Consider the following 57,671-nt stretch of genomic DNA (forward strand, 5'->3'; position numbering starts at 1 on the left):
TCCACCCCATCTGCGCCTTTATAAGAATTGACATTCTGCCCTAAAAGCATGATTTCCTTAACATCATCGGCTACCAATTCCCGCACTTCACGGAGAATTTCCGAAGGCTTTCTGCTCCGCTCTCTGCCCCTGGTATACGGCACGATGCAGTAAGTGCAGAAATTGTTGCAGCCAAACATGATGTTGACCAGCGCCTTGCTTTCGTAAAGCCGCTTCGCTGGCAGTCCTTCTACGATCTCGCCGCCGTCTGGCCAGATTTCCACCTGCTTCTTTTTCTCGTTGAGCGCATTGTCAATCAGTTCTGGAAACTGATGAATGTTGTGGGTTCCAAAGATGATATCTACCCATGGATACCGGGCTTTAATGGTATCAATAACGTGCTGCTGCTGCATCATACAGCCGCAGACGCAGACCAGGAAATTGGGATCGTCCTTTTTTCTGTGTTTCAGCTGTCCCAATGTGCCAAAAAAACGTTTATCCGCATTATCCCGTACACTGCAGGTATTGATAATGGCAACGTCAGCGTCTTTTCGCTCCTTCACCGGCGTAAAGCCTTTTTCTAAAAGCATGCCTGCCATGACTTCAGAATCGTGCTCATTCATCTGACAGCCAAAAGTTGTAATGTGAAATGTCTTCTCTTTCATGAACCTGATTTTGTCTCTCTTTCTACTCAATTATTCTTCATACTTTCGTCAAACTCTGCTTTAATAACAGCTAAAAGCTCTGGATCACAGAGGATTTCCAATCCTGTCAGTGCCAAAGCCTCCGCTCCCAAACGAATCGCCCTGTCTCCTGCTTCCGTAACAGTCACATCAGCAAACTCATTGGTATGCAACTGCAAATCCGGACATCCTAGACCAATCCATGGATGAATCGCTGGTACAACCTGACTGACATCTCCCATATCCGTAGAACCTGTACTGTCAATGTGAGGCATCTGCCCGCCTCCAATAGCCATATAGTGCTTATCAAAGATATCCGCCAGCGTTCTGTTGGTAACCATATTTTTATTGCCCGGCTCATTGTTCCAGATTTTGTAGGTTGTGCCTACTGCCGCGCATGCAGCCTGCGCGCACCGTTCAAACAAATCGCGTATTTTTCGGATATCCTTCATAGAACTTGCTCTTACCAGATATTTGACAGACGCGTGAGCAGGAATCATACTGCACTTCTCACCGCCATCTACAAATACACCGTAAATATTGGTATTCTTCAAATACTGCTTCTCAAATCCAATCAAACTATAAAAATGAACTGCCGCATCCAGCGCATTGATGCCGTCTTCCGGCGCTGCGCCCGCATGGGAAGCTTTGCCGTAGAATTCAACCTGCCACGCGTCCAAAGCTGTTGTCTTTCCGCTGGACAGATTTACAGGATTCGGATGAACTGTCATTGCTACATCCACCTGATCAAAAACTCCGTTTTCCGCCATAGGCGCTTTTGTAACAAAACATTCCTCCGCCGGTGTGCCAAACAAAATTACCTTACCACCGGTTTCCTTCACCGCCTCCCGTAGCGCAAATGCTGCTCCCATTGGCGCTGTCGCTATGATATTATGACCGCAGCCATGACCCATAGACGGAAGGGCGTCATATTCACAGGTCAGTCCGATAGAAGGACCCGGTCTTCCGCTGTCATAGACAGCCTGAAAGCTATATGGTATGTCTAAAATATTCCGGCTTACATCAAAGCCGTGCGTCTCCATGGTTTTTGTCAGCAGCGCGCTTGCCTTTTCTTCTTCACCGCCAATCTCCGGATTTTCATACAGATAGGTTCTGATGGAAGTCAATTCCTCCATGTTCTGTTCAACAACCTCAATCATCTTTTCCTTTAATTTGATATCCACAGACCACACCTCTTCTCTCATCAGGATATCTTTATCATACCACAAATGACTACTTGTTACAATTTTTCTTTCAACAGCTCCACCATCAAATTACCATCAATATTACCGCCGCTCATAATCAGAGCAATATTTTTGCCGCCGATTCTTTCTGCCTCATCCATCACAGCGGCCACAGCAGCCGCGCTGGCGCCTTCTACGATATACTTTTCCTCTTTTATCATGTGTTTTACCGCCTTACGTATAGACCGTTCTTTTACCTGAATGAAATCATCTACATAGTCTTCCAGAATCTCATAAGCGAGTTTTCCAACGCCGCCAACCAATGCGTCGCAAATCGTATCGCCAGTTACCGGATATTCTTCGTAGAACACATGGTCGGAAAAGGATTTGATCATAGCCGGACAGGCCTCTGTCTGCACGCCGATGATACGAATCTCTGGCTTGATTGCCTTTGCCGCGACAGCTATGCCTGTGATCAGACCGCCGCCTCCGATAGGAACAACGATGGTATCGACAGACGAATTTTGTTTGAGAATTTCCACGGCAATTGTTCCTTGCCCTCCATAAATCTTAGGATCATCGTAATATGCGTCAATGTAGGTCAACCCATTTTCCTGAATATATGACATGCCCAAAGCATGAGCCTCATCATAGTTTCTCCCCATCAAAAGCGCATCGGCCCCATAAAACTGAATCTTGTCTATCTTCGCCTGGGGCGTAGTCTCAGGCACAATAACCTTTGCATTTTCGATACCCAAAAGCTTTGCGCCATAGCTGACAGAGGCGCCGTGATTCCCGGAAGAAATCGTTGCTACGCCTATCTTCCGTTCTTCTTCTGTCAGCGTTGTCATCTTGCTCAGCGCCCCTCTGATTTTGAAGCTCTTTACCGTTTGATTACATTCCAGCTTAAAATAATACTGCCTGCCAGTTTCTTTGCCAAGGTAAATAGACGGTTCTAAAGGCGTTAAATAAACGTAATCGTGAATCCGATCATACGCCTCAAAGACTTCGCGTGCTGAAAATGGCTGTTGTTTGTGATTCATTACTTGTACCTCCTGTTTCAAAAAAGAAAGCATCCCTGATCTGCCCCTCCACGAAAGTGGCCCTAACGGGACAAAACCGGCATGCTGTCATATCCTTACCCGGGGGTAAGAAAAGCGTTCATGTGATTAAATTAATATACATTATAGACAATGAAATGACTTGTGTCAATGGAAAATCCAGGTGGTGATCCTCATAATGAGATAAAATTTATCGTTGTATCCTCTATCCAACCTGTGATAAAATTTTATAAAATGCCGAATGAAAGGAATAATACCATGACCATTGATCAGTTACGCTACGTCGTAGAAATTGCAAAAGTGGCTTCCATCAATATGGCAGCAAATAATCTTTTTATTTCTCGTCCAGTTTTATCTGCTGCAGTCAGTAAATTAGAAAATGAATTGGGACAGGAAATCTTTGTACGTTCTCCAAAAGGCGTTCATTTGACGCCCTTTGGTAAACTTTTCCTAGACCACATCAAACCATTAATTCTGCAACTTGAACAATTACAATCCTTTTCTGTTCAAAAGCGTGAGCAAATTGCAAGAACCTTCTCAGTCGTAAGCAGCGGATTCCCACTGGTTTCCTCAATTTTATGTAACATGACGCAGCATTTTTCAGATTTGAATATTACTGTACAGCACTTTGAGCAATATGAGGTTGAAATTCCAACCTATGTGGCCGATCATATTGCTTCCATCGGTGTAATCCGTATCTGGGACTGTTAAAGCGAACCGCTCAGAAGACAATTTGAGATTCAACGTCTGCGTTTCTATCCGCTAGCGGAATTAGAAGTCGGCATTACCATCGGTCAGGGACATCCTCTTTATAAGCAGCAATCAGACTATATTACGCGAAAACAGCTCGAAAGCTATCCCTTCGTTGGTTATGTCAGCCTGGACACCGGTCCCTACGCCAATATCTTTCAACAGCTGCAAATCAATCCCCCTAAGAAAAAGTTTGTAACTACATCACGAGCTGCTCTTTATGAAGTTATGGCGCAAACAAATGCTTTTACACTGAACTCTATTTATCCTGAACGGGCGCTGGATACTTATATGGATGCAAAAAAACAAACCCTTAGGACGCTGCGTTTAGGAAACTGCCAGATTAAGTCTATCATTGGTTGGCTGATGCGTCAGGATCATATCCCAAACGAGCTTGATCAGTTCTTTTTAAAAGAACTCCAAAAATACTTTGTATAAGCACTGACCTCATGAACTCTTTAGATGTCGAAATTTGCTACAACAGTAGCAACTATTTACGGCTACCTGCCCGTCTTCTTCCTGTGCTAAAATTTAGTCAATAAATTCTTAGAAAATTCAAAGGAGGAAGTGAAAGAATGAATATTTTAGATTATGTAATTATTGCCATCTATCTCTCAGGTGTAATCATAATTGGGCTGCGCTGCAAATCAAAACGCAGACCACATCAGATTACATCGTTGCCGGACGAAAAATGGGGTTATCCATCTTTATCGGCACATATATGGCGACTTCTATCGGAGGAGGCGTTCTCAACGGTTGGATAGGAACGGTTTACGAAAGCGGTTTTGCTCTTCTGCCTTCCATGTTTGCAATCTATATTGCTACCATTTTAATCGGACTATTTCTGGCTGAACGCGTAAATCTTTTTTCTGGTCTGACTGCACCAGAGGTTTTAGGACAAGCATACGGAAAGTCAGCACAGGCATACGGCAGATTTTGCAGTTTTCTCTATCTGCTGGGGACAGGTCCAGCTTTGCAGACTGTAACCTTTGCAACAGTCATCAATGTTGTGACAGGTCTCCCTTTTGTTTACGGCGCTGTTTTTAGTACAATTGTTATCCTTTTATTTACATACTTCAGCGGTTTCTGGGGCGTTGCAGTCACGGATTACGTACAATTTATCATCATGGGGTTAGGTGTTGCCGCCGCCGCTTTCTATGTCTTCAAAAATGTAGGAGGTTGGGATGGTATTATCACTACAGTTCCGCATAATCATCTGACAATCCCTTCTGATATGACAACGATCATTCGTTTAATCTTTACAACTAGCTTATCTGCTTTTATAGACGGAAACCGATATCAACGTTTCTATGCATGTAAAGACGCAAAAACTGCAAAAAAAGGTACATTATTAAGCATTATTCCTGCACATACATTTTTTATGATGATCCTGCTGCTTGGTACATGCGCCTATGCCCTACTTCCAAATATCACGCCGGATTCTGTATTCTCTACACTGCTTTTACAATATCTTCCAACAGGACTTCGTGGAATCGTCTTCGCAGCGCTATTAACAGCAATTTTGTCAATATCAGATTCCTATCTACTGGTAGCTGCGACAAACTTTTCTAATGATATTTACAAGAATCTAATGAATTCTTCTGCTGATGACAAGACAATGCTGCGGATTACCAAAAGAACCACATTGGCACTTGGTATCAGTGGATTAGCGATGGCTCTATGGATGCAAAGTATCATGTCCATCTGGAATCTGGCTGCTGCCGCATATATCGGTGGCTGCTTTATTCCAATGTTATATGCCTTTTTCTCAAAAAAAGGAAAGAAATCCTCTTTAGCAGCTAATATTTCAATGATCGTAGGTTCTGTCACTGCTATTATAATAGAGATACAGGGAGCTTCTATATTTGGTCTTCCTGGCGCTGCAGTCGGTACTTTGCTGAATTTTATTCTCTTTTTCGGTATTACAGCGCTGGATAAGAAAGCATCGTCTCGCTCGCTGACAGATATAAAATAAGGAGGAAATTATATGAATACGATAATTTATTTACATATGGGATTGCTTGTCGGATTTATGGCATGGATGGTATGGACTTTTATTCGTGAACGTTAAGAAATAAGGAGGCATTATAATGAACGAATATACAAAATTAGAAGAATTGCAGATCGCAAATTTACAAGATAGCTGGTCAATCATTTATGAAGAAATGGCTAGTGCGCTCATACAGCAATGTGGCATAAGCGGCGAATCTGTTCTTCGCCAGGGAATTTGAGATTATGGAATCGAACGCGGCACTAAAATGCGTGAACGTCATCTTTCCATGGGTCTGAAATTAAACCTGAAAAACCTATTTTCTTACTTTGATCTACCAAGCGATCCTCGTTTCAAACGTGAAAAAATCAGTCTCACACCACAGCAACGTTTGTCCTATACGCTTGTATGCCCTATTGCACAGCAATGGATTAGCGATGGCAACAAACACTTAGGCAGAATCTATTGTGAAGAATTCCATCATGCCTGCTTCAGCGCCTATGCTGAAAAATCGCAGACAAACCTCGCCAAAACTCTCACAGAAGATGGTGATAATTACTGTTGTTTCTCAGTATACCTTCGTCCCGGAAATATGACAGAGCAGGAACGAAAGGAAGCTTTCGAAGAATATGATTCAAACTATTGTTTATCTGAGGATTTTCAGTATGATTTAGGAACACACAAGGATGGTTACAACAGACTTTCCATTCTGATCATATATTTTATTGCAAAGGAGGCAATTTCGCAATTGGGCGAACATGGTGAAACAGCCGTTATTCAAGGAATCATTCAGTTGCGCCAGCATCTGATGGAATTTATGAAAGCGCGTGCTGAAGCTATAGATGTGCCATGCGATCAAAGGTTTCTTGAAAAAAACATGCCGCTGCGTCTGACCTTTGCGGAAGAAACCCTTTGGAATGAATATTGCGACTCAAAAATCACTACGCTAATAAAAAAATATTTCTATGATAAAATTGATGAGTTCTTTGAGGAGTAAAGCATGGAAAAAACAGTCTGCAAACCAACGATTGGCATTCTTGGAGCCAAAGGAAGCGTACAACTTCCCTGGGTGTGTATACCTACCCACTATGCAAATCAAAGTTATGTGGAAGCAATATCAAAAAACGGGGGAACGCCTCTGCTTCTTCCTCCAGTCAGTGATGAAACGATATGGCTGCAAATGTGCAGTCTATGCGACGGTTTTCTCTTTCCCGGTGGTGAGGATGTAGATCCAAGAATATACAATCAGGAGCCTCTCCCACCATTGGGCGCCGTCAATATAAAGACTGACCGCTTCTGGCAATGGGTTTATCAATATGCAAAAAAAAATTCTCTGCCTGTGCTTGGAATCTGCAGAGGGCTGCAATTAATTAACGCTGCATCTGGAGGCACATTATATCAGGACATCTCTATGATGCCGGGTAATTACCAACTCCATGCACAGAAATTAGATCGAAGCTATCTCATGCATCAAATTCATATTGAATCGGGCAGCACTTTGGAAAAAATACTAAAGACAAATACAATCCAAACCAACACTATGCATCACCAATGCGTAGATAAACCCGGAAAAGGATTTAAAATTGCGGCTCAAACCAATGACAATGTCATAGAAGCACTGGAGAGTGAGGACGGTAAAACTTTGCTGGTTCAATGGCATCCTGAGGAATTGACTGAAACAGAACCACGCATGAATCTGTTATTTCGCCATCTAATAAATCTAGCAAAAAAACAATACTAACGATTCCAATCATTAATAGAGTGGTATACTTCAGTTAAATCAACGAATGTATGCCATTCTTTCTTTTCTTGCATTAAATACCTGCTACCAGCTTAAAACTCATAAAAGATCATACAGCCTGTACATCGCAAGCAAATTCTGATATGTCAGCTTATTCCCCATGAGTTGACGATAAGTGGCGGATTTTTCCTTCCCGTCCCCTTTCAAATCCTCCATCTTTTCCGTCGTTTTGTCATATTCCTGCTGTACAAAGGTCAGCATTTTCTCAAAGGCCGCCAGCCGTTTTTCGTCCATCTGTTCCATTTGCTCCCTCTACTTTCTCACTTCATAAGCGATATAACTGTGATCCAGCACGTAACCCAGCTGCTGCGCCAGCGCCAGAGACGCTTTGTTATGGGCGTCCCAGCTGGGATAGAGTCCCTGTTCCAAACATCTGCAGATCAGCGCCGCGCCGCATAGGCGAGCAAGCCCTTTTCTGCGCCAATCGGCTCTGGTGTCGATTTCAATTTCAATGCCGCCATTGTAGACGCTGTAAGAGGACGCGCCGCAAACCAGCTCCCCATGATGTAAAATTGCTGTTCCAACGCCTTTCTCACGGTATACTTCGTAATCCGCATACTGTGACACTAAATCTCGGCTCCACTCCATGGATTTTGCCCGATCAAAAATTATTTCATCGATCGGTGCAAGGGTAAAGCCTGCAGGCACCGCAGAAGCCAATTGGCGAAGCCTTGCCAGATCAAAGCTGGCGTCCTTTTGGGTGGCATAGCGGGTAAACTTCTTTGCCCGTTCTCCGAAAAAATCCTCAATTAAATCACCCAGCGCGTCGCTTGCCGGAACCATGATACAAAAGTTGTGACAGCCACCCTTTGCGAAGGATGTCAAAAAATCAAGAGAAGGCGCTCCCGCTAAAAAGCAGAAATCGCCCAGCACTGCAGCCGCCGATTTCGGATGCACTGCGTCATCTGTATAAATCTCGCCCATGATGCCCTGCAGGCAGGACCAAATCATAGTCTCATCCCAGCCTGCAAACAACTTCGCAAGGCTTCGATTTTTCGCGTTCCCATCAAAACGATACATCGTTACCTCCTATAAAACTTACCCTATTGGAGTTCCAGTCTCAATCCTACGCCGACTTCAACAACCGGCAATTCCGCCAGCATTGCCGCCTTTGCCGCAAGGGACACACAGTGACACGGATACAGTCGTTTTACGCCGCAGGATTTCAAATATTCAACCGCCTTATCCAGCTGCCTGCCCTTTTCAAAGAGATGAAAGCCTCCGATGATGCCGGCAATTCTGCTGTCACCGCAGACTTTCTTTGCATATTCTATGATGTTGCAAATTCCGCTGTGAGAGCAGCCGGTAATGATAAACAGTCCCTCTTCCCCGCGGTATGCCAGTGCTGTATCGTCCATGACATAGTCATCTTCCCAAAGGCCATCCTTCAGCCTGCGCCCGACAGGTTCTGATGCCTCAAAGTCATTGCCTCTAGGAATTTCACCAAGCCATACCAGCTTATCGATCAGATTAACAGGCTCACACGTTGTCGTAAGCTTCGTCCACAAAGCAGCATCCGCAAGAGAAAAAGGCGCACCAAAGCTTCCCGTTTCATCTTCCCGCGGCAGAAAACAGTCTGGGTGTGCAATCAAAGAAACTGCCGACAAATCAGCCCTGTCTTTTAAAAACAACAACCCTCTGGTATGATCGTTGTGTCCATGGGAAAACACAATCTTCGTCAAGGAGGATAAATCTATACCCATCAGCTCCGCATTTTTTAGAAGCACATCTGAATAGCCGCAGTCGAAGAGAATCCGCTCGCCGCCCTCCTCAATATAAAAGGCTGCCGCTGGTTCTCCCAGATAATATTCGTCGATGTAAGTATTGTTATCTACCAGCACTTTCAGTTTCACTATACCGGCTCCTTTCATTATAAACACAGCCGGAGGTTCCCCCTCCGGCTATCTTTCTAGTCAATATGCTTTTCGTTCTTTCTATCTCTGCCCATCAAAAGCTCCACAGCGTCCTTTGCGGTGATTTTTTCGTTGATACAGTTGTAAATGCACTCGGTAATCGGCATTTCTACACCAACTTTCTGTGCCAGCTGATAAGCAGCTTCTGCCGTGAACATGCCTTCTACGACCATGCCGACTTTTTCAACTGCGTCACTGGGTTTCATGCCCTCACCGATCATAATGCCGCAGCGGCGATTTCTGGAATGCATGCTGGTACAAGTTACGATTAAATCACCGATACCGGTAAGACCTGAGAACGTTGCAATATCTGCGCCCAGTTTCGCGCCGAGACGGCACATTTCTGTAATGCCGCGGGTCATCAGCGCCGCTTTGGCATTATCCCCAAAACCAATGCCGTCAGAAATACCAGCGCCCAGCGCGATGATATTTTTCAGAGAGCCACCCAATTCCACACCACAGACGTCATCATTGGTGTACACTCTGAAACGCTCTGTCATGAAAATATCCTGAATGTACTCTGCCAGCACCATATCCTTAGAAGCCACCGCAACCGTCGTCGGCATCGCCCTGCCTACTTCCTCCGCATGAGATGGACCGGAAAGTACCACATATTTTACATCCGGTTTCAGAAGATACGCGATTTCGCTCATACGCATCAGTGTTCCCTGCTCAATTCCCTTTGCCACGTTGACAACAACCATGTCATCCTCAAGAAAAGGAATCGCTTTTTCAAAGGCACTTCTAAAATGCTGGGCTGGTGCGGAAAACAGTGCAATATCTGCGCCAGCAAGCGCTTCTTCTGTAGATTCTACAATCTGCAGATTATCACAGAATTTGATACCCGGCAGGTACCTGACATTTTCTCTGTACGCCTGCATCTCTTTTACATGGTCCATGTTGACATCACACATTTTAACCTGATGTCCCTTATTGCTCAGTGTAATTGCAAGAGCTGTTCCCCAGCTGCCTGCACCGATAACACCAATTGTTTTCATCTTAATTTCCTTCTTTCCGGCTACTTGTCAACTTTCTTCCCCAAGCTAAGCCTGCTTTCCTCACCTTTTACAATACGTTTAATATTTCCGCGATGTGCATAGATTAAAAGTACCGCCATGACAATACCGATATAGAAAAAGTCCGGCTCCATAAAATATGCAAACACGGGAAATGAAGCTGCTGCTGTGATAGACCCAAGGGATACCATACGGGTCAAAGCCACCACCACAGCCACCACTAAAAGCGCAAGAAGTGCCAGCTGCCAGTTGACGCCAAGAATTGCGCCAAAGGCAACGGCCACGCCCTTTCCGCCTTTAAATTTAAACACGATAGGCCAAATATGCCCCACAAATGCCGCCAGCGCGCAGAACATTGCTGCAGGCGGCGCAGCAAATGCAAATCCTATCTTAACGGCAATAAATCCTTTGCCGATATCTACAATCAGCGTAATCATCGCTGCTTTTTTTCCCAGTACGCGAAGGGCATTGGTCGTTCCCGCATTGCCGCTTCCCTCTTTTTTGATATCCTTACCGACCGCTCTGGCAAGAAGCGTTGCCGGGGAAATATTCCCAAGGAAATAGGCAATGACAATAACAATGACAAACTGTAAGGTTTCCACTACTGTTCCTTCTCTCCTTTTTCTCTGAACACAAACTTGATTGAGGTTCCTTCAAAACCAAAGCCTTCTCTGATTTTGTTTTCCAGATATCTGGCATAGGAGAAGTGCATTAAATCCCGTTTGTTAATCTGGAAGGAAAACAGCGGTGGCTTTACACCTACTTGGGTTACATAGTAAATTTTCAGCCTTTTTCCCTTATCCGATGGCGGCTGTTTCATCATGGTCGCGTCGGTAACAAGACTGTTCAGCTGACCAGTCGGCACCCGCAGGGCTCTTTTTTCTGCTACATACTTTGCCATCTTGATGACGTCAAAAACCCGCTGCTTATCTTTGACAGAAATAAATACCATCGGCGCATAGGACATGAACTGAAGTTCTGCCTCAATTTCCCGTTTAAAGTCGCGCATCGTGTTGGTTTCTTTCTGAATCAGATCCCACTTATTGACGACAATAACTATGCCCTTGCCTGCCTCGTGAGCAACGCCTGCAATTTTCTTATCCTGCTCAGTCACGCCTTCCTCTGCATCAATCATCAGAAGACACACGTCGCAGCGCTCGATAGCTGCAACGGCGCGAATCACGCTGTAGCGCTCAATATCTTCGTTGACTTTGCTCTTTCTGCGAATACCAGCCGTATCGATTAAGGTATACTGATCGCTGCCCCACTCAAAAGGTGTGTCGATAGAGTCTCTGGTCGTTCCTGCAATTGGAGAAACGATAACTCTCTTTTCTCCAATCAGGCAGTTAATCAGAGAGGATTTTCCTACATTTGGCTTTCCAATGACAGCAACCTTAATGTCATCCTCCTCATCTTCATCAAGACCCTTTGGAAAGCTCTCCACAATTTCATCCAGCACATCGCCGAAGTTGAGCATATTGGCTGCGGAAATAGCGATAGGCTCGCCAATTCCCAGCTCATAAAAATCATAGAAATCATCGGGCAGATTTCTTGGATTATCAATTTTATTAACAAGAAGCATGACCTTTTTGCCGGTTCTTCTCAGCATCATCGCTACTTCGTTATCGGCATGGGTCAGACCTTCTTTTCCATCTACCATAAAAAGTATTACATCAGCCATATCCATAGCTGTCTGCGCCTGCTCTCGCATCTGAGAAAGAATCACATCTTCACTATCAGGCTCAATACCACCGGTATCAATTAATGCAAAGTGAATGCCGTTCCACTCTGCCTCCGCATAAATTCTATCTCTGGTTACGCCGGGGGTGTCCTCTACGATGGAAACTCGTCTGCCCACCACTCTGTTAAAAAAGGTGGATTTTCCAACGTTTGGTCTGCCCACTACGGCTACTATCGGTTTACTCACTAAAAATTCCTCCCGCAAATTCTAACGGATCAAACTCTTTCAGGTCTTCCATTCCCTCGCCTACACCGATATACTTAATCGGAAGGTCAAATTCATCCGCAATAGTGATGGCGATACCGCCCTTAGCTGTGCCATCCAGTTTCGTCAGCACAACACCGGTGATTTCTGCCACTTCGTTAAATTCCTGTGCCTGAGAAACAGCATTTTTACCTGTAGTTGCATCCAGCACCAGCAGAGTTTCTCTTGCTGCCTCAGGAAACTCTCTGGAAATGACCTTGTTCATCTTTTCCAGTTCGTTCATCAGATTTTTCTTGGTCTGCAGTCTCCCTGCAGTATCACAGATCAGCACATCCATGCCCTTAGCCTTTGCTGACTGAATAGCATCGAATATAACTGCCGAAGGGTCTGCCCCCTCCTGGTGGCGCACAGTGTTGACGCCGATTCTCTGTCCCCAGATTTCAAGCTGCTCTCCTGCTGCTGCTCTAAATGTGTCCGCCGCACCCAGCAGTACGGTCTTTCCTTCGCTTCTCAGCTTATGCCCAATCTTTGCAATGGACGTAGTCTTTCCGCCGCCGTTAATTCCAATCATCAGAATCACCAAAGGCGTATCTGCGCAAAGTTTGTTCCTCTCCCCTTTGTCCATCAGCTGTGCGATGACCTTGGCAAGCGCTTCCTTGATATTCTCAGGCTTTGTGATGTAGTTTTCCTTGATATACGCTCTCAGGTTTTCCATGATTTTCATGGTAGTATCCATGCCGATGTCCGATGTAATTAATATTTCTTCCAGTTCATCCATCAGGTCTTCATCAATCTCTGGTCTCCCCATGATGGCATCGCCGATTCGCTCGGACAATTTACCAAAAAAACCTTTTTTCTCTTTAAATAATGCCATAAATTTATCCCTTTCCGGTTTTCACCGTATTTTACTTAATCCAAATTATAATGCAAAATCATCACCAAGACGCAGGCTGAGAACCTTGGAAATTCCCTGCTCCGGCATGGTTACACCATAGAGCACGTCTGCATGCTCCATAGTCGCCTTCTGATGGGTAACCAGTGCAAACTGAATGTTATCGAACCTGCGCAGGTATTTTGCAAATCTGTCGATGTTAGCATCGTCCAGCGCTGCTTCTACCTCGTCCAAAATACAGAACGGCGTCGGCTTTGTTTTCAATACCGCAAACATCAGTGCAATAGCAGTCATAGTTTTTTCACCACCGCTCATCAAATTGATGTTCTGCAGCTTCTTGCCAGGCGGCTGCGCAATAATATCAATTCCTGATTCAAGCGGATTGTTCTCATCTTCCATTCGAAGTTCTGCATGACCGCCGCCGAATAACTCGCGGAAAATGACTTCGAAGCGCTCCACAACCTGATCAAAATTCTCCTTGAACTTAGTCTTAATGGTAGTATCCATCTCTGCGATGATACCCCGCAGCTCGTCCATAGCGGTAATGATATCCGCCCGCTGGCTTGTCAAAAACTCGTAGCGTTGACTTACCGTTTCGTATTCCTTGATGGCGCCCACATTGACCTCACCAAGCTCTCTGATTCTATTCCTGATGTCTCTGCTTTCCTTTACAGAAGTGCTCATGACAAAATCTGGATTTCGCAAATCTACTGCCTGTGCATAGGAAATCTCAAAATCCTCCCAGAGTCTTTCTTTCAGCGTATCCAGCTGCGTCTCGTTCTTTGCAACCTTGATCTCCAGCTGATATTTCTGATCCTGACAGCTATTCAGTCTCTCGTTATATCCCTGCTGCTCCTTGGTTACACTGCTGAGCTTTTCAGTCAAAAGGCTTCTCTGACTTCCGACCTCTTCGATATAGTTTTCTGTATTTTGCTTTTCTTCTGCAAGCCTTGCGATATCTTCCTCTGCGCCGTCTGTGCCAAAGAGCAGTCTGTTCTTCTCTTCTCCCAGCGCTGAAAGCTGTCTTTCTTTTGTTTCAATCTGAAAACGATAATCCTCTGCTGTCTCAGAAATTCTCGTAAGCAAGCTCTCTATATTGTTCTTCTTGCTTTCCCATTCTGTAGCGGCAATTCTGGTCTTTGTAATACCTTCGCTTGCTTCATCAATGACAGCCTTTTTGGTCTCGTAGGCAGCCATAGCTTCCTCAATCATGTGATTTAGAGTCTCAATTTGAGTTTCCGCCTGCCTCATTTCTTCGAGGAGAGTTTCTACTGTTGCCGCAGCGTCTTTACTGTCTTTCTCAATGGAAGAAAGCTCCTGCGCAAACCTTACGCTGCTGTCTGTAATCTGGTTAAGCGCATCTTTCAGCGCAGTAATTCTGCCCGCAAAGGAAACCTGTTTCAGTTCTGTATCTCTCCGACGCTGACGCAATTCTGCAAGTTCACCGTCAAGAACTTCTGCTTTTTCTGCCGCTTTGCGGTTCTCCTCTGCAGCTTCTGACAGCTCTGCTCTCAAGACTTCGATTTCTTTCTCTAAAGTCGTAATTTCACTGCGCCGTTCAAGAAGATTAGCCGTTTTGTTCTTGAATTTACCGCCGGTGATAGCGCCGCTGACATTGATAATCTCTCCATCCAGCGTTACAAAACGAAGTCCGGTTCCCGAAATCTTGGAAAGTCTGATTGCGGCGTCCATATCCGCTGCAATTACAACTCTTCCCAGCAGATATTCAAATATATTTCTGTATTCATCTCTGCAGGTAATGCAGTCCGCTGCAAGACCTTTATAACCGGGATCAGCAGCAATCCGCTGATCAATCTTTGCCCTGCCTCCTTTTATGGAAGCTGCTGGAAGAAAAGTAAGACGTCCCGCTTTATTTTCTTTCAGCTTTGCAATGGCACGTTTTGCACTGGCATCATCATCACAGATAATGTTCTGCATCTGTCCTCCAAGTGCCGTCTCTATAGCAACTTCAAGTCCTGTTGGAACCTCCATCAGCTCGGCAACCACGCCGGAAATGCCAGAAAGTCCGCTGCGCATGATATACTTTACCGCATAGTTATAGCCCTCATAATTATTTTCCATCTCTTCAATGGTCTTTTTTCTGGCAACCTTCTGACTGCCGGAAAGCTTCAGTTCCTCAACCTTGGCACCGCTCATCTTTCTTCGGAGTTCCAGCTGTTTTCTTTCCTCCGTCATTGACGAAATCTTCGCCTTGATTTCGGCCAGCAACTGCTCATTCTGACGGCTTTCAGCCTCTGCCTTTGCAAGCATTTCATTGCTTTCTTCCTGGCTTTCTGCCGCACCATTTGCTTCCTCATTGAGCTGCTCTTTGCGCTTTTGCAAAGTCTCACGAATGCTTTCATAGCTCTTTACCTCACTTTTTTTAGAAGCATTCAAATTATGCAGGCGAAACATTTCTTCTCTGCTGTTATCAATGGTATCAGTCAGCTCAGAAGCCTCACGTGTCAAAGCACTGTGTGCTGTCACCTGCTCCTGCAGCAGTGCTGCTGCCTCTTCATGATTCCGCGCAATCTCTTCTTTAGATTTTTCAAGCTGCGCCTTATTTTCTTCTTCGCGTGAAAGACGACCCGACAGTTCCTCAATTTCGCCTGTCAATCTGGTGCTGTCCTTTTCGATACCGGAAAGGCGCTCCTTGCTCAGCTGGCTTTCGCTGCTGCGGCGGTTCATCTCTTCCACGATATGTAACAGCTTGTCCCTGGCTTCGTTGCCCAGTTGTTCCAGATGTTCGTTCTTTTCTCTATCGGCTTCCGCTTCCTTGTCGATATTTTGCTTCTTCTCAGTGATTTCCGCAAGTTCTTCAGAAAGTCCTGCAATGTCTTTCTGATAAATATCATTCCTGGACAGAATATTATCTATATTTTTCAGTGTGATATTGATTTCTAAATCACGATAGCGCTCTTTCAGCTCCAGATATTCCTTTGCCTTGACGCTGTCTTCCTTCAGTCCGTCAATTCTTCCCTCAATCTCTGAAACAATATCGTTGACTCTATCAAGATTATTGCCGGTGGATTCCAACTTTCTCTCAGCTTCTGCCTTTTTACTTTTGTACATGACAACACCGGCAGCTTCCTCGAAAATTTCTCGTCTGCTCTCCGGTTTGTTGCTGACAATATCTGCAATTTTACCCTGCCCGATGAGAGAATATCCGTCAACACCGATTCCGGTATCCATAATCAGCTCTCTGATATCTCTCAGTCTGCACTGATTATTGTTGATAAGATATTCACTTTCGCCGGAGCGATACATTCTTCTGGTAATGGCTACCTCGTTATAGTCAATATTCAAAATACCTGTCGAATTATCAATTACTAAAGTAACCTCAGCCATCCCACGTGATTTACGGCTGGCTGTTCCTGCAAAGATAACCTCTTCCATTTTTCCGCCGCGAAGAGCTTTCGGGCTCTGTTCGCCGAGAACCCATCTGATGGCGTCGCTGATATTACTTTTTCCACTTCCATTGGGGCCTACGATACAAGTTACACCCTCGTGAAACTCTATAACTACCGGTTCTGCAAAGGATTTAAACCCATGCATTTCTAGCCTCTTAAAATACATACTGACCTTTCCTCTTTCTACTAAGTTATGTTTTTCTTTGTCTCATACTAATTTCATGCCTTTATCAGAACTGATTTTCTGACAACAGATGAAAGGTTTCTCTTGCGGCATTTTGCTCCGCTTCTTTCTTGCTTTTGCCTGACCCGCGCCCCAGCACCTTGCCATTGCAGGACAGATGGACATAGAAGGTTTTATCGTGATCTGGACCTTCCTCTCTGTCCAGGTGATAGGAAATGATAATCTTCTTTCCGCGTTTTTGCAGAACTTCCTGCACCTGCGTCTTATAATCGGTAAATATTCTGCCTGCAAGGGCATCCTCAATAGTCTTCGCAAACTCTCTTGAAACAAAGCGAAAGGCTTCTTCAAAACCGCCATCTAAATAAATAGCACCTACTACAGCTTCCACTGCATCAGCAAGAATGGATTCTCTGTGTCTGCCTCCAGAGTGTTCTTCGCCTTTTCCCATATTCAAATATGCACCAATGTCAAGGCGTCTTGCCACCTGCGCCAAAGACTTTTCGCAGACAATAAGAGCTCTGGTTTTAGTCAGTTTTCCTTCATCCACTTTTTCCAAAAGCTTATAAAGCTCCACACTAATAATTGCGTCAAAAAAAGCGTCACCTAAGAACTCCAGCCGCTCGTTGTTATTTTTAACCTCAGTTCCATGCTCTCTGCAGAAGGAACTGTGGGTCAGCGCCTTGTTCAAAAGTTCTTTATCTTTAAATATATATTGGATTTTCTTCTCAAAATCTCCGTTATTCACTGATTAGTATCTCCTCAATCTCCAAAACTGAATTCTGTATGGTATCTACCACATTTTCCTCCACATAAGGGATTGCCTTCATGATGGTCTGCTTTACGGCCAGAGCATCAGAAGAGCCATGCATTTTCAGAAGGGCTCCCTTTACGCCAAGAAGCGGCGCCCCACCATATTCTGCGTAGTTAAACTCTTTTTTAATTTCTGAAAGCTGATCTTTCAAAAGAACCGCACCAAGTTTGGACTTAGTCGTTGACAGAAATCTGCGCTTCATCTCGCGAAGTACCATCAAACCCATACCTTCTGTCAATTTAATGATTGCATTCCCCGTAAAACCATCTGTAACGATGATATCGCAAATGCCATCCTGCAGACTTCTTGCCTCAATGCTGCCGATAAAGTTCAGATTACTCTTTGAAAGCAGTTCATAGGCAGCCTTTGTCAAAGTAGTACCTTTGCCTTCTTCTGTTCCGTTATTGACAAGTCCTACAGTCGGGTTCTCTCTCTTCAAAACCTTTTCCATATAAATGCTGCCCATAGTGGCAAACTCTAAAAGATTGCCTGGCTTGCACTCTGCGTTAGCGCCGGTATCTACCAAAAGAGACGGCTGCATGCCGATGACTGGATAAACTGTTGCCAGGGTCGGTCTGTCGATTCCTTGAATTCTTCCCAGAATAAAAAGTCCTCCTGCCAGAAGTGCCCCGGTGCTTCCTGCCGAAAGGAACACATCCGCTTCTTTGTTCTTCACCAGGTTAAGTCCCTTGACGATAGAAGAATCCTTTTTAGTTCTAACCGCCTTGACAGGAGCTTCGTCGTTGGTAATTTCTTCGCTTGCGTCAATGACCTCTATCTTTTCAGAAATGGTCCCGTATTTTGCAAGGCAAGCTCTGATTTTATCCTCATGGCCAATAATCGTAATCTTATCTTTAATCTCTTTTGCTGCTGCAACTGCACCTTCTACAATAACTTCCGGCGCGTGGTCGCCACCCATACCGTCCAATAAAATTCTCATTCTGTTCCTCCTAGCTCGCCGTCGCGTGAGCATACATAATTTATTTTAACACAATTCCATGTTTTATGCAAGAAATGGAAGGATTCTATAATAAATGTTAGGAAGCGACCTCAACATTTAACATAGAACCAAAAACTACGTTACCGTTGTGCAAAGGAAGCCATGTTTCGCTTATTAGCACAACCGACAACCATAAAAGTTGTGCATACTAATGCTATAAGTGATGTCTTGCACAACATTTCAATTTTTTACCGTTTAACAGCAAAAAAGTTGTGCAATCATAGGTATTTCCCGCCTGTTTTACACAACTTTCTGTTTGTATTCCACGATAAATACAGATCTGTCTGTTGGAAGTTGTGCAGGATAGTCTTCAGAAAACTATTTTGCACAACCGACACCGCCAAGAGTTGTGCAAATCAATACTATAAAACTTTTCCCTGCACAACTTTTTAAAAAATATACCCCCTACCCCTATATTTCTGTACAATCTGATTGATAAATTTCATATACAAAAGAGAACTGCTCTCATGCACAAATTCCCGTGCAAAAGCAGTCCTCTTTCTTTTAATTTAAAATATCTGCTGTTTTACAGCATTTCTTTAATTACTGCGTCAATCTTTCTGGCTACTTCTCTGAAATCCTCTTCCTTGTAGCCTCTTGTGGTCATCGGCGCTGTACCAATTCTAACACCACTGGTTTCCTTCGGAGAACGTTTCTCGCCTGGCACGCAATTTTTATTCAGGGTAATGCCGACTTCATCTAATTTATCCTGCAAATCCTTACCGCTGAACGGGAATTCCAGTAAATCTAATAGAAATACATGATTATCAGTGCCGCCGGTTACAATCTTGTAACCCAGTTTCAGGAATTCATCAGCAAAGGCTTTGCAGTTAGCGACAACCTGCGCTGCATATTCCTTATATTCCGGTCGAAGAGCTTCTTCCGCGCACACTGCTTTTCCTGCGATTACGTGTTCCAACGGACCGCCCTGGGCATAAGGGAACACCGCGCTGTCTACCTTTTTTGCTAAATCCTGACGAGCAAAGATCAGACCGCCTCTTGGTCCTCTCAAAGTCTTATGGGTTGTGGTGGTTACGATATCCGCATGACCGAACGGAGACGGGTGTGCGCCTCCTGCCACAAGACCTGCAATGTGCGCCATATCCACCATAAAATAAGCCCCTGCTTCCTTTGCAATTTCAGCAAAAGCAGCAAAGTCGATGATTCTGGAATAAGCGGAAGCACCAGTCAGAATCAGCTGCGGCTTGTATTCCTGCGCCTTCTTTCTGACGTCTTCCATATCGATGAATCCATTCTCATCTACATCGTAAAATACCATGTTATAAAGCTTTCCGCTGAAGTTGACACCGGATCCATGCGTCAAATGTCCACCGTTATCCAAGCTCAGGGACAAAATGGTATCTCCCGGCTGCAAAATTGCCTTATATGCTGCAAAGTTTGCCTGAGAGCCGCTGTGTGGCTGCACGTTTACGTGGTAATCGGTGTCAAATACCTTTCTCCACATATCGCAGCAATATTCCTCAAGCTCGTCGACAAACTTGGTTCCGCCATAGTATCTGCTGGTGTTGCCGGAGGTTCTCACATAAGGATAGCCTTCTGCATACTTCCAGGAAAGACAGCTTCCGCAAGCAGCCAGTACCGCCTCAGAACAATAATTTTCTGAAGCAATCAGCTCGATATTGTTCTTCTGTCTGTTATATTCCTTTTCAATCAGATCCCCCACAACTGGAGAGGATTTCTTAATAAATTCAAAATTCTCTACGTTATAGGTGCTGTTATCTGCGCCTTCTCTGTTAAACATGTGTACACTTCCTTTCGGTTTTTGAAAATACCGTATTATTGTATCACAACAAAGATGGACTATTCAACCTAATTCTGTTCAAATCCATGAAATTCACGAAAAGAACAGTTTACACTTCTTCCATCTGTAAAATAGACACTTCAAAGGCAGTTTTGACCATCACATCGCCGTCCTCACATTTTTTCTTATACTGCCTGCTTTGAATTCTTCCGTGAAGGGCAATCTTTGCCCCCACTTCAAGACTTGATGAGTACACCGCATTTCGACCCCATGCAATGCACGGTATGTAGTCGGATTTGTTGTAAAGCCGGTTGACCGCCAGCATAATATCGCAGATTTTGCGCCCCAAAGGCGATGTCCTCCCAAGAGGCGGTTTGCAGATATAACCTTCCAGATAAATCTGATTCAGAGGTTCAAAGCATTCCTCTGCCTCAGCTATATCTCTTGCAAAGACTACAATATTTAAGCGGTTGTGACCGTCTACATCTTCGTTATACGTGCGAATCTGCCCCTGTACCTCAATCCACATGCCGACTTCAATCTGCATGGTGTTCAAAATCCGTTCGGAAGCCATGACAATAATTTGGTCTTCGTATCCGCTGTTTCTGGCAATGCCCACCTCAAAAGTATAAAATGCTTCCCCATATGTTTTATGATTCAGCTTCAGCCCATCTATGATTTCACCCCGAATACATGCTATGTTTGTAGGGTTATTACTGTCCGTCGTATTTATCATATTTTCCCTCCCAGAAATTCACATTAGTACATTGTATTCTGAGACGCAGAAAGTATGCCAATTAGCTAGTTTCCCCTGCCAGTGCCACCGGATTATATAAATTAGGGCATTTTATCGTATAAACAAGACTGTCTGCCTGCGCCGAAGTCAACGTATCCGGCGTCTTGCCGAAGTAATAGCCGGCCGCTTCCTTAATTCCATAGCAGTTTTCCCCAAAATAAATACAGTTTAAATACATTTCCAGGATTTCATCTTTGGAATAATCCCACTCCAGGTGAAACGCTACAAAGACCTCCGCTACCTTTCTCTCCATAACCTTTTCAAAATCGAAATACATATTCTTTGCAAGCTGCTGCGTAATTGTGCTTCCACCTTCTACAAAGCTTCCCGCAATGATGTCGTTTTTTACTGCTCTTGCAATAGCGAGAGGATCTATACCAAAATGCCAGGAAAAACGTTTATCCTCAGACTTAATAATCTCTTCCACAAAATAATCGGACATCTCTGACAGAGGTACATAATCGTCACGTTCTCTGATTTCAGAAACTTTCTCTTCCAGGGGTACTTTTTCCACCGCAGTTTTGTACAGCTGATAGCCCCTGTACACTGTTGGCGCTGCAGCAATGCTGCATGCAAGCGCCAGTACCAAACAAACCTTAAATAGCTTTCTCATAAAAAAACACCCCTTTCCCATTTGATACTTTCATTGTATCCCATGAGAAAAGGGTATTCCATAGATATTCGTTACAGATTGCTTACAGTTTTGTAAGGTCCTTTTCTAAGAATCCTTGCGCCAAGCTGCTGCAGCTTTATTCCAGTACTTGTTCATCACCGTCACAATTACAAACCCCAGCGAAATAGCAAGAGCAATTGTAATTGCTGCGGTTCCATTTTCAGCAAACATGGCTTTGTCTTCGCTGACAAGACCATACATGGTATAATACAGTCTACCTCCGGGAATCAGCGGCACTGCTGCAGCAGTCAGAAAAATCGTCGCAGGAGCGCGATTTACCCGCGCCATAACCTCTGCGTAAACTGCTACAAAGACAGATGCAATAAGATTTGCCTCAAAATTGCTGCCTAGCCATTCAAAACAGGCAAGGTAAATGCCCCATGTAACCAGCCCTCCGATACCTGCATACAACACCTGCCTGCCTTTTATTTTCAGCATAAGTGCAAATCCAATAGATCCCAGAAAAGCAACAATCAGCTGTACAATCATAAGACACCTCCAAGGAGTATAATAGTCAGGGCAAAGCCACAGGCAATCGCTGCTGCTATTAAAAGAGAATTGCACAGGCGTAAAAGCCCCGAAGCGATATCCCCTGTCAGCATATCACGCACTGCGTTGGTCAATGCAATGCCAGGAATCAGCAGCATAATTCCGCCAATCATGAGCATCTCCACATGATCTCCAATGCCCAGCGCTACAAAAACATGCGCGCAAATACCTGCAACCACCGATGCTACAAAGTGATATACAATCTGATTTTTTTCCTGCTTTGCGTAAAACAACTCAAAGAGGACCATAACAATCGCCATCAGCGATGACGCTAGACCATCTTTGACACTGCCACCAAAGAAGACAGCAAAAGCTCCAGCTCCCAGCATGCAGCCGATAAAATGCAACCAAACAGACTGTTTAGGACGCGCCAAAACCTCATCAAATTTTTGTCGAAGTTCGCAAACGTCCGGCTTATTCGCACAGATATATCTGCTCAAATTATTGAGATAATCAAGACGATCGAAATTAGTATCATATCGAATCAGTCTTCTGATATGGGTCAAAATTCTGCCGTCTGGTGCTTCCATAGTTACCTGAATGTTGGAGGTAATGATAAACACATTAATCCGCTCTGCGCCGTAGCTTTCGCACATGCGCAAAATGCTGTCCTCCACACGACTAACTTCTGCACCGCAGCAGACCATCTCTTCTCCAATATCTAAAATGCCCTGCAAAATTCTGTCATAATCGAAATCCATTTATGCAATCTCCAGTTTCATAACCTCTGGGTGGCAATTCTTCTGATACTGCGGACAGTACTTGCACTCGAAGAAATTAGGGGCTGTTTCCGGATCGATGGCAGTAAAGCCGTTAGCGCGGAAGAATCCTGGCGCTCTTGCTACCAGATAAAGACTATCCCCACCAAGCTCCTTCACCGTATCAATCACCTTCTGCAGCAGTATATTGCCCACTTTCAACTTGCGATAAGGCGCATCCACCGCAATGCCGTCGATGATATAGCGGCCTTCTCTCTTTGCGAGAACCACTGCACCTACCAGGTGTTCCTCTGCACCGTGGACAATTTCAAAGCATCTTACGATATCCGTATCCACTTCCTCATCACCATCAAATTCAAGCTCATTTTCAACAAAAAACTGAACCAATTTCTCATACGCATCTGTCTGTCTCAAAATCAAACGCATCATATCGTTTCCTCTCCCATATTGTCTTCCAAAGTAAAGATTTTTAGTCGATTGTGCAAAACGCTGAAAGTCAGCGGCAGTTTTTCACCGTGTTCACCGTCAATATCCGTCGGTAAATCGCTGGACGCTTCTATTTTCAGGCTGTTGGTCTGAAAATGCAGCACTCTTTTGCTGGACGGATGGTTTCCTTGTAAAATTTTCACGAAAACCCCTGGCATTTCCAAAAGTCCCATGTTCCTAAACAGAATGACGTCGAGAAGTCCGTCGTTAATCTCTGAATCCGGTGAGATTTTCTTAAAACCGCCTGCCGATTTTCCGTTCATCACCACCATAAAATACATCTTTTCGCGGTAAACTTTTTCCGGCGTCGTCAGAGTCACCTTAATTGGCTTCAAGTTAGGCACTTCGGACAGTCCCTTTAGATAATATGCCAAAATACCGATAGTATTCTTTAAGGTTGGGTCGGTCTTCTGGCTGACGTCCACAACCTGCCCCATGGCTGCCACGTTGATAAAGTGACGGTCGTTGACCTTTCCCACATCGGCATAGGTATAATTATCCCCAAGAGCGATGTCCACCATGCGCTCTATATCGCCGGGGATATTGAAGTAATACGCAAAGTCATTCGCCGTTCCTGCAGGAAAAATCGCCAGCGGTAGATAGATATCATTTCGTATCATAGCGTTAACACATACATTGATGGTGCCATCGCCTCCGGCAGCGATAATCTGCCTGTATTCATTCTGCGTGCCTTCTCTGCTGATTTCCGCCAAAAAATCAGCAATCACTGTACCGTGAGCCGCCCGCACCGGCACCACCAGATAACCTGCGTCCTGGCAGCGACCGATGATATAGTCCAGATTGTTCTTGAACATGCCGCTTCCGGAATTTGGATTATAAAACAAAATAATCTTGTTAAGTTTCTCTGACTCCTGTTTCATTGATAAGTCCTCTAATCTTTCCAATCAAATATAATGAACCTGTGAATAATATTACATCATACGCTTCGTATAACCCCTGCGCACAGCTGACCGCCTCTTCTGCCTTGCTAAAGCAGTGGACATGACCTCCCCTTTTCTGCATCTTTTCTGCCAGTTCTTCTGCCGGCAGTTTTCTCGGATTGTCCGGCTCTGTGGCTATAAAATCCTTAGTTATATCCATAAAGGAGTCTAGAACTTCCTCCACTTCCTTATCTGCTAAAATACCGGTCACCATGAGGATTTTTTTATCTTTAAAGTGGCGAAGGACGGTTTCTTTCAGCGCCTTTGCCCCACCCGGATTGTGAGCGCCATCTAAGATTACAAAAGGCTCTTTTTCCATGATTTCAAAGCGTCCGATTTGCTTTGCCCGCTTAAAGCCCTCTGCAATCTGTTCATCGGTAACTGTGAAATCTCCTCGTTTATTTAACAGAGCGATTGCAGTCAGTGCTGTCAACGCATTTTGCACCTGATGACGCCCAACCATAGAAATCGTAAACTCGTAGGTTTCCTTTAGGACTTCAGCACGAACGCGAGTACCTTCTACCGTTTCTTCCAGAATTTCACACGGACTTTGCAGTGCGTCAAAAATCGGCGTATGCTTTTCGATGGCCTTGTGCTTCAGTACCCACATGGCTTCCTCATTTTCTACACCGGTAATAACCGGACAGCCTTCTTTGATAATTCCCGCCTTTTCTGCAGCAATCTCCTCGATGGTCTCGCCCAGCCTGTCTGTGTGGTCCAGTGAAATAGAGGTAATAATGCTGCAAAGCGGCTGCTTTACTACATTGGTGGAGTCGCCCCTACCGCCAAGTCCTACTTCCAGCACTACAAAATCCGTATTCTTTTCTTTGAAATAGAGAAAAGCAATGGCAGTAATTACTTCAAATTCTGTCGGTGATTCATGACCTTCAGACGTCATCTCCTCCGTCTTTGCAAGGACGATGTCGCTGCACCGCTGCAAATCCGCATCGGAAATAAAGCTGCCGTCAAATTCGATTCGTTCGTTGAATACCTCCAGAAAAGGCGAAGTAAACAGCCCGCACCGGTAGCCGGCTGCCTGCAGAATCTCATAGAGATACCTGCAGACAGAGCCTTTGCCGTTGGTTCCTGCAACGTGAAGCACTTTTAAATCCTCGTGAGGATTGCCCAGCTTTTCAAGAAGCACATTCATTCGTTCCAGCCCCAGCACCCAGCCAAATTTCTGAAATTCACTGATTTTGCTGATTGCATCCATCTTATTTGTTCACTTTCTTTGCGACCATAGCGAGTCTCGCCTCTACCTTGGCCAGCATATCTTCATATTTTGCCTGTTTTTCTTTTTCCTCGTTGATCACCTTTTCAGGTGCCTTTGCAAGGAATCCCTGGTTAGAAAGCTTGCCGGAAACGCGCTTTACTTCACCTTCCAGCTTTTTCTTTTCCTTGGTCAGACGATCAAACTCAGCATTAAAATCTACAAGGTCATCCAGCGGAATAAAGATTTCGATTCCTGCGATGACGGCAGACATAACCTCTTCTGGCACTTCCGACTTATCAGTTACAAATTTGATATCACTGATGTTGGCAAGGTCTTTGATATATCTCTCGCCGCCCTTGATAATTTCCATCTTTTCTCCCTGCGCCAAAATCACTGCGCGCAGCTGCTTGCTCGGTTTTGCGTCAGCTTCAGCACGGATATTTCTGATTGCACCGATCGCTTCCATAGCAATTTCCAGCTTTTCCTCTTCTGCTGCAAAACATCTTTCTTCTGCAAATTCCGGCCATTTCGCCTGAATCAGGAAGCAGTTCGGATTCTCCTCTCTTTCGCAGTCGGAGTGCGGCAGGAAGGACCAGATTTCTTCTGTGATAAACGGCATGAACGGGTGCAGCATTTCCAGCATGTTCTTCAAAACCATAACCAGAACGAATCTGACAACCTTCTTGTCTTCTTCATCGTCGCCCCAGAGTCTTTTCTTTACCAGCTCAATGTACCAGTCACAGTACTCGTTCCAGATCAGTTCGTAAACTCTCTGTCCCGCCAGCGCAAGGTCATATTTTTCCAGCGCCTTTGTCACATAGTCGGCAGCGTCGTTGACTCTGCTGATTATCCATTTATCTTCATCGCGCAGTGCGATATTTGCAAAGTTTGTAGTGTCTCCGCAAGCCATGCCGCAGCAGTCAGCGCAGCATTTTGCCAGTTCTTTAAAGTTGCCTTCTTCGTCCTTAAGGTTCATGATAACGAATCTGGAAGCGTTCCAAAGTTTGTTGGCGAAATTTCTAGCAGATTCCAGCTTGTCGGTTTTAAAACGCATATCGTTACCTGGCGTAATACCTGTAGTCAGCATAAAACGCAGAGCATCTGCGCCGTACTGGTCGATTACTTCCAGCGGGTCGATGCCGTTTCCAAGGGACTTACTCATCTTGCGACCTTCTGCGTCACGAACCAGTCCGTGAATATATACGTGATGGAACGGAGATTCTCCCATGGCTTCACAGCCGGAAAATACCATTCTGATGACCCAGAAGAAAATGATGTCGTATCCGGTTACCAATACGTCGGTCGGATAGAAGTATTCCAGTTCCTTGGTCTTTTCCGGCCAGCCCAGTGTGGAAAACGGCCACAGCGCAGATGAGAACCAGGTATCAAGAACGTCCTCGTCCTGCGCTAAATCGGCAGAACCGCACTTTGGACACTTGGTTGGATCTTCCTCCGCTACAATCAGTTCTCCGCATTCCTGACAGTACCATGCCGGGATTCTGTGTCCCCACCAAAGCTGCCGGGAAATGCACCAGTCTCTGATTTCTTCCAGCCAATGGAGATAAGTCTTTTCAAAACGTTCAGGCACGTGAGTCAGCACACCGCTCTTTGCAGCTTCAATAGCAGGCTTTGCCAGTTCTTCCATCTTGACAAACCACTGATCGGAAAGCATTGGCTCGATGACAGTGTGGCATCTGTAGCACTCGCCTACCGGAATAACCTTCTCCTCGGTCTTCACAAGGTAGCCCGCTTCTTCCAGGTCTTTTACCCATGCTTTGCGGCACTGGTACCTGTCCATGCCTTCGTACTTTCCTGCCATGGCGTTCATTGTTGCATCTTCGTTGATACAGCAAAGATTTTCTAGTCCTGCACGCTGCCCTACTTCAAAGTCGTTAGGGTCGTGGGCCGGCGTAATCTTAACTGCGCCGGTTCCTTTTTCCGGATCCGGGTAAGGGTCTGCAATGACAGGAATTTCTCTGCCAACAAGTGGCAGAATGACTTTCTTTCCTACCATATCCTTATATCTTTCATCGCTTGGGTGTACGGCAATGGCAACGTCGCCGAACATAGTCTCAGGTCTTGAGGTTGCAACGACCATTTCCTTGCCGCCTTCTTCTGCAGCAGGATAGCGGAAATACCAATACTGTCCATTCTTGTCCTCGTGCTCTACTTCGGCGTCGGAAAGAGATGTACCGCACTGCGGACACCAGTTAATCAGACGGTTTCCTCTGTAAATGAGTCCCTTGTTATATAAATGAACGAAGAAATGTCTGACTGCCTTGTTGCAGCCTTCATCCATGGTGAATCGTTCTCTGCTCCAGTCGCAGGAATCTCCCAGCTTACGGCATTGTCTTGTGATTCTGCCGCCGTATTCTTCCTTCCATGCCCAGGCACGCTTTAAAAATTCTTCTCTGCCCAGATCTTCCTTCTCTTTTCCTTCATCGTTTCTAATCTTTTCTACAACCTTTACTTCCGTTGCAATGCTGGCGTGATCGGAACCCGGCAGCCACAGCGCACTGTAACCCTGCATTCTCTTCCAGCGAGTCAGTACATCCTGCAAAGTCTGGTCCAGGGCGTGTCCCATGTGCAGCTGGCCTGTAATATTTGGCGGCGGCATGACAATGGTAAAAGGCTTCTTATCCTCTCTCACCTCAGCACGGAAAGCGCCGTTCTTCTCCCACATCTCGTAAATGCGGTCCTCAAAATCCTTCGGATTATAGGTCTTTGCTAAGTTTTTTTCCATTGGAATCTCCTTCTTTCTATAGTTTGTTTTTCGGGTGCGCCAAGCTCCAGCAGGCAATAAAAAAGTCCTCTGTGAGCATGCACTCACAAAGGACGAAATTATTCCGCGGTACCACCTTTGTTCCATCTGAAGCTAGTCCAGATGACTCTCATTTCCAAAACAGCTCCAAAGCAACCTTCGGCGGACACATTCTCTAAGGTCTCTCAGCCTATGAACCTTATTCTCTGTAGAGTGTTTTCTCGCTTACTCCTCTTCTTCAACACTGCATATATTTTTCATTTATCTCAAATAGTATACCTAAAAGAAGTAAGATTTGCAAGGGTTTATTTTGTTGGTTTTGGTTGCATTTAGTTTGAAGTTCATTATTGACGATGGTGCATAAGCTATGGACGCCAACTTCACTGCTTATTTTATAAATCCTTGCGTTACCTCTCCGAAATATGCCAACTTTCAGCGGTTTCTATAAGATTATTGCGCCAAGCTACTGGATTTAGCAGATGTAAATCTGCCGCAGCAAACCATTGCCTGAAAACATTGAATCTGCTTTAGCATGGTATTTTCCCCCAAAGTACGGTTTAGAGTTTTTAGACTTTCTTTCGAGTCAAAAAAATTCCAACGATTGCTCCTATTAAAATAATCGGTGCTATTCTAACAAACAGCCACTCAAGCGAGTGAAAGGCTACGCCTAATACCGCAGTTTCCGGATCGCTATAGTTCCAACCTAAGTAAGGACTGACGGAAACGATTAGAAAGGCAAAAATGATTATGATAACCGCAGACAATGTAATAAGCAGCCAGTGAATCAGCGTTCTTCTTGCATTCTTCCGCTTTGCCAGCTGCAGGTTTATAATTTCTAGTTTTTCAGAAATTACTTTTAGGTCATCGACCTTTGTCTCAGCAATGGTTTCTCCAAGCAAAGCGCTGACCGGCGTTTCAAAGACCTCTGATATGGCGATTAGCATATCCGAATCCGGTACTGACAATCCCTGTTCCCATTTAGAGATCGTTTGTCTCACCACATTCAGCTTAACTGCAAGTTCCTCTTGAGAAAGTCCTTTTGATTTTCTGATTATCTTTATGTTTTCGTTTAACATTTTTAGATTTCCTCCTTTTTCAATCGATAAGGCGATTGTATAAGGAACCGTCCGTTGCTGCAAGCAACGCAAATTAACATTTGAAATTATTGTAGCACAGACGTTTCTCATTGTCACGGTTCCATCGCTTGCCTACCACGGCAAACGCATGAAAAGTATCATGAACCATCAATACTGACAAAATGATAGCAGCATGCAGGATTTTGTCAGCAAATCGTGAAGAACCCCATCTTAATACGCCTGAAATCCTGCCAGAACTGACAAAATCAAAAATAATTGTCAGTTCTGGCAGGATTTTTGATAGAAACACAGACAAAACTGACAAAAATCTAAAAAGCAGTCAGCTTTGTCTGTTTCAGAAAATCACTAAATATGTGGCGTTTATATGTCCACACATTTTTTCATACAATTTATAATTCTTCCTTCAGCTCTTTGATGGTCTTTCCAAACACCGGATGCCACACCCAGGGTGCAATCTGCGCTAGAGGTGTCAGCACAAAGTCTCGCTTATGCATTTCCACATGAGGAATCGTAAGCGCCTCGCTGTCCATTACTAAATCATCGTAGAGCAAAATATCCAAATCCAGTGTTCTCGGTCCCCAGTGGATTTCCCGCTTTCTGTCAGCCGCAGCCTCTATCTCATGAAGAAGCGTAAGCAGTTCTGCAGGCGAAAGCAGGGTTTCCAGTTCCAAACAGCTGTTGAGAAAATCGTCCTGCTCTACACCGCCGTAAGGTTCGGTAACGATATAATCCGCAACTTTCTTAACACGGCAACCCTCTGACTGAGAGAGACGAGAAACTGCCATGTCCAAATAACCTTTCTTATCCCCCAGATTAGAACCCAGTGCAATATAGCAGCGATGCCAGAATCTGGTGATTTTAACCGATACATAGTCGAGCGGCAGCTTTACCGGCGCCCATGGTTTTTTGATTTCCAGGGAAATGCCGCGTACCAGCGGAAATGCCTCAAGAACAGCCCATACCAGCTGCTCTGCCGCAGCCTCTATAAGTTTATAGGTATGCTCCTGCAGGAATCCTACCATAAACTGTGATACTTCCCCATAATGAGTGGATTCTGTCAGGTCATCGCTTCTTCCTGCACTCTGCAAATCACTATAAAGCACAGCGGACACAACAAACTTTTGTCCCAGTGCAGTCTCCTCGGAAAAAACGCCATGATTGGCAAAAAACTGCAGATTTTCTATATGAATTTCATCGTACTTTTTCATTTTCCTTCTCCCATAATCGCAAGGGTCATTTGAATCGCCCTGAAATTTTCTTTGATGTCATGGACACGAACAAAGGCTGCGCCCTTCATCACACCCATGACTGTCGTTGCTACCGTTCCTTCGACACGCTCTTCTACAGGTAAATCGAGTGCATTTCCAATCATGGATTTTCTTGAGGTCGCAAGAAGTACCGGATAGCCAAGGGCACACAACTCTTCCAGTCTGTTTACCGCAATCAGGTTGTGCTCATAGGTTTTTCCAAAACCTACGCCCGGATCCAGCATGATTTTTTCCTTGGGAATTCCCGCCTTTTCAGCAATCGCAAGGCTTTCTTTCATGTCTAAAATCATATCCTTTACAAAATCAAGGTATTCTGCCTTTTCCCGATTGTGCATCAGACAGCATGGCACATCATATTTTGCAATCAGCTCCGCCACTTTCACATCGTATTTCAGTCCCCAGATATCGTTGACCATATCTGCCCCCGCTTTAAGTGCCGCTTCTACCACCTGTGATTTATAGCTGTCAATAGACACAGGCACGTCAAAATTTTCCTTTACCATCTCAATACACGGTACCACCCGCCGGATTTCTTCTTCTATAGAAATCTGCACATGACCCGGCCTTGTGGACTCTCCACCAATATCGATTAAATCTGCTCCTTCATCAATCATCTGCGCCACATGTGCTTTCGCCCGTGTCAGGTCGTTCCACTTTCCTCCATCAGAAAAGGAATCCGGCGTGACGTTGAGGATTCCCATGATATAGCAGCTATTTGCAAAGTCAAAATCTCTATTTCCAATTTTCATTTCAGTCTTTGATCTCCTTGTTTTTCTTATCTTCGCTCCAGTTACAGGTGTCCTGTTGTTTACAATAAAAACAATTTCGTGAACCTTTATCTGCACGATACAAAAGTCCCGCTAAATCAGGTCGTAATCTGGTATCCGGCTGTCTATGGGCACCAATCGCCTCAATAATTGCTGCGCATTCCCCTTCGCAAAAGCCGGTTTCACTCAAAATCGTACCTGCCAGTGCGCAGCTTGCCTCATCATGCGATATGCCCTGCACATACTCCAGACCTCGTCCAATATCGTGAAGCAGCGCCGCCGCATAAATCAATTCCTTGCTGACTCCGAGACATTCTTCCAGATTTTCGATATATGCCAGCCTTGCTGTATCCAGCAAATGAGTCAAATCGTGCTTACAATATACACGAGTCTCTTCCATAGACTCAATTTGCGCCATCGCTCCCTGCCAAAGCGGGTGCCTGATGATTCGATTTACTCGCTTCATGTGTTCCATCACTTGCCCATCACCTGAAAGAAACGATTCTGCAGCTTCTCATCCTGCTCAAACGCACCTCTGGTAACCACTGTTACAGTCTTTGCACCCGGTTTTTTAATACCGCGCATGGTCATACACATGTGCTCAGCTTCAATGAGCACCATAACTCCTTTGGGCTGCAATTCTTCCATAAAAGCGTCAGCAATCTGCGCTGCAAGCCGCTCCTGCAGCTGAAAGCGCTTTGCGAAAACCTCCACAGTTCTGGCAATCTTGGAAAGTCCTACAACCTCACCATTTGGAATATATGCTACAGCTACATTTCCATAAAAAGGAAGCATATGGTGTTCGCAGAAAGAATAGAAATGAATATCTTTCTCCAAAATCATGTCGCTGTTTTCCACATGAAACCGCTTGGCAAGATGCGTCTGTGCACTGTCGGTATATCCAGCTGCAAGTTCCTCGTACATACGTGCAATCCGCTCCGGCGTTTCCCTCAGTCCTTCCCTATTTATATCTTCGCCGATTCCCTCAAGAATCAAGCGGACACCTTCTTTTATCTTTTCGCTATCCATTACTGTATCATGTCCTTTCAATAGTTCATTGCCCATAGATTTCATTATATGACATTTCCCCGCGAAGTACAAGGAAAAAGCAAGAAAAACACATATTCACACAATCATTATCCTATGTATGGCTTAGTGCCCTTTTCAACAGATTTTACCAGATAAATTGAGAATTATAACTTTAAGCTATATTGTAAAAGATTATAACGATGTCCGTCTTTGCCGTCTATTTCAGTTACTGTAGAAATCATCGAGAAACCAAATGACTCTGCCAAAAGATTAGATGCTCTGTTTTCCTCTCTTGTCGAATAAATAAATTCTTTTGCATCAAACTCCTTTTTGCAATATTGAATCAACCCCCGAAGAATCTGTTTTCCAAACCCTTTCCGTACATAATTGGGACCTAAACATATCCCTGCTTCTTGATAGGTGCAAGGATCAATCTTTTCTACGCCGGCAAAGCCAATCGCCTTACCACTTGCCCTTTCATAAACCAAATATGTATCATGCTCTTTTTGAAATGCAATAGTTTTTATCATCCGTATTTTGGCATCATCTTCGTTTGTAGTAATACTCCAAGACATGTATTTTGCACTTTCCGGTTGAGACCAAACATTGTAATACATTTCTTTCCAATCCGAAAACTTCGCCTTATCAAGAATAAGACTCTCTGTTTCAATCATTTTCAAATTCTCCTGCAAATCCCAATTTACCCACTTAAATTACACCTATTTTTACAGGTATCCGTCTACTGTTTTTTCATCTATAAATCACTTTTGAAACTCCGAATCCGGGTCGCCCATCGCTTTCCAGCCAAACCGCACCACAGATACGATAATTGAAGTTAAAGTGATGGTTTCATTTAGAACGCCGCCCCATGAACCAGCAAAGATATCGTAAATCAGCCAGCAAGGTGATGCACAGAACAAATTAGCCCCTCTTATCATCTTCGCATTATTGGTCCAATAGAAAATTGTACTAACCGATGACGCTAAAAATGCCAAAATGGTAACAGGACCTGCCCATGTAAAAATCAGAACCACTGCAAAGGCAGCACAAAATGCCCACGCAAGTTCTTTCCTCTGCACCCATTTCCATTCATTGTACTTTGTCAAAAGCGCATATCTCAGAATATTAAGCAACATGCTCAAACAGCCGCTGTACGCACCCAGCATGAAAAACTGAATGCAGAAAAGCAGCGAACCTAAAAGCTGAAATATGTACAGCGCCCTATTGGACTTGATTTGATAAGAAACGATAAAGGCAATTACGCCCAGAAATCCGATTCCCTGTATGAAGATATCCATATCTTTTCACCTCGCAACCACAATTGGCTGATAAAATCCAGTTTCTTCCGGCATTTTCCAGATAACTTCGCAAAATCCGCCGGCAAGGAGTAAATCTGTCAGTTCCTGTCTGCGCACTGCTCTGTATTCACAGGCAAACTTGCTGATTCGCGGTTCTCCCTCATCTTCGATGATATATTGGGTAAACTGATAATGGTCGCCATTCCAATCCCATGTCTGAAAAGAAACCCGCTGACCACCCTCGGTTTTGTGAATGTATGGCGGCGAATAAGTCGGTTTTTCCGCAAGAATGCTGTCATAGTCTCTAATGCTTGCGACAAAAATACCGCCGGATTTTGTACGGTCTGAAATGCTGTTTACCGCACTTGCCAGCGCCTCATGGGAAAGCATATGTGGAAGCGCATTGTCCATTGCGATGACGATATCAAACTGCCGATCAAAAGTTTTGGATAAAGCACAGAAATCCGCCTGAGTAAATACAATATCTACATGATTATCCGCAGCTCTCTTTTTCGCCTCTGCAAGCTCCCCCTCGCTGAGATCCGAAGCAGTTACTTTATAACCTTTTTGTGCGATACCTACAGCCTGCGTACCAATGCCGCATGCGCAGTCGAGAAGCTCTGCATCAGTATCAAAACCGTAACTTTTAAAAATCTTATCTAAAAGCGCCGCTTGTTCTTTGGTTGTTTCCCCCCCAATTCTGAAACAGCTTATCGTATTGACTTGCCATCTGGTCGTAAAAATTCTGTGTAATAGCTATTTTCATAGACTTCCTTTCTGTGTTACCAATTTTTTTGCAAAATAATTTCCAGAGGCTCACCGGAAAGCAGCAAAGCCCCACAATCAATAATCCGTTAACTGTGTGCCATAGCCTTTACCTCTGTAACCTTCCAGAAAAAACAACATATTCATAAAAGGAATGCTGTCCCAGAACAAATTGTACCGCAGCCAGCCGGCAAATGTGTTCGCCTGGAACATAACGAGAATTCTTCCTGATTCTATACAGTTTCTAAGTTCCTCTTCAGAAACTCCGTGTTCATACTGTTTCAGAACTTCAAAGTCATTCATATTTGCATATCGAATCATATCATCTTCTCCTTATTGCTATATGAAAGGAAAATTTTCCTCGTCATAAGCTTTTACACGCTTAGCATTCAGTTCATCATCGTAAATATCTGATTCATAGTATTTGCCGCCTTTAGCAGAAGAAAGATATCCAGGAATAAGTTCCATTCCCATAAATGCGGGATAATGATTTCCGTTTAAATCCGTTATACCCCACGTATACGCCTCTTTAAAGCCAAACTGCGGATAGTACTCCGGTCTGCCAAAGAATAGAATTGCTCCGAAACCCATTTTCTTTGCTTTAGCAATCATCCCAGTAAGGAGTGCCTTTCCAACACCTTTCCTCTGTAGCTCTGGCAATACGCTAATTGGTCCAAAATTCAAAACAGGAATCGTTCTATCTTCCATTCTTACTTCTGCCTTGCTGCAAATGACATGTCCTGCGATGGTTTCATCTATTTCAGCAACTAAACTAAGACCTGGTATTCCATCTCTCCGTCTCAACTCATGCACCATCCAGTGCTCATATGGACAGCCAATCCCTCCATCCTCTATTCTGCCAGGATAGGAAAAAGCTTCTCTTGTGATTTCTTCAACCCTGCGATAGTCCTTTTCCTGTTCCTCTCTAATTGTAATATTCACCTTTAACATATTATCTTTTCCTCTTGAAGTTATCATTATGTTCAATCTCCCTCTTATGCCCCAGATGTATACCAATATGTCCGATTCCCAGCGTGATGACCGCAACCAGCAGCAATATATTTTTCCCATATACCGCCAGCAGTCCAAATGCAAAAACCGGCAGGCTTGCGCCTGCTACGGGAATGCCGAGAAGACTACTGTAAAAGTCCGCCATGGTTTTCTCGCTTTTGAAGTAGCGAATCCAAAATACTTCATATAATACCAGAAGTAGAAAAGCTCCCGCCAAAATCAATGTCCTGCCAGAAATCTCACCTACATTAAAATCTGTAAATATCAGTGCCAAACAAGTTACTGCTACTTCTCCTACTCGCTCAAATGCCAACAGAATTTTATTTTCGCTGCCGACATAGTTCTCATAACCTACCGGTTTATTGCGGCTCCAAATCAAATTGGGCACCATCAGCATTGCCAAAAAGACAAGACCCACATAAGAAAATCCCAAATTCATCTCTTTTCCCTTAAATCATATAAATTATAGCACAAATTTCTCAATTGCCTTTGCTACACCATCCTCAGCGTTGCTTGCAGTCACGTAGTCTGCCATAGCTTTGGTCTCTTCCGTACCGTTAGCCATTGCCACTCCCAAAGCCGCCAGTTCCATCATTTCCCCGTCGTTGGGACTATCCCCCACAGCCATAAGCTCCTCAGGCAATACCCCAAGACGCTCCATGAGAAAAGTCAGCGCCGTGCCCTTGCTGGTATTTACGCCTCCCATTTCGATGTTATGAATAAAAGAAGTCGTCAGAGTCAGATTCGGTATCTGCGCCAGTTCTTCCCGCCATACGGCCTTTTCTTCCAAAAACTCAAAATTCAGGCTGATATTCTCAATTTCGCCCTTGTGTGCCATCATGTAATCTAAAATCTGCGGCACCGGATTTCGGGTATCTCTGATATAAGCTGCGTCACGGTAAGTAGAACCCTCTGCTATAATCTCCTCGTATTCATCCTTGTCAATATAAGCGTGTCCGTCGATAAAAGTTTCTACCGAAATGTGGTCTCTTCCCTTTTTTCTAATCAGCTCCACCACCGCAGCCACCGACTCTGCTGAAATCAGATTTTCATAAATCCGTTTCATGGCGGCAAGCTCGGTAATGTGAGCACCGTTTGATGTCACCACATATTCCAAACCCTCTATGGTAAAAAGCTGCTTCGGCAGCGACTGAAAAGTTCTGCCGGTGGAAATAACGATATATACGCCCTGCTCCATCGCTCTTTTAAACGCTGCTACCGTTCTTTCTGTAATCTTTCCATATGGGTCTAAGGTCGTACCGTCAAGATCCAGCGCGACCATTCTGATGTTCTTATCGTTCATGTCCGTCCCTCAATGCTAAAAATTCCGTGTTGTAAACTCTTACCTTTTTCATATTGCAGCCGCTGTCATGTCCGGGATAGATGGTAATGTCATTCTCCCATTTGTCAATAATCTCCTGTACAGAACGGCGCATATCCTCCTCACTGCCTCCCGCAAGATCGGTGCGTCCAAGGTCTGTATCGAAAATCGTATCTCCGGTAAAGCAGACTCTACTCTTCTGGCTCATCAGACAAATACTTCCCTTGGTGTGTCCCGGCGTGTGAATTACCCGTAAAGTTTCACCTTCAAGGTCGAGGGTCTCTCCATCTTTCAGATGACAATCCACGCTGCCCCGATAAACAAAAGCGTCATCCTCATGCATATAAATCGGGCAGTCCATCGCCTCTGCTACTGTTTCTGCAGCGCCGGTGTGGTCGTGATGCAGATGAGTCAGCAAAACGCCGGCAGGTTTCAAATCCTTTTCACGGATAAACCCAATAAATTTCTTCGGGCTGTAGCCCGGATCTATGATATAGCAGTAGCCGCCCTCCCTTTGGTAAATCACATATCCGTTGCTCAAAAGGGCTCCGCTTACAAAACATTTTATTTTCATATCCTCACTCCTTGAAATTCATTGTATCACAGGTCGCCTTTTGTTGGCAAGTTTTGCACGCGCCTTACTCACAGCAGATGCATGAAAGTTCTAACAAATAAGAGACATAGAGGAACATTGCCAAATTCTTGGTTTTTTTATGTTTTTGTCAATAAGTGCTGAGAAAACAGGAGATTTTCTTGTCATTTCAGGGCACTACTTTGGCAGAATTGACAACTTTCCGTTTTTTTGTCAATTTAGTCAACATTTCAGCCCCAAAACATTGACAAAATTGACAGATTTCTGAATTTCAGTCAATCTTGTCAATGTTAATATAAATAATCGACCGTTTCACCCCAAAATGACCGTCATTCATTGACAAAAATACACAGATGAGCAAGATTTGTCAATATCGGAAGTTGTAAAAAGTTTTCATGTAGCCGTAGAATATATTTGCATCACCTACTTGCAAATTAGAAACATTTGAATTACAATAGGGGTTATGTATATAGGCAAATGCCAATATTTTGATGGAAATGAAGAGGAAATAAGTTATGATGAATGTAGCTATTGTCGGCGCCGGCAAACTGAGTTTTCGCGTTGCGGAAGCCCTGCTGGGCGGAGATTATGCCATTACAATTATAGATAAGAACAACGACGTATTGCAGAAACTTTCTCAGCAGCTTGACGTCATGACAATCAATGCAGATGCCAGAGATATTAGCGTACTGAAGAATCTTGATATCAAGGATTTCCAGTATCTTCTGGCTGCTACAGATAACGATGAAACCAATATGGTCATCGCTTCCTTTGCTAAAAAACTGGGCTGCAGGCGTGTTATTGCAAGGGTCAGAGACCCGGAGCATATGAACCAGTTTGGATTCATCAAGGAAACCATGGGTATCGATTCCATCGTCAACCCTGACCTTTCCATTACGCTGGAAATCTACAAATATCTTGCCGAAAAGTATACCTTGAGCAACGGTATTTTTACCAGCGGCAAAATCGCCCTTATTGAATTCCCAGCAAGAAAATTCAATAAGCTTGTAGGGCTTTCCATTCCACAGGTGCGCGAGGTCATGCCAAATATGCTCATCGCCGCAATTTCCAGAAACGGTAAAGTCATCATTCCGCACGGGGATGATGATATCAGAGAAAGAGACTATCTCTACGTCATCGGCGAAAAAGATCAAATTATCGAGTTGAATAAACGTGTTCACGAAAAAGGCAAGTACACCAATCTGCAGAAAGTTATGATTATCGGCGGTGGAAAGACCGGTTTTTATCTGGCAGAAAAGCTTTCAGAATTTGGGGTTGCTGTAAAACTGGTCGAAAAAAGCATGGAACGGTGCCGTTACCTTTCCACCCATTTGAACAATGTGATGGTGCTTCACAGCGACGGTACAGACATTCCTCTGCTGGAAGAAGAAAATATGAACGAAATGGATGCCTTTGTTACTGCCACAGGCTACGACGAAGAAAATCTGCTGCTGGCTCTAACCGCTAAGCAGCACGGTATTGAAGACGTTATTTCCAAAGTCAGCCACGAAAGCTACAAGGATTTAATTGAGCGTATGGGTGTCGACATGGTACTGAATCCGCTTGATATCACCGCCAGCAATATTTTACGCTTTATTCAGGGCTCCAAGAAAATCATTTCTTCTCTGCTGATTCAAGGACAGGCTGAAATCATGGAAATCGTCGCGCACTCTCATATGAACATGATTGACGTGCCCCTTCACAAGCTGGATCTTCCTGATGGTGTACTCATTGCCGCCATTCACAGAGGACAGAAAGTCATCATTCCTGACGGCAACACTGTAATTAAATGGAATGACAGAGTTATCATTTTAAGCCTGCTTTCCGAAATCGGTGATCTGGAAAAATTACTAAAAAATAAGAATTAGGAGATTCTCATGACTGTAAATTTTAACAGTGTGATTAGAATGATGGGAATGCTGCTGCTTGTCCTTGGCGTAGCCTTCCTGCCTGCCTTTGTCGTGGCGTTGATTTACCACGAAGGTACTGCAGCAAAGAGCTTTCTGACAACGATGCTTCCCTGCTTTCTTCTGGGATTCATTTTAATAAAAACATTCCGCCCTTCTCTAATCCGGCCTAAGGCCAGAGATGGGTTTCTTATTGTATCACTGTGCTGGCTGACCGCTTCTCTCATCGGTGCAGTACCCCTTTGGATCTCCGGCTCCGTTTCAGACTATATCGACGCATTCTTTGAAATCTGTTCCGGATTTTCTACTACAGGCTCTTCTATTTTGACCGACATTGAATCTCTGCCGAAGTCCATCCTTTTTTGGCGTTCCTTTACCCATTGGCTGGGCGGCATGGGGATTATCGTCTTTGCTATGGCGCTGCTTCCTTCTATCGGCGTAGGCGGTCAGCTCATTGCAAGCGCAGAAACGCCAGGTCCTTCTTTGGACAAAATCGCACCAAGATTTTCTGACACTGCAAAAAATCTATATCTGATTTATTTGCTGTTTACTGCTGTTGAAACGCTGCTTCTTCTCTTTGGAGGGCTAAGCTTTTTTGATGCGTTGGTACACACTTTCGGCACCGTAGGAACCGGCGGCTTTTCCTCCTATAACAGCAGTGTTGCTCAGTTCACAAGTCCTTACGTGCAATGGGTCATCATCATTTTCATGGTACTTTGCGGAATCAACTTTAATCTATACTTTATCATGATGAAGCACGGTATCAAGAGAGTTTTTCGGGATTCAGAACTTCGTATATATCTGCTGCTAATCGGTGTAGTTACTGCATTCATCGTGATAAACCTGCTAACATCCGGCACATACCAAAATGTAGGAGACTGCATTAGAGACTCTGCATTTCAGGTAACATCAATTATTACGACCACAGGATACGCTACTGCAGATTACGATATTTGGCCAACTTTCAGCAGAATGCTGATTTTCCTGCTCATGCTGACAGGCGCCTGCTCATCATCCACAGGCGGCGGCGTTAAAATCATTCGTATTCTCGTTTCACTGAAACTGATTCGCCGCGGTGTATCATTGAAGCTACATCCATCCAGAGTCATCACGGTGACACTGAATAAGCGGGAAATTCCAACAGATATGGCAACCGGTATTGCAAATTTTGTATTCTTCTACATCTTTGTTGTATTTACAGGTTCCCTGCTTATCTCTCTCAACGGATTTGATTTGATGACTACCATATCCTCTGTGCTGACCTGTGTTGGCAATGTTGGACCGGGATTTAATCTCATCGGACCTTCCATGAACTTCTCCATGTTCAACGATTTTTCCAAGATGATTCTATCCCTTCTCATGATTGCCGGAAGGCTGGAGTTATTCACTTTCTTTATGCTGCTGTCACCACATTACTGGAATTCAAACAAGGCATAAAGAAGAGTATAAAAGCGATAGATATTAACATATTATAAAGGATTTCATTATGACATACAATGTTCGAGTAATTTTAAAAACCCTTGCGGTAGTTCTTCTCTTTGAAGGAGTAGCAATGCTGCCTCCTATGGCATATGGCATCTATCTTGCCGAGTACAATGCTGCTTCGGCTCTGTTTTTCCCTGCCATTTGCTGTATCTTCGCCGGACTTTTTGTGTATCGTCATTTAAAATACTACACCCTGCAGATTAAATCCAGAGAAAGCTTTTTTGTTGCTTTCTTATGCTGGATTCTGGTCAGCATTGTCGGCACAGTCCCCTATTTCACCGCTAACTGCGGATACAGTCTGATTGACAGTCTCTTTGAGTCCATATCCGGCTGGACTACCACCGGCGCCTGGGTCATTGATGCTACTACCATGCCCCGCAGTTTGCTTCTTTGGAAAGGGATTTCCAACTGGCTTGGCGGCATGGGACTCCTGCTCCTAACCGTCTCCTTGTTCCCGGTTCTTGGTGTACAGGGACAGAAAATGGCCGCTGCAGAAGTTCCGGGTCCTGACTTTGAGAAAATGTCAGCTAGAATCAGCGACACCGCAAAGCTAACCTATCGAATTTACTTCGTGCTGACGCTCATCGAATTTCTCCTGTTGCTGCCAAGCGGACTTGATCCTTTTCATGCCCTTGTCAATACCATGTCTACTATCAGCACTGCAGGTCTTTTGAGCGCAGACAGTGCTTTAAATCTGACCAACGAGACTTATGTGAAAGTCATCTTCACCTTTTTTTCTCTTGCAGGCTCAGTAAACTTCATGATGTATTTTCTGTTGTATTGCAAAAAATGGAAAATGGCATTCAATATGCTCGAAATAAAAACTTATCTGGCACTCCTTGCCGGAGGCGCACTTGTCATTTCCGTCGTTCTTTACGTAAATGGGCAGTACGAATCTTTCCTTGGAGCCTTTGGAGACGCATTCGCACAGGCAACTGCCTTTGGTGCAACCTCCGGGTATGAAATCGATAACATCAACCTGTGGCCTACTACCTGCAAAATGGTGCTTTTAATCCTCGTCCTTATCGGCGGCTGCGGAAATTCTACCAGCGGTTCCATCAAAGTTATGCGCTTTATCATATACTTTAAAATCATTCTGAGAGGCGTTTACAAGCGAATTCACCCGCGGGCAGTAAAACCTATCATGATTCAGGGAAAACCCGTCAGCGCAGCAACTGCTGCTTCTGTGACAGTATTTGTTCTGATGTACTTCGCTGTATTTATATTCTCATCTCTAGTACTGGCGCTGGAAAATCAAGATATGGAAACAACCTTTTCCACAGTTCTTGCTTGTATCACCAACAACGGCACTGCTTTCGGCGCTATTTCAGGAGGAAATTTCAGCATCTTTTCCGGTTTTGGAAAAATGTATGCCGCCGCTCTCATGCTGGCAGGCAGACTGGAGCTTTACGCAATCATCATTCTCTTCTCTCGTTCTTTCTGGAATTCGGACAGAGCAAGATCGTAAGCAAGAAAACAAAAAGAGTGGTTTTACGCCGCTCTTTTTCTTTCTATCTCATAAATCCTGTCTTTTTGCAAATCCTATGTAACAGGAGGATTCAGAACATGATTGTAAAAGAATTAATGTCTACCAATATTTACTTTGCAAAAATTGATGCTACAATTGCCGATGTTGCTGCCCTGATGAAACAATATGATATCGGTTTTGTACCAATCTGCGACAACAAAGGTTGTCTTTTAGGCGTTGTCACAGACAGAGATATAGTTTTACGCAGCAAATTCGCAAAAATAAGCGACTTTCAAAGCCTTCCCATATCTGAAGTCATGTCCAGCAATATTATCGCCGTGAACGCCGATATGAACGTCCACGATGCCGCTTGCATGTTTTCAGAGAAAAAAGTCCGCAGGCTTCCTGTCCTCGAAAGCGGAAAACTCACCGGTGTACTCACTCTTTCTGATTTAGCCAGAAAAAAACTCTTTCTTGCAGAAGTAGGCGATATCATGGGACATTTAGCAACCAGCAGAAAGTAATCGAAAAAACAATCAAAATTTCAGTATTCATTCAAGTTTTTTTGCGTTTTTTACGTTCTTTTAAAAAAATTCACATATTCTTCATTAAAAATTGCAAATATTCGTTGACTTATTTAACTAATTGTTTTATTCTTATTAGTAAGAAAGGATAGGTGCAGTATGACACAGAGAAACAAAAACAAGAGTAATTTTAAAAAAGGTTCAGTAGAAATGCTTCTCCTTCATCTTCTGAAGGAAGAGGGAGATTGTTACGGTTATCAGCTTTCCCAATTAATTAACCAGAGATCAGGTGGCGTTTTAGTAATCCCAGAAGGTTCTATGTACCCTACCTTGTACAAGCTGATTGACAACAAATACATTACAGATTATAAGAAAACCGTTGGCAAGAGAATGACCCGTGTTTATTATCACCTGGAGCCATCCGGTGAACAGCGTCTGGCTGAATTGATTGAAGACTATATCGAAGTAGCTTCCGCAATCGAAACCATCATGGGTATTAAGAAATAAACCTAATAAAAATATGCTCAACCCAAAAGGACCGGCAGTGTTGTCGGTCCTTTCTTTTCATGGTGTTTTCAGTGTCTGCGCAGATTCCCCCAGTGGCTTGTACGTATAATCCACTTTTTTCCTTTAAATATGCACGCGCAATCGCCTATCAGTCCATTTCTTCACCGAAACTCCTCCTAAATGTGCATATTTTAAGCGTTATTTTAACTTTTACGTACGTTCGTGTACATATATCGAAAGCTTTTTTGATATTTATGCACTGCCTATGCGCAATCCTGTCAGATCCGCAAACAAGCCACCCATTACAGGGTGGCTTGTGATTTTTATTACAGTAATTCTTTTCTGGAAAGGTTAATTCTGTTCTGACTGTCAATTTCGGTAACCTTTACTTTTACCACATCACCGATGTTTACAACATCTTCAACCTTTTCAACTCTTTCTTTTGCCATCTTAGAAATGTGCAGCAGCCCTTCCTTGCCAGGCAGGATTTCAAGGAATGCGCCGAAGTTCATGATTCTGGTAACTGTGCCCTCATAAATTTCGCCGACTTCTACTTCCTTAGTCAGAAGCTCGATACGATGACGTGCTTCGTTGGCGCCTTCCATATCGGCACTGTAAATGCTGACAAGTCCCGGATCATCCTCGGAAATATCGATCTTAACACCAGTTTCATCTACAATCTTATTGATGGTCTTTCCACCAGGTCCGATGACAATTCTAATCTTATCAGGATCAATACGCATCGTAATGCTTCTCGGTGCGTACTTGGACATTTCTTCTCTAGGTGCAGGAATTTCTTCTAACATCTGTTCCATGATGTACATTCTGCCTTCCTTTGCCTGCTGCAACGCCTTTTCCAGAATTTCTCTGGACAGGCCGTGCACCTTAATATCCATCTGAATTGCAGTAACGCCGACTTCTGTACCGGTTACTTTAAAGTCCATGTCGCCCAGAAAGTCTTCCATGCCCTGAATATCGGACAGGATAGCCATCTTGCTGGAACCGTCTTCCTCTACTCTTTCAATCAGACCCATAGCGATACCTGCAACTGGTCTCTTGATTGGAACACCTGCGTCCATCAGCGCCAGGCAAGAGCCACAAGTGGAGCCCATGGAAGTGGAACCGTTGGAAGAAAGTACTTCAGATACCACACGGATTGCATAAGGAAATTCCTCTACAGAAGGAAGCACCGGAATCAGCGCTCTTTCTGCCAGTGCACCATGTCCGATTTCTCTTCTGCCCGGGCTTCTCATAGGTCTTGCTTCACCTACGGAATAGCCTGGGAAGTTATAGTGATGCATATATCTCTTTTCAGTCTGTTCAGTGATACCGTCAATAGTCTGAGATTCGCTTGCCGGTGCCAACGTGCATGCTGAAAGCACCTGAGTCTGACCTCTCTTAAAGAGTCCGCTGCCGTGTACTCTTGGAAGCATCTGGGTTTCGCACCAAATCGGTCTGATTTCGTCCAGCTTTCTGTTGTCTGGTCTGATACCTTCGTCCAGAATCATAGCGCGAACACATTCCTTGGTGATATTGTAAAGAACATTGGCAATATCCTTTTCATTTTCAGGATAAATTTCTGCAAAGTGCTCTTTCGTTTCTACTTCTACTGCATCCATGTTATCAAGTCTTTCCAGCTTGTCTACAGTCTTAATCGCAGTCTTCATCTTGTCTACAGCATAAGCTCTCACTGCTGCATCGATATCCTCAGGAACCTGATAAAGGTTTACGTCCTGCTTATCTTTGCCGACCTCAGCAACGATCTCATCGATAAAGTCTACAATCTTCTTAATTTCTTCGTGTCCGTAGAGGATTGCGTCCAGCATTACGTTTTCCGGTACTTCATTAGCACCTGCTTCTACCATCATAATCGCTTCTTTAGTACCAGCAACAGTCAGATTCATTTCGGAAACTGCTCTCTGTTCCAAAGACGGATTGATGATGAACTGTCCGTCAATCATTCCTACCCTTACAGCACCAATCGGTCCTTCCCACGGAATATCAGAAGTGGACAGCGCAACAGAAGCACCAATCATTGCCATAATATCTGTTTCACAGTCGGGATCCACAGACATAACAGTTGCAACAACAACTACATCGTTATAATATCCCTTCGGGAACAACGGACGAAGCGGACGGTCCATCAGTCTGGAACACAGTGTCGCCTTCTCGCTCGGTCTTCCCTCTCTCTTGATAAAGCCGCCTGGAATCTTGCCAGCAGCATACATTCTTTCTTCATAGTCGCAGCTCAGTGGGAAAAAATCGATGTCAGGTCTTGGCTCTTTGGAAGCGCAGGCGGTTACATTGACTACGGATTCACCGTATCTTACCATAACCTGTCCGTTTGCCTGTTCGCAAACCTTGCCAATCTCTAACTGCAGAAGTCTCCCTCCTACTGCTGTTTTAAATGTTCTGTAATCTGTAAATCTTGCCATTTTAATAAACAACTCCTTCCTGTTTATTTTTTCTTACGCTTGGCTTACCTTCGATTGATAAAGATGTTCTGCCGCATGCAGTATTTCAATCCACGCACCCTTATCAATCGAAGGTAACATCTTATTTAAAAAAATGACGGGACCTTCGCCCCGTCAAAATTTCCACTATGGACTACTTTCTTAATCCTAAACGAGCAATCAGGCTTCTGTATCTTTCTACGTCAACATTCTTCAGATACTTCAGCAGATTTCTTCTCTGACCTACCATCTTCAGCAGACCTCTTCTGGAATGATGGTCCTTCTTGTGAACCTTCAGATGCTCGTTAAGATCATTGATTCTTGCAGTCAGAATTGCTACCTGTACTTCCGGAGAACCAGTGTCTCCTTCTTTGGTTGCATATTCTTTGATAATTGCCGTTTTCTGTTCTTTTGTAATCATTTTAAAATTCTCCTTTTCTTAATACGCTTTCACCGAGTTATCGTCGGAGATTCCGTAAAACCAAGTGAAAGTAATTTTCAACTAGATTAGTATATCATACCTACATTCTAATTGCAAGTGTTTAATTTTCATGTCCTTTTTGTCTCGATTCCAATCCGGTCCATGAACCATGTCAGATTATGAAATGTGCATAAAATCATCATTTCTATTCAAAATATGCATATCCTTCTCCTAATCTGTGCATATTTTTTGTAAAATCAACGAGTATATGCATATTCTTGAACTTAAACGACTACACTTCAAGGTAAAACCCACTTAAATCTACATATTTTGAACAATTTCTTCAATTCTATGCACGTGCTTGTGCATATTTTGTCAAATTTTTTCTAATATATGCATTTTACCTCGTTACGCCGTCCTCGCTAGGACAAGCCTTTTATTCCTTGTCATGCTTCTGATGAAACTGGCTCGCCTGCCTGCAATCTCTGACAATTTGCGCAGACAGTTCCTTTACACTGTCAAATTTGACCTCGTCTCTGGTCTTCTGTAAAAACTCTACCGTAATCTGTTTTCCATAAAGTTCTTTATCAAAATCAAAAATATGCGTCTCTACATTTTTGTTATAGTGTCCAATGGTCGGCTTATGACCTACATTAGTTACACTCGGATAGCGAACGCCATTGTAAGTGCAGTAGGTTACATAAACACCGTTAGGCGGCGTTACCATGGACGGGTCGATAACCAGATTGGAAGTGGGAAAACCCAGCTGCTTTCCAAGTCTGTTTCCTACCACCACTTCACCGCCAATAGAATAGTGTCTGCCCATATAAGTTTTGCACTGCTCCACTTGTCCAGAGGCAATCAAGGTACGAATCAGCGAAGAGCTGACGATTTCGCCTTTAATTTTATATGGTGGGATTTCCGTCACCTCGTATCCGTGCTGCGCGCCCATCTTGCGCAAAACCTCCGGATTTCCCTGCGCTTTGTAGCCAAAATGATAATTAAAGCCACAGAAAGCAGCTTTCATCTGAAACTTCTCAAGAAGGAGCTTCTCCACAAAATCTGCAGGGCTCATGGTCATAATGCTGCGAGTAAAAGGCACATTGAACAGATAGTCCACGCCTAATTCTTGAATAATCTGCTCCTTTTCCCGCTTAGCTAAAATGTTTTTTACCTTTTTTTCTTTGGGCAACAAATCCTTCGGGTGATTAGAAAAAGTAAACACCGCCGACTTTAAATCCGACTCACCTGCTTTTTCCACCGCCTTTTTAATCAGTTCCTGATGCCCCAGATGAACACCGTCAAAATTCCCCAGCGCTACTGCCGCCGGTTCAATATTCTGTATTTCTTCTAAGGTTTCAAATATCTCCATTTTCATCACCTCGTATAAAAAATCTTGTCCGCTACCAGTTTCTTATAGGTCTCGTTATAAAATGCCACACCTATAAAAACCTCTTTTCCGGCAATCTCCGCAAAGACGTTATATGCTTTGCGAAACTCCGTGCGGATAGGCAGATAAAAATCCTGCTCTGCAAAAGTCGGCGCTTTTACAATCTGACATTCCTGCAAAGGAAGGTGCCAGCCGGCAGCAAAGCGCACGCCGGAAATCTCATCGGTCACTACCTTGCCAAAGTGAACAAGAGGCTGCCACGAAGCGTAGAGACTTTTTTCAATCTCCAAAGGGTCCATCTCTCGAAATACTTCCAAATCCAGCGCTTCTTCAACATGAAAGATACCGCTGGAAATTCGTTCAAGGGACGTCAATGTGCCGCAGCACCCCAGTTTTTCCCCTGCGTCCTGACAGATGGTTCTGATGTATGTACCCTTGGAGCACTGCACCGTGAAGGTTATAGTTTTTTCACCATCGGGAAAAATCTTCTCAAGTTCCAGATTATGAATATAGATTTTCCGTGTCTTTACATCGACAGTTTTCCCTTCTCTTGCATACTCGTAAAGTCTTTTTCCATCAACCTTCAGCGCTGAATACATAGGCGGTTTCTGGTCGATAACACCGCAAAAATCCGCAAATACAGCTCTAACCTGCGCTTCCGTGCAGGTAACCGATCTTCGCTCAAGTACCTCTCCCCAGATATCCTGGGTATCAGTCAGTAGTCCCAGTTCCATGGTGCAACGGTAAGTTTTCAAATCCATATCCAGATACTCCATGATTCTGGTGCTCTTTCCAATGCAAACAGGAAGAACTCCGGTTGCCATCGGATCCAGCGTGCCGGTATGTCCGATTTTCTTAATACCCAAAGTTCTTCTGGCAACGCCTACGATATCGTGAGACGTCATATTCTGCGGTTTGTTGATATTCAGTATTCCTTCTGTAATCATGCTCTATCCTATACTCTTTATAATCTTTTCCTTCAAAAGGTCGAAGGCTTCGGAAAGTCCTAAGGTAAGCGTTGCGCCCGCTGCACGGATATGACCGCCGCCGCCAAGTTCAGAAGCAATGCGTGCCACATCTACACAGGATTTAGAGCGCAGACTGAGCTTAATTCTGCCGTCCTTTGTCTCCTTCAGGAATGCCGCCACTTCCACACCGGAAATGCTGCGCAGCCGCTGTACTACGCCTTCGGTCTCTTCCATAAGCGCACCGCTTTCTGAAAGCATATCCTGCGTCACATATGCGATGACACCGCGTCCGCCTGCTACGGTAGACATGGTGGCAAGCGCCATATTCTCGATGAGAAGTTTTTCTATGCGCATGTTCTCGTAAATCTCTACGCTGACTTTATTCGCATCAATACCAATGTCGTAAAGCTCTGCTGCGATGAGATGGCTCTCCTTGCTGGTATTGCTGTACTGAAAGTTTCCCGTGTCCGTGGTAATTGCCGCAAAAATGGCTTCGCCCATTTCTTTGTCGAGGGCAATGCCCAGAGTCTGCAAAAGTCTATAAATCAGTTCACCAGTCGCTGCAGCGTCTTTGTCTACGTAGTTGTAATCGCAATAAAATGTCGTCGTTTCGTGATGGTCAATGCACATGGACTTACTGCTCTTTTCAAAAGCCGCCTGCCTTCTTTCAAAGCGGGACGGATCGCCGCAGTCCACACAGACAGAAAGGTCGGGCGCTGTGATAACGTTCTGATCAAAGGTGCAGTACCCTTGGTCTAAAAACGCTAAATTGGCGGGAATGCCATCTTCAATGAGAACATGACATTCCTTTCCCATACTGCGCAGCCCCTTGCACAGCGCTGCCGCTGAGCCCAGAGCGTCTCCGTCCATATTGACATGAGGATAAATTAAAATTTGTCTTGCAGAAGAAAGGACTTCTGCCAATTCTTGAAAAGTATTATTCTTCATGTTCGATTCCCAGTTTTCCAATTACCTCTGAAATATGTCTGCCATACTCCATGGAGGTGTCCAGTTTAAAAATCAGCTCCGGAATGTGGCGCAGCTTAATCTGTCTGCCGATTTCTTTTTTTATAAGGCCTTTGGCGCTGCGAAGCCCCTCTAGTACAGCTTCCGCCTCCTGCTGCTTTGCCTCCTCATCTTTACTTCCGACAGAAAGCACAGTCACATAGCAGGTGGCATAGCTGCCGTCAGAAGTCATTTCCACTCCCGACAGGCTTACCATCGCTGACTGTAATCTAGGGTCTTTAATGTCTCTGAGCAGCATTTCGCTGACAATTTTGCGAATTTCTTCTCCTAGACGACCCTGTCTGTATCCTTTTCCCATAGGTTTTCCTTTCGTAATGGTTATTTACGTTCAATTTCAACCATGTGGAAGCACTCGATAATGTCACCTTCTTTGATGTCATTGTATGCTTCAATGCCGATACCGCATTCATAGCCGGAAGCAACTTCCTTAGCATCATCTTTGAATCTCTTCAGAGATGAAATCTTGCCTTCGTGAATTACGATACCATCACGCACCAGTCGAACTTCTGCGTTTCTCACAGCTTTTCCTTCCAGTACGTATGCACCGCCGATGATACCTACACCTGGTACTTTGAACGTAGTTCTAATTTCTACTTTACCCAGAATTTCTTCTTTAAATTCAGGATCCAGCATACCCTTCATGGCATTTTCTACATCATCGATCACATCGTAAATGACTCTGTAGGTTCTGATCTGAATGTTTTCTCTATCTGCCATGGTCTGTACTGCTGTGCTCGGTCTTACATTGAAGCCGATGATGATAGCGCCGGCTGTACCTGCCAGCATAACATCGGATTCTGTTACAGTACCTACACCTGTATGAATAATGTTTACTTTTACATTTTCGTTATTGAGTTTTTCAAGGGAAGCAATCAGTGCGCCGACAGAGCCCTGTACGTCGCCCTTGATGATCAGGTTCAGTTCTTTAACTTCCCCTTCCTGGATCTGGCTGAACAGCTTTTCTAAGGTGGTGCTTGCGTTTCTTGCAAGAACTTCTTCTCTCAGCTTTTCTTTTCTGTTTTCAGCAATTTCTCTTGCTATCTTATCGTCTTTTACTGCGTTAAATTCATCACCTGCCTGCGGTACATCGGTCAGACCCAGGATTTCTACTGCTGTAGCAGGACCTGCTTTCTTGATGGTCTTACCTTTGTGGTCGGTCATAAGACGAATTCTGCCGGAGCAAGTTCCTGCAACGACGCTCTGTCCGCTCTGCAATGTTCCGTTAGTGACTAGAAGTGTAGCAACCGGACCTTTGGATTTGTCCAGTCTTGCTTCAATAACTGAACCCATGGCAAGTCTGTTCGGATTTGCACGAAGTTCCATCATCTCTGCCTGAAGCAGAATCATTTCCAGAAGGTTTACGATACCTTCGCCGCTCTTTGCAGACACTGGCACGCTGATGACGTCGCCGCCCCAGTCTTCTACTAAAATACCGTGCTCGGTCAAATCCTGCTTTACTCTGTCAGGGTTTGCACCTGGTTTATCCATCTTGTTGATAGCAACGATAATCGGAACGCCTGCAGCCTTTGCATGGCTGATGGATTCAACAGTCTGCGGTTTTACACTGTCGTCTGCTGCAACAACCAGTACTGCGATATCGGTAACGTGCGCGCCTCTTGCTCTCATTGCAGTAAATGCTTCGTGACCCGGTGTATCTAAAAATACGATCTTCTGTCCGTTAATTTTTACTTCAGAAGCACCGATATGCTGGGTAATGCCGCCGGACTCAGAAGCAGTTACATTGGTCTTTCTGATTGCGTCAAGAAGCGATGTCTTACCGTGGTCAACGTGACCCATAACAGTGATAATCGGCGGTCTGTCCTTCAAATCTTCTTCACTGTCTTCAAAGAGTTCCAGTCCCTCTTCAACTGCTTCTTCCTCTACCTTGCCGATAGCTACGCTCAGACCCAGATCTTCTGCCAGCACCATTACAGTGTCTTCATCAATATTCTGGTTGATATTTGCCATGATACCCAGCTTCATCAAAGTCATGATGACTTTTGAAGTGGATACTTCTGCCTGTTCACAGAAGCCTGCAACAGTAATCGGCACATTGATCACAACGGTGCCTTCTGGCAGTACTTCTTCTTCAATTTCAGCTTCCACAACTTGTGGTTTTGGTTTATTGTGTTTCTTTCTTGTCTGTTTTTCCAACGATTTTCTTTCCAGTTTATCAAACTTATTCTTTTCTTTATCCTGCTTCTTCTTGGAATCGTCTCTTCTTCCCGGCTTGGTTTCAATTTTGTCAAGCTGCGGACGATCCTTTCTTGCCCCGCCGTTTCCACTGCGATCGTTTCTATTATTGTTTCCACCGCGGTCATTTCTGTCATTTCTGCCGTTATTTCCACGAGGATTATCCTTGCGGTCATTGCGATCATTTCTGTCATTTCTGCCGTTACGATTTCCGTTGCCGCCGCGATCGTTTCTGTCAGCTCTTGCACCATCTTTGCGTTCCGGTTTCTTGCCGCCGCGGTCTTTTCTTTCTGCATTTCTATCAGCAGGTTTCTTCTCTGGCTTTACTGCCGGCGTTTTTTCAACTGGCTTTACTGCCGGCTTCTCAGCTACTGCAGGCTCCGCTGGTTTTACCGGTGCAGCTTCCGGTGCTTTTACAGGCACCGCAGTTTTTGCCGGTTTTTCAACTGGTTTTGCTTCTCTCGGCAGCGGAGTGCCTACAGGCGGTTTCTGTCTGCTTCTATTTTCCAATTCTGCTTTATTTACTACCGGCTTTCCAACAGGCGGTTTATTCTTACTTGCCAAATACTCCGTATCTACTACCGGTTTTCCAACAGGCGGTTTCGGACGATTGGAAAAGCCTGGTCTTACTGCCGCTTTGACAGTGACTCTCGGTTCTTCCTGGACTGTAGTTCCCTTTTTCTTAGGCTCTGCCTTTACAATCTTAGTCTCTTTCTTTGTTCCCTTTATCTTGTCAACATCCGCATCAGATAACACGCTCATATGGCTTGTTACACTGATACCGAGCTGCGCTGCCTTCTCTTGGAGTTCTTTACTTGAAATGTTTAATTCTTTTGCCAGTTCATGTACTTTTTTCGTCATATTCACTCCTCCCTTTCTGATTGAATAAGGTCAATCTCCTTACAAATAATTTCCGCAAAATGACGGTCTGTAATACCGAAAATCCCCTTTCCGGTCTTTCCTGTCACCTGAGAAAGCTCATCGCTTCCTCCGAAAATTCTATAGTTAACATTATTTTTTTCGCATTTTCCCTGCATTTTTTTCACTGTGTTATCGGCTAAATCTTCAGTTAAAATTAAAAGCTGCACTCTTCGCTTCTCAATCATCATGATACAGGTGTTATACCCAGTCACAAGATTTCTGGACTTGGCGGCAAATCCTAAATAGCTGAAAACTTTTCCTCTATTCATTAGCCTGCCCGTTTACTTCTTTTAATTCCTCACAAACCCTGTCAATTTCGCTCTGGGCAATATTGGCAGAAAAGCTTCTCGAAAACGCCTTACGCTTCTGCGCCTTTTCAATACACACATTGTTGCGGCAGAGATATACGCCGCGCCCTTTAGCTCTTCCTGTCGTATCTAGCGACAAAATACCTTCGTAAAAGGCTACGCGGAGCAGTTCCTGCTTGGGTTTTGATTCCATGCAGCCGATACACTTTCTCATAGGAATCTTGTTACTCTTCAATCTCGAAAACCTCTTCTCCTTCTAATGCTTCTGCCGGCTCCTCATCGATTTCCACAATGTCATCTGCCGCCTCTTCATTATAGTACTGCGTGTGGCTCTTAATGTCGATTTTCCAGCCGCTGACTTTTGCAGCCAGCCTTACGTTCTGTCCTTCTTTACCAATTGCCAGAGAAAGCTGATAGTCCGGCACTACAACTGTTGCAGTCTTTTCAGCCTCATCTGCCAGCACAGATTCCACTTTTGCAGGTGAGAGCACGTTGCTGATCAGTACTTTCGGATCTTCACTCCAAGGAATGATGTCGATTTTCTCGCCGCCCAGCTCGTCAACTACCGCCTGCACACGAATACCTCTGGTGCCAACACATGCACCAACCGGATCAACGTTCACGTCTTCGCTGTAAACTGCCAGCTTGGTTCTGGAGCCGGCTTCTCTTGCAATCCCCTTGATTTCAACAAAGCCATCCTGAATTTCAGGAACTTCCATCTCGAAGAGACGCTTTACAAGACCCGGATGAGATCTGGATAAAAACACCTGCGGTCCCTTCGTGGTCTTCTTCACGTCCATAATGTAGACTTTCAACCTTTCGTTGACCTCAAAACGTTCACCCGGTACCTGTTCGCCAGCAGAAAGGATGCCCTCCGCCTTTCCCATGTTGACAAACAGCGTTTCGCCGCTCTTTCTCTGCACAACACCGGTTACGATTTCACCCTGCTTGGTGATGAAGTCATCGAAAATCATACCTCTTTCGGCTTCTCTGATTCTCTGTACTACAACCTGCTTTGCAGTCTGTGCAGCAATTCTTCCGAAGTCTCTTGGCGTTACAGAAAACTCAATCGCGTCACCGATTTCGTATCTTGGATCGATTTCCTGTGCCTCCTCTAAAGACATCTCAATCATATCATCATAAACTTCTTCTACAATATCTTTTCTCATGAGTACTGCAATATCGCCGTCTTCCCTGTCGATATCCACTCTCACATTCTGCGATGTGCCATAGTTCTTCTTGTAAGCAGAAACCAGTGCGGACTCAATTGCTTCAATCAAAATGTCCTTGGAAATGTGTTTCTCCTTTTCAAGTTCATTTATCGCTTCGATAAATTCTCTGTTCATTTGTCTTTACCCTCCTTAGAAAACCACTGCCAGGTTGGTTTTTGCCACCTGATCCAGCGGGAACATCCATTTTTTATCATTTTCATCTTTTATTACAACATTGCCGTCTTCTAAGCCTTCCAAAATGCCTTCAAAAACTTTTTTCCCGTCAATGCCCTTATACAATTTTACTTCTACCAGTCTGCCGGTATACTTCTCGTAATGCCTTTCGGTAATCAGTTCCCGGTCCATGCCCGGCGAAGAAACTTCCAAATAATAATTCTGCTCAATAGGATCCAGTCTGTCCAGCTCGTCACTTAAAAATCTGCTGACCTTTTCGCAGTCGTCGGTACTCACGTATTCTTCCTCCTCTGCGGAGATTTTATCGATATAAACCCGCAGAAACCAGTCTCTGCCTTCCTTAGCAAACTCAACGTTATAAAGTTCCAGCTCAGATTCTTCCATGAATCCTGCTGCAATTTCCTCAATAATTTCTTTTATCTTTTTCTTTGCCATTTACTGCCTTTCGTCCTCTTGCAAAGCCGCTCTTTTACAGCACTTTGCCCTAAACAAAACTGAAAGAGTGGGTTTTGCCCACTCTTCTCGCTTTCCTCAATAAATTTCGTACATATATATACTAGCACAAATCTACGGCTATGTCAAATATTAGTTTTTTCAAATTTTCGGCGCATTGACATCAAACCTGCAATAACTCTGATACCGTTATAAAGCAGGCTGCGCCTTGTGTCCTCTATCTGATAAAATTAGTCGCAACCTTCGAATTAACCGGTGCTTCAATCCCGTTTTCTTTTCCTGCTTCAATACATTTTAAAAGCCAAGCCATGTTAGAAGCGATATTTCGCATAGTCTGCAGTCCCTCTAAATCCTGTGCGACTTCCTCCGGCGTGTTGCCGTGCACCATATTCCAGTAAGTAGAAGATACCACCGGCATCTGATTAATCATAAAATATTTGTTCAAATCATCTAGCGCTGCTGTAGTGCCCGCTCTTCTTGCAGATACTACTGCTGCTCCCGGTTTGTGTGTAAATGCACTGCCTCCAGCATAAAAAGCTCTGTCAAGCACAGAAAGAACTCTGCCGTTAGCATGCGCGTAGTATACCGGTGATCCAAACACAAATCCATCTGCTTCCGCTGCTTTTCCTATCAATTCATTAACTGGATCATCCTCAAAAACGCAAACACCGTTTCGGCTGCCACATGCACCGCAGCCGATACAGTCTCTAATCGGCTGTTTCCCCAGCTGCAGGATTTCACTGTCGATATGAAATTCTGCCAGCGTCTGTGCAATCTCTTTTAAGGCTGTAAAGGTACAGCCTGCCTCGTTAGGGCTTCCATTTAACAGTAAAACTTTCATTCTTCTACCTCCCTTGTTGTGTCAGAGTAATCTATGTTCTTTGTCTTTAAAAATTCCACTTTTTCAGGAAAGACGCAAATTTCTTTACCGCTGCCGAAGCATTCTTTCCATTTTTGTAAATAACTCCAATATTACGGTAACACGGTAAATCCAGCGGTGCAATTTTAATCTGATCGCGGCATGTCTGCAATACCAAATCCGGCATAAGGCTAATGCCAAATCCCTTTGCAACCATGGATATCGCACTGTTATCGTCAACATAGGTGGTCTGTCTGTTGGGCTTGATATGATATCCTGCCAGCTGCTGCTCAACATCCAGGTCACTGGCACAGTAAGGGAACAGGAAATGTTCTGTTTCAATTCTATGCAGCGGAAAGAGTTCCCCCTCCTTCCATGGATATTCCGGTGGAAGCACTGCAAAAAAATCATCTCTGGCAAGGGGTTCAAAGTCCTCTCTTTTCACCAGGTTGGTAGTGATGCACATGTCGACCCTTCCTTCATCAAACCACTGATACAGCCTATCGTCTCCCTCTTTAATCTCAAAAGAAATTTCCGGATTCTCCTTCTGAAAAGCGCGCATCACGTCCGGAAGCCAAGTTCTGATTACGCTGGCAACCGCCGCAATACGAATCATAGAGGCTTTCTGTTTTAGAATCAGGTCTACCTCCGTCTCAATCTTTCCGCTGGCCTTGACCAGTTCTTTGAAAAGTGGCATAAGGCGCTCGCCTTCTTCTGTAAGCCGCACACCAAACTTACCGCGGTGCAGCAGCACCACGCCCAGTTCACTTTCTAAAGAGTTCATCATATGGGTAAGCCCGGCCTGGGTATATCCCAGCTTAGTAGCCGCTGTCAGCAGACTGCCGTTATCCACCGCATAAATCAGCACCTTGACCTTATTAATATCCATAATATCCGTCCTGTTCTATTAAAAATCGTTATATATATATAATAATAAAGAGAATTCCATAAGTCAATAGAATGCGGTAAAATATAGATATAAATATTCGTTTAATTTGAAAAGATTTATTAGGAGGATTTCATTATGTACAATAACACCATGTACGAGCTGGGAAGCCAGCCATCTCTGATTCGTGAACTTTTCGCTTACGGACTTGAACAGGCAAAGATTGTTGGACCAGAAAACGTATTTGACTATACTCTCGGTAACCCAAGCATTCCAGCTCCTGCAAAAGTACAGCAAGCAATTAAAGACATCCTTGATGATACCGATTCCATCAAAATTCACGGCTATTCCATGGCTGGCGGTTTTGATGAAACCAGAGAAGCAATCGCTGCAAACCTGAACAAGCGTTTCGGTACTGATATCAAAGCATCCAACCTGTTCGTAACCTGCGGTGCTGCCCCTGCACTGATTTCTGTAATTAAGGCACTGGCTACTGACGCAGATTCCGAAATTATGGCAGTTGCACCATTCTTCCCTGAATACCGTCCGTTTGTTGAAAAGAACGGTGCGCACCTGGTAGTTGTACCTGCTGACAGAGAACATTTCCAGATTGACATGACTAAGGTGGAAGAACTGATTTCCGTACATACACAGGCAATCATTATCAACTCCCCTAACAACCCATCCGGTGTTGTTTACACGAAGGAAACTCTGGAAGCACTGGCTGCTATTCTGACTAAGAAGAGCGAAGAATACGGACATCCAATCTACATCATCGCTGATGAACCTTACAGAGAACTGACTTATGGAGATGCAAAGGTTACTTTCA

The 57,671-nt window shown here is 44.3% G+C and carries 60 protein-coding genes (2 of these 60 cut by a window edge); 12 read left to right on the forward strand and 48 right to left on the reverse strand.

Annotated features, from left to right (window positions below):
- The 3 genes in view from miaB to NFR88_RS09815 are tightly spaced (at most 56 nt apart) and all read right to left on the reverse strand, a layout consistent with a single transcriptional unit that may run on beyond the window.
- A protein-coding gene (gene miaB, locus NFR88_RS09805; protein ID WP_251615599.1) for a tRNA (N6-isopentenyl adenosine(37)-C2)-methylthiotransferase MiaB crosses the window boundary here: on the reverse strand, positions 1 to 644 show its start. The gene continues 673 nt to the left of window position 1, outside the view; the window shows 644 of its 1,317 coding nt (coding positions 1–644); the start codon lies at positions 642 to 644; its stop codon lies off the left edge, out of view.
- Positions 645 to 670: 26 nt separating this feature from the next.
- Positions 671 to 1,846, reverse strand: coding sequence for a M20 family metallopeptidase (locus tag NFR88_RS09810; protein ID WP_161907552.1), 1,176 nt, complete (start codon positions 1,844 to 1,846; stop codon positions 671 to 673).
- 56 nt (positions 1,847 to 1,902) lie between these two features.
- A complete protein-coding gene (locus NFR88_RS09815) occupies positions 1,903 to 2,889 on the reverse strand; it encodes a threonine ammonia-lyase (protein ID WP_251615603.1) in 987 nt (328 codons plus the stop codon).
- 168 nt (positions 2,890 to 3,057) lie between these two features.
- Here NFR88_RS09815 and NFR88_RS09820 point away from each other — a divergent pair, with 168 nt between their 5' ends.
- The 6 genes from NFR88_RS09820 to NFR88_RS09845 all read left to right on the forward strand — a co-directional run bounded on the left by NFR88_RS09820 (position 3,058) and on the right by NFR88_RS09845 (position 7,388).
- Entirely contained in the window at positions 3,058 to 3,618 is a 561-nt protein-coding gene (locus NFR88_RS09820) for a LysR family transcriptional regulator (RefSeq protein WP_251615606.1), read from the forward strand.
- Between the two features lie 267 nt (positions 3,619 to 3,885).
- Positions 3,886 to 4,095, forward strand: a complete 210-nt coding sequence (locus tag NFR88_RS09825) for a hypothetical protein (protein WP_251615609.1) — start codon at positions 3,886 to 3,888, stop codon at positions 4,093 to 4,095.
- A 235-nt stretch (positions 4,096 to 4,330) separates the two neighbouring features.
- Complete coding sequence (locus NFR88_RS09830) at positions 4,331 to 5,632, forward strand: sodium:solute symporter family protein (protein WP_285813856.1); 1,302 nt, start codon at positions 4,331 to 4,333, stop codon at positions 5,630 to 5,632.
- A gap of 115 nt (positions 5,633 to 5,747) precedes the next feature.
- Positions 5,748 to 5,888 carry a hypothetical protein gene (locus NFR88_RS09835; RefSeq protein ID WP_251615614.1) on the forward strand — a complete coding sequence of 47 codons (141 nt, stop codon included), beginning with the start codon at positions 5,748 to 5,750 and terminating at the stop codon, positions 5,886 to 5,888.
- 27 nt (positions 5,889 to 5,915) lie between these two features.
- Complete coding sequence (locus NFR88_RS09840) at positions 5,916 to 6,644, forward strand: hypothetical protein (RefSeq protein WP_251615615.1); 729 nt, start codon at positions 5,916 to 5,918, stop codon at positions 6,642 to 6,644.
- Between the two features lie 3 nt (positions 6,645 to 6,647).
- The gene (locus NFR88_RS09845) at positions 6,648 to 7,388 is read left to right on the forward strand and encodes a gamma-glutamyl-gamma-aminobutyrate hydrolase family protein (RefSeq protein WP_251615617.1); all 741 of its coding nucleotides are present in this window, start codon (positions 6,648 to 6,650) and stop codon (positions 7,386 to 7,388) included.
- Between the two features lie 99 nt (positions 7,389 to 7,487).
- On the opposite strand, the gene NFR88_RS09850 is transcribed toward NFR88_RS09845, so the two are convergent.
- From NFR88_RS09850 to NFR88_RS10005, 32 genes are all read right to left on the reverse strand, one after another.
- The gene (locus NFR88_RS09850) at positions 7,488 to 7,691 is read right to left on the reverse strand and encodes a hypothetical protein (protein ID WP_251615619.1); all 204 of its coding nucleotides are present in this window, start codon (positions 7,689 to 7,691) and stop codon (positions 7,488 to 7,490) included.
- Between the two features lie 9 nt (positions 7,692 to 7,700).
- Positions 7,701 to 8,468 carry a GNAT family N-acetyltransferase gene (locus NFR88_RS09855; RefSeq protein ID WP_251615621.1) on the reverse strand — a complete coding sequence of 256 codons (768 nt, stop codon included), beginning with the start codon at positions 8,466 to 8,468 and terminating at the stop codon, positions 7,701 to 7,703.
- 23 nt (positions 8,469 to 8,491) lie between these two features.
- The gene (locus tag NFR88_RS09860; protein ID WP_330588232.1) at positions 8,492 to 9,301 is read right to left on the reverse strand and encodes an MBL fold metallo-hydrolase; all 810 of its coding nucleotides are present in this window, start codon (positions 9,299 to 9,301) and stop codon (positions 8,492 to 8,494) included.
- 56 nt (positions 9,302 to 9,357) lie between these two features.
- The gene (locus tag NFR88_RS09865; protein WP_251615623.1) at positions 9,358 to 10,359 is read right to left on the reverse strand and encodes an NAD(P)H-dependent glycerol-3-phosphate dehydrogenase; all 1,002 of its coding nucleotides are present in this window, start codon (positions 10,357 to 10,359) and stop codon (positions 9,358 to 9,360) included.
- 20 nt (positions 10,360 to 10,379) lie between these two features.
- A complete protein-coding gene (plsY, locus tag NFR88_RS09870) occupies positions 10,380 to 10,979 on the reverse strand; it encodes a glycerol-3-phosphate 1-O-acyltransferase PlsY (protein ID WP_160202232.1) in 600 nt (199 codons plus the stop codon).
- On the reverse strand, positions 10,979 to 12,304 hold the full coding sequence (gene der, locus NFR88_RS09875; protein WP_251615625.1) for a ribosome biogenesis GTPase Der: 1,326 nt from the start codon (positions 12,302 to 12,304) through the stop codon (positions 10,979 to 10,981). Before der ends, plsY begins: the two co-directional genes overlap by 1 nt.
- A complete protein-coding gene (ftsY, locus tag NFR88_RS09880; protein WP_160202234.1) occupies positions 12,297 to 13,196 on the reverse strand; it encodes a signal recognition particle-docking protein FtsY in 900 nt (299 codons plus the stop codon). Before ftsY ends, der begins: the two co-directional genes overlap by 8 nt.
- Before the next feature lie 45 nt (positions 13,197 to 13,241).
- Positions 13,242 to 16,790, reverse strand: a complete 3,549-nt coding sequence (gene smc / locus NFR88_RS09885; protein WP_251615627.1) for a chromosome segregation protein SMC — start codon at positions 16,788 to 16,790, stop codon at positions 13,242 to 13,244.
- Between the two features lie 64 nt (positions 16,791 to 16,854).
- Positions 16,855 to 17,553, reverse strand: coding sequence for a ribonuclease III (gene rnc, locus NFR88_RS09890; RefSeq protein WP_160202236.1), 699 nt, complete (start codon positions 17,551 to 17,553; stop codon positions 16,855 to 16,857).
- A complete protein-coding gene (plsX, locus tag NFR88_RS09895; RefSeq protein ID WP_251615630.1) occupies positions 17,546 to 18,559 on the reverse strand; it encodes a phosphate acyltransferase PlsX in 1,014 nt (337 codons plus the stop codon). The genes rnc and plsX overlap by 8 nt, the downstream gene beginning before the upstream one ends.
- Before the next feature lie 586 nt (positions 18,560 to 19,145).
- Positions 19,146 to 20,381, reverse strand: a complete 1,236-nt coding sequence (locus NFR88_RS09900) for a serine hydroxymethyltransferase (RefSeq protein WP_251615634.1) — start codon at positions 20,379 to 20,381, stop codon at positions 19,146 to 19,148.
- A 109-nt stretch (positions 20,382 to 20,490) separates the two neighbouring features.
- The gene (locus NFR88_RS09905) at positions 20,491 to 21,117 is read right to left on the reverse strand and encodes a single-stranded DNA-binding protein (protein ID WP_160202239.1); all 627 of its coding nucleotides are present in this window, start codon (positions 21,115 to 21,117) and stop codon (positions 20,491 to 20,493) included.
- Positions 21,118 to 21,178: 61 nt separating this feature from the next.
- Positions 21,179 to 21,790 carry a biosynthetic peptidoglycan transglycosylase gene (locus NFR88_RS09910; RefSeq protein ID WP_160202240.1) on the reverse strand — a complete coding sequence of 204 codons (612 nt, stop codon included), beginning with the start codon at positions 21,788 to 21,790 and terminating at the stop codon, positions 21,179 to 21,181.
- 105 nt (positions 21,791 to 21,895) lie between these two features.
- The gene (locus tag NFR88_RS09915; protein ID WP_160202241.1) at positions 21,896 to 22,339 is read right to left on the reverse strand and encodes a threonine/serine exporter family protein; all 444 of its coding nucleotides are present in this window, start codon (positions 22,337 to 22,339) and stop codon (positions 21,896 to 21,898) included.
- On the reverse strand, positions 22,336 to 23,100 hold the full coding sequence (locus NFR88_RS09920; protein ID WP_160202242.1) for a threonine/serine exporter family protein: 765 nt from the start codon (positions 23,098 to 23,100) through the stop codon (positions 22,336 to 22,338). The genes NFR88_RS09915 and NFR88_RS09920 overlap by 4 nt, the downstream gene beginning before the upstream one ends.
- Entirely contained in the window at positions 23,101 to 23,547 is a 447-nt protein-coding gene (locus NFR88_RS09925) for a GNAT family N-acetyltransferase (RefSeq protein WP_160202243.1), read from the reverse strand. It lies immediately after the preceding gene.
- Positions 23,544 to 24,485 (reverse strand): YegS/Rv2252/BmrU family lipid kinase, encoded by a 942-nt coding sequence (locus tag NFR88_RS09930; RefSeq protein WP_251615637.1) that lies wholly within the window; start codon positions 24,483 to 24,485, stop codon positions 23,544 to 23,546. Before NFR88_RS09930 ends, NFR88_RS09925 begins: the two co-directional genes overlap by 4 nt.
- Complete coding sequence (locus tag NFR88_RS09935; protein WP_251615640.1) at positions 24,460 to 25,758, reverse strand: bifunctional folylpolyglutamate synthase/dihydrofolate synthase; 1,299 nt, start codon at positions 25,756 to 25,758, stop codon at positions 24,460 to 24,462. Before NFR88_RS09935 ends, NFR88_RS09930 begins: the two co-directional genes overlap by 26 nt.
- Before the next feature lies 1 nt (position 25,759).
- Positions 25,760 to 28,501 (reverse strand): valine--tRNA ligase, encoded by a 2,742-nt coding sequence (locus NFR88_RS09940; RefSeq protein WP_251615643.1) that lies wholly within the window; start codon positions 28,499 to 28,501, stop codon positions 25,760 to 25,762.
- A 584-nt stretch (positions 28,502 to 29,085) separates the two neighbouring features.
- Positions 29,086 to 29,595, reverse strand: coding sequence for a helix-turn-helix domain-containing protein (locus NFR88_RS09945; protein WP_251615645.1), 510 nt, complete (start codon positions 29,593 to 29,595; stop codon positions 29,086 to 29,088).
- A gap of 410 nt (positions 29,596 to 30,005) precedes the next feature.
- On the reverse strand, positions 30,006 to 30,824 hold the full coding sequence (gene folK / locus NFR88_RS09950; protein ID WP_251615648.1) for a 2-amino-4-hydroxy-6-hydroxymethyldihydropteridine diphosphokinase: 819 nt from the start codon (positions 30,822 to 30,824) through the stop codon (positions 30,006 to 30,008).
- Positions 30,821 to 31,633 (reverse strand): dihydropteroate synthase, encoded by an 813-nt coding sequence (gene folP, locus NFR88_RS09955; RefSeq protein WP_251615651.1) that lies wholly within the window; start codon positions 31,631 to 31,633, stop codon positions 30,821 to 30,823. Before folP ends, folK begins: the two co-directional genes overlap by 4 nt.
- 1 nt (position 31,634) lies before the next feature.
- Positions 31,635 to 32,126: an HD domain-containing protein gene (locus NFR88_RS09960; RefSeq protein WP_251615653.1), complete on the reverse strand. Its 492-nt coding sequence runs from the start codon at positions 32,124 to 32,126 to the stop codon at positions 31,635 to 31,637.
- Positions 32,126 to 32,716 carry a GTP cyclohydrolase I FolE gene (folE, locus tag NFR88_RS09965; RefSeq protein ID WP_465250585.1) on the reverse strand — a complete coding sequence of 197 codons (591 nt, stop codon included), beginning with the start codon at positions 32,714 to 32,716 and terminating at the stop codon, positions 32,126 to 32,128. The genes NFR88_RS09960 and folE overlap by 1 nt, the downstream gene beginning before the upstream one ends.
- 128 nt (positions 32,717 to 32,844) lie before the next feature.
- The gene (locus NFR88_RS09970) at positions 32,845 to 33,354 is read right to left on the reverse strand and encodes a GNAT family N-acetyltransferase (RefSeq protein WP_251615656.1); all 510 of its coding nucleotides are present in this window, start codon (positions 33,352 to 33,354) and stop codon (positions 32,845 to 32,847) included.
- An 87-nt stretch (positions 33,355 to 33,441) separates the two neighbouring features.
- Positions 33,442 to 33,978 (reverse strand): YgjV family protein, encoded by a 537-nt coding sequence (locus tag NFR88_RS09975; RefSeq protein ID WP_251615659.1) that lies wholly within the window; start codon positions 33,976 to 33,978, stop codon positions 33,442 to 33,444.
- Between the two features lie 6 nt (positions 33,979 to 33,984).
- Entirely contained in the window at positions 33,985 to 34,677 is a 693-nt protein-coding gene (locus NFR88_RS09980) for a class I SAM-dependent methyltransferase (protein ID WP_307726237.1), read from the reverse strand.
- A gap of 144 nt (positions 34,678 to 34,821) precedes the next feature.
- Positions 34,822 to 35,064, reverse strand: coding sequence for a GNAT family N-acetyltransferase (locus NFR88_RS09985; protein WP_161880236.1), 243 nt, complete (start codon positions 35,062 to 35,064; stop codon positions 34,822 to 34,824).
- An 18-nt stretch (positions 35,065 to 35,082) separates the two neighbouring features.
- Entirely contained in the window at positions 35,083 to 35,721 is a 639-nt protein-coding gene (locus NFR88_RS09990; RefSeq protein ID WP_251615662.1) for a GNAT family N-acetyltransferase, read from the reverse strand.
- Positions 35,696 to 36,193 carry a hypothetical protein gene (locus NFR88_RS09995; RefSeq protein ID WP_251615665.1) on the reverse strand — a complete coding sequence of 166 codons (498 nt, stop codon included), beginning with the start codon at positions 36,191 to 36,193 and terminating at the stop codon, positions 35,696 to 35,698. The genes NFR88_RS09990 and NFR88_RS09995 overlap by 26 nt, the downstream gene beginning before the upstream one ends.
- A gap of 24 nt (positions 36,194 to 36,217) precedes the next feature.
- Positions 36,218 to 37,057, reverse strand: a complete 840-nt coding sequence (locus tag NFR88_RS10000; RefSeq protein WP_251615668.1) for an HAD family hydrolase — start codon at positions 37,055 to 37,057, stop codon at positions 36,218 to 36,220.
- Positions 37,047 to 37,649, reverse strand: a complete 603-nt coding sequence (locus NFR88_RS10005; protein WP_160202256.1) for an MBL fold metallo-hydrolase — start codon at positions 37,647 to 37,649, stop codon at positions 37,047 to 37,049. Before NFR88_RS10005 ends, NFR88_RS10000 begins: the two co-directional genes overlap by 11 nt.
- 533 nt (positions 37,650 to 38,182) lie before the next feature.
- Here NFR88_RS10005 and trkA point away from each other — a divergent pair.
- The 5 genes from trkA (at position 38,183) to NFR88_RS10030 (ending at position 43,558) form a co-directional block, all read left to right on the forward strand.
- Positions 38,183 to 39,535: a Trk system potassium transporter TrkA gene (gene trkA / locus NFR88_RS10010; RefSeq protein ID WP_243151069.1), complete on the forward strand. Its 1,353-nt coding sequence runs from the start codon at positions 38,183 to 38,185 to the stop codon at positions 39,533 to 39,535.
- A gap of 9 nt (positions 39,536 to 39,544) precedes the next feature.
- Positions 39,545 to 41,011, forward strand: coding sequence for a TrkH family potassium uptake protein (locus tag NFR88_RS10015; protein WP_161907576.1), 1,467 nt, complete (start codon positions 39,545 to 39,547; stop codon positions 41,009 to 41,011).
- Positions 41,012 to 41,060: 49 nt separating this feature from the next.
- Positions 41,061 to 42,527: a TrkH family potassium uptake protein gene (locus NFR88_RS10020; RefSeq protein ID WP_160202258.1), complete on the forward strand. Its 1,467-nt coding sequence runs from the start codon at positions 41,061 to 41,063 to the stop codon at positions 42,525 to 42,527.
- Positions 42,528 to 42,625: 98 nt separating this feature from the next.
- Entirely contained in the window at positions 42,626 to 43,051 is a 426-nt protein-coding gene (locus NFR88_RS10025; RefSeq protein WP_160202259.1) for a CBS domain-containing protein, read from the forward strand.
- Positions 43,052 to 43,210: 159 nt separating this feature from the next.
- Positions 43,211 to 43,558 (forward strand): PadR family transcriptional regulator, encoded by a 348-nt coding sequence (locus tag NFR88_RS10030; protein WP_160202260.1) that lies wholly within the window; start codon positions 43,211 to 43,213, stop codon positions 43,556 to 43,558.
- Between the two features lie 326 nt (positions 43,559 to 43,884).
- On the opposite strand, the gene NFR88_RS10035 is transcribed toward NFR88_RS10030, so the two are convergent.
- From NFR88_RS10035 to NFR88_RS10100, 13 genes are all read right to left on the reverse strand, one after another.
- Positions 43,885 to 45,993 carry a polyribonucleotide nucleotidyltransferase gene (locus NFR88_RS10035; RefSeq protein WP_160202261.1) on the reverse strand — a complete coding sequence of 703 codons (2,109 nt, stop codon included), beginning with the start codon at positions 45,991 to 45,993 and terminating at the stop codon, positions 43,885 to 43,887.
- A gap of 172 nt (positions 45,994 to 46,165) precedes the next feature.
- Positions 46,166 to 46,432, reverse strand: coding sequence for a 30S ribosomal protein S15 (rpsO, locus tag NFR88_RS10040; protein ID WP_160202262.1), 267 nt, complete (start codon positions 46,430 to 46,432; stop codon positions 46,166 to 46,168).
- 436 nt (positions 46,433 to 46,868) lie between these two features.
- Complete coding sequence (locus NFR88_RS10045; protein WP_251615671.1) at positions 46,869 to 47,804, reverse strand: bifunctional riboflavin kinase/FAD synthetase; 936 nt, start codon at positions 47,802 to 47,804, stop codon at positions 46,869 to 46,871.
- Between the two features lie 5 nt (positions 47,805 to 47,809).
- Entirely contained in the window at positions 47,810 to 48,769 is a 960-nt protein-coding gene (truB, locus tag NFR88_RS10050) for a tRNA pseudouridine(55) synthase TruB (RefSeq protein WP_251615674.1), read from the reverse strand.
- Between the two features lie 3 nt (positions 48,770 to 48,772).
- Positions 48,773 to 49,738, reverse strand: a complete 966-nt coding sequence (locus NFR88_RS10055) for a DHH family phosphoesterase (RefSeq protein WP_251615677.1) — start codon at positions 49,736 to 49,738, stop codon at positions 48,773 to 48,775.
- Positions 49,728 to 50,114, reverse strand: coding sequence for a 30S ribosome-binding factor RbfA (gene rbfA, locus NFR88_RS10060; protein WP_160202842.1), 387 nt, complete (start codon positions 50,112 to 50,114; stop codon positions 49,728 to 49,730). The genes NFR88_RS10055 and rbfA overlap by 11 nt, the downstream gene beginning before the upstream one ends.
- Positions 50,115 to 50,134: 20 nt before the next feature.
- The gene (gene infB, locus NFR88_RS10065; protein WP_285813855.1) at positions 50,135 to 52,870 is read right to left on the reverse strand and encodes a translation initiation factor IF-2; all 2,736 of its coding nucleotides are present in this window, start codon (positions 52,868 to 52,870) and stop codon (positions 50,135 to 50,137) included.
- 2 nt (positions 52,871 to 52,872) lie between these two features.
- Positions 52,873 to 53,199 (reverse strand): L7Ae/L30e/S12e/Gadd45 family ribosomal protein, encoded by a 327-nt coding sequence (locus NFR88_RS10075; protein WP_160202844.1) that lies wholly within the window; start codon positions 53,197 to 53,199, stop codon positions 52,873 to 52,875.
- Positions 53,192 to 53,473: an RNase P modulator RnpM gene (gene rnpM / locus NFR88_RS10080; protein ID WP_243151099.1), complete on the reverse strand. Its 282-nt coding sequence runs from the start codon at positions 53,471 to 53,473 to the stop codon at positions 53,192 to 53,194. The genes NFR88_RS10075 and rnpM overlap by 8 nt, the downstream gene beginning before the upstream one ends.
- Positions 53,463 to 54,584 carry a transcription termination factor NusA gene (gene nusA / locus NFR88_RS10085; protein ID WP_160202845.1) on the reverse strand — a complete coding sequence of 374 codons (1,122 nt, stop codon included), beginning with the start codon at positions 54,582 to 54,584 and terminating at the stop codon, positions 53,463 to 53,465. Before nusA ends, rnpM begins: the two co-directional genes overlap by 11 nt.
- Before the next feature lie 15 nt (positions 54,585 to 54,599).
- Positions 54,600 to 55,079: a ribosome maturation factor RimP gene (locus NFR88_RS10090; protein ID WP_160202846.1), complete on the reverse strand. Its 480-nt coding sequence runs from the start codon at positions 55,077 to 55,079 to the stop codon at positions 54,600 to 54,602.
- Between the two features lie 235 nt (positions 55,080 to 55,314).
- Complete coding sequence (locus tag NFR88_RS10095; protein ID WP_160202847.1) at positions 55,315 to 55,938, reverse strand: flavodoxin family protein; 624 nt, start codon at positions 55,936 to 55,938, stop codon at positions 55,315 to 55,317.
- A gap of 46 nt (positions 55,939 to 55,984) precedes the next feature.
- On the reverse strand, positions 55,985 to 56,845 hold the full coding sequence (locus NFR88_RS10100; protein ID WP_160202848.1) for a LysR family transcriptional regulator: 861 nt from the start codon (positions 56,843 to 56,845) through the stop codon (positions 55,985 to 55,987).
- Positions 56,846 to 56,980: 135 nt separating this feature from the next.
- Here NFR88_RS10100 and NFR88_RS10105 point away from each other — a divergent pair, with 135 nt between their 5' ends.
- Positions 56,981 to 57,671, forward strand: the 5' portion of a protein-coding gene (locus tag NFR88_RS10105) for a pyridoxal phosphate-dependent aminotransferase (protein WP_160202849.1). 500 nt of this gene lie beyond the right edge of the window; the window shows 691 of its 1,191 coding nt (coding positions 1–691); it begins with the start codon at positions 56,981 to 56,983; the stop codon falls past the right edge of the window.

The sequence above is a fragment of the Senimuribacter intestinalis genome, assembly GCF_943192965.1.
In the GTDB taxonomy this organism is placed as follows: domain Bacteria; phylum Bacillota; class Clostridia; order Peptostreptococcales; family Anaerovoracaceae; genus Senimuribacter; species Senimuribacter intestinalis.

Coding starts and splice junctions, on each gene's coding strand:
- NFR88_RS10015 (WP_161907576.1), top strand. CDS start 39,545: ATGACTGTAAATTTTAACAGTGTGATTAGAATGATGGGAATGCTGCTG.
- rbfA (WP_160202842.1), bottom strand. CDS start 50,114: ATGGGAAAAGGATACAGACAGGGTCGTCTAGGAGAAGAAATTCGCAAA.
- NFR88_RS09900 (WP_251615634.1), bottom strand. CDS start 20,381: ATGTTTAACAGAGAAGGCGCAGATAACAGCACCTATAACGTAGAGAAT.
- NFR88_RS10020 (WP_160202258.1), top strand. CDS start 41,061: ATGACATACAATGTTCGAGTAATTTTAAAAACCCTTGCGGTAGTTCTT.
- NFR88_RS10025 (WP_160202259.1), top strand. CDS start 42,626: ATGATTGTAAAAGAATTAATGTCTACCAATATTTACTTTGCAAAAATT.
- NFR88_RS09840 (WP_251615615.1), top strand. CDS start 5,916: ATGCGTGAACGTCATCTTTCCATGGGTCTGAAATTAAACCTGAAAAAC.
- NFR88_RS09930 (WP_251615637.1), bottom strand. CDS start 24,485: ATGAAACAGGAGTCAGAGAAACTTAACAAGATTATTTTGTTTTATAAT.
- NFR88_RS10005 (WP_160202256.1), bottom strand. CDS start 37,649: ATGAAAATAAAATGTTTTGTAAGCGGAGCCCTTTTGAGCAACGGATAT.
- NFR88_RS10095 (WP_160202847.1), bottom strand. CDS start 55,938: ATGAAAGTTTTACTGTTAAATGGAAGCCCTAACGAGGCAGGCTGTACC.
- NFR88_RS09960 (WP_251615653.1), bottom strand. CDS start 32,126: ATGGAACACATGAAGCGAGTAAATCGAATCATCAGGCACCCGCTTTGG.
- NFR88_RS09910 (WP_160202240.1), bottom strand. CDS start 21,790: ATGAGAAAGCTATTTAAGGTTTGTTTGGTACTGGCGCTTGCATGCAGC.
- NFR88_RS09825 (WP_251615609.1), top strand. CDS start 3,886: ATGGCGCAAACAAATGCTTTTACACTGAACTCTATTTATCCTGAACGG.
- truB (WP_251615674.1), bottom strand. CDS start 48,769: ATGATTACAGAAGGAATACTGAATATCAACAAACCGCAGAATATGACG.
- NFR88_RS09915 (WP_160202241.1), bottom strand. CDS start 22,339: ATGATTGTACAGCTGATTGTTGCTTTTCTGGGATCTATTGGATTTGCA.
- nusA (WP_160202845.1), bottom strand. CDS start 54,584: ATGAACAGAGAATTTATCGAAGCGATAAATGAACTTGAAAAGGAGAAA.
- plsX (WP_251615630.1), bottom strand. CDS start 18,559: ATGAGAATTTTATTGGACGGTATGGGTGGCGACCACGCGCCGGAAGTT.
- folP (WP_251615651.1), bottom strand. CDS start 31,633: ATGAAAATTGGAAATAGAGATTTTGACTTTGCAAATAGCTGCTATATC.
- NFR88_RS10045 (WP_251615671.1), bottom strand. CDS start 47,804: ATGGAGATATTTGAAACCTTAGAAGAAATACAGAATATTGAACCGGCG.
- folE (WP_465250585.1), bottom strand. CDS start 32,716: ATGGGCAATGAACTATTGAAAGGACATGATACAGTAATGGATAGCGAA.
- NFR88_RS09935 (WP_251615640.1), bottom strand. CDS start 25,758: ATGGATGCAATCAGCAAAATCAGTGAATTTCAGAAATTTGGCTGGGTG.
- NFR88_RS10100 (WP_160202848.1), bottom strand. CDS start 56,845: ATGGATATTAATAAGGTCAAGGTGCTGATTTATGCGGTGGATAACGGC.
- ftsY (WP_160202234.1), bottom strand. CDS start 13,196: ATGGCATTATTTAAAGAGAAAAAAGGTTTTTTTGGTAAATTGTCCGAG.
- NFR88_RS09995 (WP_251615665.1), bottom strand. CDS start 36,193: ATGAATTTGGGATTTTCTTATGTGGGTCTTGTCTTTTTGGCAATGCTG.
- NFR88_RS09945 (WP_251615645.1), bottom strand. CDS start 29,595: ATGTTAAACGAAAACATAAAGATAATCAGAAAATCAAAAGGACTTTCT.
- NFR88_RS09925 (WP_160202243.1), bottom strand. CDS start 23,547: ATGATGCGTTTGATTTTGAGACAGACAGATGCGTATGAGAAATTGGTT.
- NFR88_RS10055 (WP_251615677.1), bottom strand. CDS start 49,738: ATGAAGAATAATACTTTTCAAGAATTGGCAGAAGTCCTTTCTTCTGCA.
- infB (WP_285813855.1), bottom strand. CDS start 52,870: ATGACGAAAAAAGTACATGAACTGGCAAAAGAATTAAACATTTCAAGT.
- NFR88_RS09820 (WP_251615606.1), top strand. CDS start 3,058: ATGGAAAATCCAGGTGGTGATCCTCATAATGAGATAAAATTTATCGTT.
- folK (WP_251615648.1), bottom strand. CDS start 30,824: ATGAAAAAGTACGATGAAATTCATATAGAAAATCTGCAGTTTTTTGCC.
- NFR88_RS09905 (WP_160202239.1), bottom strand. CDS start 21,117: ATGATAAATACGACGGACAGTAATAACCCTACAAACATAGCATGTATT.
- NFR88_RS09850 (WP_251615619.1), bottom strand. CDS start 7,691: ATGGAACAGATGGACGAAAAACGGCTGGCGGCCTTTGAGAAAATGCTG.
- NFR88_RS10090 (WP_160202846.1), bottom strand. CDS start 55,079: ATGGCAAAGAAAAAGATAAAAGAAATTATTGAGGAAATTGCAGCAGGA.
- NFR88_RS09975 (WP_251615659.1), bottom strand. CDS start 33,978: ATGGATATCTTCATACAGGGAATCGGATTTCTGGGCGTAATTGCCTTT.
- NFR88_RS10075 (WP_160202844.1), bottom strand. CDS start 53,199: ATGAATAGAGGAAAAGTTTTCAGCTATTTAGGATTTGCCGCCAAGTCC.
- NFR88_RS09845 (WP_251615617.1), top strand. CDS start 6,648: ATGGAAAAAACAGTCTGCAAACCAACGATTGGCATTCTTGGAGCCAAA.
- NFR88_RS09970 (WP_251615656.1), bottom strand. CDS start 33,354: ATGATTGAAACAGAGAGTCTTATTCTTGATAAGGCGAAGTTTTCGGAT.
- NFR88_RS09940 (WP_251615643.1), bottom strand. CDS start 28,501: ATGGAAAAAAACTTAGCAAAGACCTATAATCCGAAGGATTTTGAGGAC.
- NFR88_RS09990 (WP_251615662.1), bottom strand. CDS start 35,721: ATGATAACTTCAAGAGGAAAAGATAATATGTTAAAGGTGAATATTACA.
- NFR88_RS09835 (WP_251615614.1), top strand. CDS start 5,748: ATGAACGAATATACAAAATTAGAAGAATTGCAGATCGCAAATTTACAA.
- NFR88_RS09815 (WP_251615603.1), bottom strand. CDS start 2,889: ATGAATCACAAACAACAGCCATTTTCAGCACGCGAAGTCTTTGAGGCG.
- rpsO (WP_160202262.1), bottom strand. CDS start 46,432: ATGATTACAAAAGAACAGAAAACGGCAATTATCAAAGAATATGCAACC.
- trkA (WP_243151069.1), top strand. CDS start 38,183: ATGATGAATGTAGCTATTGTCGGCGCCGGCAAACTGAGTTTTCGCGTT.
- NFR88_RS09985 (WP_161880236.1), bottom strand. CDS start 35,064: ATGATTCGATATGCAAATATGAATGACTTTGAAGTTCTGAAACAGTAT.
- NFR88_RS10035 (WP_160202261.1), bottom strand. CDS start 45,993: ATGGCAAGATTTACAGATTACAGAACATTTAAAACAGCAGTAGGAGGG.
- NFR88_RS09920 (WP_160202242.1), bottom strand. CDS start 23,100: ATGGATTTCGATTATGACAGAATTTTGCAGGGCATTTTAGATATTGGA.
- NFR88_RS09865 (WP_251615623.1), bottom strand. CDS start 10,359: ATGAAAACAATTGGTGTTATCGGTGCAGGCAGCTGGGGAACAGCTCTT.
- NFR88_RS09855 (WP_251615621.1), bottom strand. CDS start 8,468: ATGTATCGTTTTGATGGGAACGCGAAAAATCGAAGCCTTGCGAAGTTG.
- NFR88_RS10000 (WP_251615668.1), bottom strand. CDS start 37,057: ATGAACGATAAGAACATCAGAATGGTCGCGCTGGATCTTGACGGTACG.
- NFR88_RS10030 (WP_160202260.1), top strand. CDS start 43,211: ATGACACAGAGAAACAAAAACAAGAGTAATTTTAAAAAAGGTTCAGTA.
- smc (WP_251615627.1), bottom strand. CDS start 16,790: ATGTATTTTAAGAGGCTAGAAATGCATGGGTTTAAATCCTTTGCAGAA.